At 66.3% G+C, this 43284-nt stretch carries 34 protein-coding genes; 26 read left to right on the top strand and 8 right to left on the bottom strand.

Annotated features, from left to right (window positions below):
• Nucleotides 1-183 precede the first annotated feature (183 nt).
• From KBW98_RS15165 to KBW98_RS15155, 3 genes are read left to right on the top strand one after another with little or no spacing between them, the layout of a single operon-like run.
• Complete coding sequence (locus KBW98_RS15165) at nucleotides 184-675, top strand: type II secretion system protein (RefSeq protein ID WP_211520988.1); 492 nt, start codon at nucleotides 184-186, stop codon at nucleotides 673-675.
• A 2-nt stretch (nucleotides 676-677) separates the two neighbouring features.
• Nucleotides 678-1076: a type II secretion system protein gene (locus KBW98_RS15160; protein WP_211520985.1), complete on the top strand. Its 399-nt coding sequence runs from the start codon at nucleotides 678-680 to the stop codon at nucleotides 1074-1076.
• The gene (locus KBW98_RS15155; protein WP_211520984.1) at nucleotides 1070-1801 is read left to right on the top strand and encodes a type II secretion system protein; all 732 of its coding nucleotides are present in this window, start codon (nucleotides 1070-1072) and stop codon (nucleotides 1799-1801) included. The genes KBW98_RS15160 and KBW98_RS15155 overlap by 7 nt, the downstream gene beginning before the upstream one ends.
• Before the next feature lie 18 nt (nucleotides 1802-1819).
• Here the strand turns inward: KBW98_RS15155 and murJ are convergent, their stop codons facing one another.
• Nucleotides 1820-3370 (bottom strand): murein biosynthesis integral membrane protein MurJ, encoded by a 1551-nt coding sequence (murJ, locus tag KBW98_RS15150; RefSeq protein ID WP_211520983.1) that lies wholly within the window; start codon nucleotides 3368-3370, stop codon nucleotides 1820-1822.
• 209 nt (nucleotides 3371-3579) lie between these two features.
• Between murJ and rpsT the strand changes: the two genes are divergently transcribed.
• Together rpsT and KBW98_RS15140 are read left to right on the top strand one after the other, a co-directional pair.
• Entirely contained in the window at nucleotides 3580-3846 is a 267-nt protein-coding gene (gene rpsT / locus KBW98_RS15145; RefSeq protein ID WP_211520982.1) for a 30S ribosomal protein S20, read from the top strand.
• A gap of 293 nt (nucleotides 3847-4139) precedes the next feature.
• A complete protein-coding gene (locus tag KBW98_RS15140; RefSeq protein ID WP_211520981.1) occupies nucleotides 4140-6368 on the top strand; it encodes an NADP-dependent isocitrate dehydrogenase in 2229 nt (742 codons plus the stop codon).
• Nucleotides 6369-6581: 213 nt separating this feature from the next.
• Here KBW98_RS15140 and KBW98_RS15135 read toward each other — a convergent pair whose 3' ends face one another.
• Complete coding sequence (locus KBW98_RS15135) at nucleotides 6582-7139, bottom strand: pseudouridine synthase (RefSeq protein ID WP_211520980.1); 558 nt, start codon at nucleotides 7137-7139, stop codon at nucleotides 6582-6584.
• Nucleotides 7140-7331: 192 nt separating this feature from the next.
• On the opposite strand from KBW98_RS15135, the gene icd reads away from it, so the two are divergent.
• Nucleotides 7332-8585 carry an NADP-dependent isocitrate dehydrogenase gene (gene icd / locus KBW98_RS15130; protein ID WP_211520979.1) on the top strand — a complete coding sequence of 418 codons (1254 nt, stop codon included), beginning with the start codon at nucleotides 7332-7334 and terminating at the stop codon, nucleotides 8583-8585.
• An 87-nt stretch (nucleotides 8586-8672) separates the two neighbouring features.
• On the top strand, nucleotides 8673-8957 hold the full coding sequence (locus KBW98_RS15125; RefSeq protein WP_211520978.1) for a hypothetical protein: 285 nt from the start codon (nucleotides 8673-8675) through the stop codon (nucleotides 8955-8957).
• 84 nt (nucleotides 8958-9041) lie between these two features.
• Here the strand turns inward: KBW98_RS15125 and KBW98_RS15120 are convergent, their stop codons facing one another.
• Nucleotides 9042-9245 carry a cold-shock protein gene (locus KBW98_RS15120; protein ID WP_060566744.1) on the bottom strand — a complete coding sequence of 68 codons (204 nt, stop codon included), beginning with the start codon at nucleotides 9243-9245 and terminating at the stop codon, nucleotides 9042-9044.
• Nucleotides 9246-9565: 320 nt separating this feature from the next.
• Between KBW98_RS15120 and clpS the strand changes: the two genes are divergently transcribed.
• From clpS to KBW98_RS23955, 5 genes are all read left to right on the top strand, one after another.
• Nucleotides 9566-9868: an ATP-dependent Clp protease adapter ClpS gene (clpS, locus tag KBW98_RS15115; RefSeq protein ID WP_020653505.1), complete on the top strand. Its 303-nt coding sequence runs from the start codon at nucleotides 9566-9568 to the stop codon at nucleotides 9866-9868.
• On the top strand, nucleotides 9865-12165 hold the full coding sequence (clpA, locus tag KBW98_RS15110; protein WP_211520977.1) for an ATP-dependent Clp protease ATP-binding subunit ClpA: 2301 nt from the start codon (nucleotides 9865-9867) through the stop codon (nucleotides 12163-12165). Before clpS ends, clpA begins: the two co-directional genes overlap by 4 nt.
• 299 nt (nucleotides 12166-12464) lie before the next feature.
• Nucleotides 12465-15845 carry a S41 family peptidase gene (locus tag KBW98_RS15105; RefSeq protein ID WP_211520976.1) on the top strand — a complete coding sequence of 1127 codons (3381 nt, stop codon included), beginning with the start codon at nucleotides 12465-12467 and terminating at the stop codon, nucleotides 15843-15845.
• A gap of 295 nt (nucleotides 15846-16140) precedes the next feature.
• On the top strand, nucleotides 16141-16680 hold the full coding sequence (locus KBW98_RS23960) for an MCP four helix bundle domain-containing protein (protein WP_229429218.1): 540 nt from the start codon (nucleotides 16141-16143) through the stop codon (nucleotides 16678-16680).
• Between the two features lie 36 nt (nucleotides 16681-16716).
• Nucleotides 16717-17718 carry a methyl-accepting chemotaxis protein gene (locus KBW98_RS23955; protein ID WP_373888952.1) on the top strand — a complete coding sequence of 334 codons (1002 nt, stop codon included), beginning with the start codon at nucleotides 16717-16719 and terminating at the stop codon, nucleotides 17716-17718.
• A 178-nt stretch (nucleotides 17719-17896) separates the two neighbouring features.
• On the opposite strand, the gene KBW98_RS15095 is transcribed toward KBW98_RS23955, so the two are convergent.
• The 3 genes from KBW98_RS15095 to prpR all read right to left on the bottom strand — a co-directional run bounded on the left by KBW98_RS15095 (nucleotide 17897) and on the right by prpR (nucleotide 22299).
• Entirely contained in the window at nucleotides 17897-19060 is a 1164-nt protein-coding gene (locus tag KBW98_RS15095) for a PLP-dependent aspartate aminotransferase family protein (RefSeq protein ID WP_211520975.1), read from the bottom strand.
• Nucleotides 19057-20436: a pyridoxal-phosphate dependent enzyme gene (locus KBW98_RS15090; protein WP_211520974.1), complete on the bottom strand. Its 1380-nt coding sequence runs from the start codon at nucleotides 20434-20436 to the stop codon at nucleotides 19057-19059. The genes KBW98_RS15095 and KBW98_RS15090 overlap by 4 nt, the downstream gene beginning before the upstream one ends.
• Nucleotides 20437-20685: 249 nt before the next feature.
• A complete protein-coding gene (prpR, locus tag KBW98_RS15085; protein WP_211520987.1) occupies nucleotides 20686-22299 on the bottom strand; it encodes a propionate catabolism operon regulatory protein PrpR in 1614 nt (537 codons plus the stop codon).
• A gap of 181 nt (nucleotides 22300-22480) precedes the next feature.
• Here prpR and KBW98_RS15080 point away from each other — a divergent pair, with 181 nt between their 5' ends.
• The 7 genes from KBW98_RS15080 to KBW98_RS15050 all read left to right on the top strand — a co-directional run bounded on the left by KBW98_RS15080 (nucleotide 22481) and on the right by KBW98_RS15050 (nucleotide 33552).
• Nucleotides 22481-22807, top strand: a complete 327-nt coding sequence (locus KBW98_RS15080) for a DUF485 domain-containing protein (protein WP_211520973.1) — start codon at nucleotides 22481-22483, stop codon at nucleotides 22805-22807.
• A complete protein-coding gene (locus tag KBW98_RS15075; protein WP_211520972.1) occupies nucleotides 22804-24462 on the top strand; it encodes a cation acetate symporter in 1659 nt (552 codons plus the stop codon). Before KBW98_RS15080 ends, KBW98_RS15075 begins: the two co-directional genes overlap by 4 nt.
• 228 nt (nucleotides 24463-24690) lie before the next feature.
• A complete protein-coding gene (gene prpB / locus KBW98_RS15070; RefSeq protein ID WP_211520971.1) occupies nucleotides 24691-25581 on the top strand; it encodes a methylisocitrate lyase in 891 nt (296 codons plus the stop codon).
• 17 nt (nucleotides 25582-25598) lie between these two features.
• Nucleotides 25599-26756: a 2-methylcitrate synthase gene (gene prpC, locus KBW98_RS15065; protein WP_211520970.1), complete on the top strand. Its 1158-nt coding sequence runs from the start codon at nucleotides 25599-25601 to the stop codon at nucleotides 26754-26756.
• Between the two features lie 142 nt (nucleotides 26757-26898).
• Nucleotides 26899-29505 carry a Fe/S-dependent 2-methylisocitrate dehydratase AcnD gene (acnD, locus tag KBW98_RS15060; protein WP_211520969.1) on the top strand — a complete coding sequence of 869 codons (2607 nt, stop codon included), beginning with the start codon at nucleotides 26899-26901 and terminating at the stop codon, nucleotides 29503-29505.
• Nucleotides 29506-29616: 111 nt separating this feature from the next.
• The gene (gene prpF, locus KBW98_RS15055) at nucleotides 29617-30807 is read left to right on the top strand and encodes a 2-methylaconitate cis-trans isomerase PrpF (protein ID WP_211520968.1); all 1191 of its coding nucleotides are present in this window, start codon (nucleotides 29617-29619) and stop codon (nucleotides 30805-30807) included.
• 117 nt (nucleotides 30808-30924) lie between these two features.
• A complete protein-coding gene (locus KBW98_RS15050; protein ID WP_211520967.1) occupies nucleotides 30925-33552 on the top strand; it encodes an EAL domain-containing protein in 2628 nt (875 codons plus the stop codon).
• Between the two features lie 76 nt (nucleotides 33553-33628).
• Here KBW98_RS15050 and xth read toward each other — a convergent pair whose 3' ends face one another.
• Nucleotides 33629-34396 carry an exodeoxyribonuclease III gene (gene xth / locus KBW98_RS15045; protein ID WP_211520966.1) on the bottom strand — a complete coding sequence of 256 codons (768 nt, stop codon included), beginning with the start codon at nucleotides 34394-34396 and terminating at the stop codon, nucleotides 33629-33631.
• 704 nt (nucleotides 34397-35100) lie between these two features.
• On the opposite strand from xth, the gene KBW98_RS15040 reads away from it, so the two are divergent.
• The 3 genes from KBW98_RS15040 to KBW98_RS15030 all read left to right on the top strand — a co-directional run bounded on the left by KBW98_RS15040 (nucleotide 35101) and on the right by KBW98_RS15030 (nucleotide 36167).
• Nucleotides 35101-35451 (top strand): hypothetical protein, encoded by a 351-nt coding sequence (locus tag KBW98_RS15040; RefSeq protein WP_211520965.1) that lies wholly within the window; start codon nucleotides 35101-35103, stop codon nucleotides 35449-35451.
• Complete coding sequence (locus tag KBW98_RS15035) at nucleotides 35451-35639, top strand: DUF1653 domain-containing protein (protein WP_211520964.1); 189 nt, start codon at nucleotides 35451-35453, stop codon at nucleotides 35637-35639. Before KBW98_RS15040 ends, KBW98_RS15035 begins: the two co-directional genes overlap by 1 nt.
• A 78-nt stretch (nucleotides 35640-35717) precedes the next feature.
• Nucleotides 35718-36167 (top strand): hypothetical protein, encoded by a 450-nt coding sequence (locus tag KBW98_RS15030; RefSeq protein WP_229429217.1) that lies wholly within the window; start codon nucleotides 35718-35720, stop codon nucleotides 36165-36167.
• 244 nt (nucleotides 36168-36411) lie between these two features.
• Here the strand turns inward: KBW98_RS15030 and KBW98_RS15025 are convergent, their stop codons facing one another.
• The gene (locus KBW98_RS15025) at nucleotides 36412-37905 is read right to left on the bottom strand and encodes a leucyl aminopeptidase (protein WP_211520963.1); all 1494 of its coding nucleotides are present in this window, start codon (nucleotides 37903-37905) and stop codon (nucleotides 36412-36414) included.
• 119 nt (nucleotides 37906-38024) lie between these two features.
• Here KBW98_RS15025 and lptF point away from each other — a divergent pair, with 119 nt between their 5' ends.
• From lptF to KBW98_RS15005, 4 genes are all read left to right on the top strand, one after another.
• Complete coding sequence (gene lptF / locus KBW98_RS15020) at nucleotides 38025-39149, top strand: LPS export ABC transporter permease LptF (RefSeq protein ID WP_229429216.1); 1125 nt, start codon at nucleotides 38025-38027, stop codon at nucleotides 39147-39149.
• Complete coding sequence (gene lptG / locus KBW98_RS15015; RefSeq protein ID WP_211520961.1) at nucleotides 39146-40330, top strand: LPS export ABC transporter permease LptG; 1185 nt, start codon at nucleotides 39146-39148, stop codon at nucleotides 40328-40330. The genes lptF and lptG overlap by 4 nt, the downstream gene beginning before the upstream one ends.
• A complete protein-coding gene (locus KBW98_RS15010) occupies nucleotides 40330-40719 on the top strand; it encodes a sirohydrochlorin chelatase (protein WP_211520960.1) in 390 nt (129 codons plus the stop codon). The genes lptG and KBW98_RS15010 overlap by 1 nt, the downstream gene beginning before the upstream one ends.
• A 199-nt stretch (nucleotides 40720-40918) precedes the next feature.
• Nucleotides 40919-43270, top strand: coding sequence for a DUF4214 domain-containing protein (locus tag KBW98_RS15005; RefSeq protein WP_211520959.1), 2352 nt, complete (start codon nucleotides 40919-40921; stop codon nucleotides 43268-43270).
• The last annotated feature ends 14 nt before the right edge of the window (nucleotides 43271-43284 follow it).

Genomic DNA, 43284 nt, shown 5'->3' with positions numbered 1-43284 from the left:
CACGCCGCAGCTGGGCTCGCCGCAATCGGGGCCGCCGCCGACGGCCCCCGCTCCAGCCCCCGCGGCCAACGTGCAGGTGACCCCGGTGGCGCCGCCGCCGCCCGCCACCGCGCCCGCAGCGCAGCCGACCACGCAGCCCGCAACGCAGCCCGCAACGCAGCCGACTACGCCGCCCACCCAGCCATGAACGCGTATTGCGGCCCGGCTCCGCGCCGCGGCTTCACCCTGATCGAGCTGCTGGTCACCCTGGCGATCCTGGCGCTGCTGGGCACCCTGGTGCTGCCGGTGGCCCAGGTGACAGCCCAGCGCCGCGACGAGCAGGAACTGCGCCGCGCGCTGCGCGAGATCCGCGCCGGCATAGACGCCTACAAGAAGGCCAGCGACGAAGGCCGGGTGGCCAAGACCGCCGGCACCACCGGCTATCCGCCGCGCCTGGAACTGCTGGTCGAGGGCGTGCGCGACCTGCGCAGCCCGAAGGGGGCGAAGATCTATTTCCTGCGGCGCCTGCCGCGCGACCCCTTCAATCCGGACCCGGAGCTGCCTGACGCCGCCACCTGGGGCAAGCGCAGCTACGCCAGCGAGCCGAACGAACCGCGCGAGGGCGACGACGTCTACGACGTCTATTCGCTGTCGCCAAAAGAAGGCCTGAACGGGGTCCCTTACAATAAATGGTGAGCATGATGACCGGCCTGCGCCGCCGCCTTTCCCGCCCTGGCGGCTTCACCCTGATCGAGCTCCTGATCGTGCTGGGCATCGTGGCCCTGCTGCTGACCCTGGCCGTGCCGCGCTTCTTTCCCAGCGTGGACAAGAGCAAGGAGACCATCCTGGCCGAGAACCTGCGCAACACGCGCATCGTGATCGATCAGTACCGCGCCGACACCGGCCGCTATCCGGATTCGCTGGAACAGCTGGTGGAAAAGAAGTACCTGCGCGAGATCCCCTACGACCCGCTCACGGAAAGCCGCGAGACCTGGGTCGTGCTGCCGCCCGAGGAAGGCGAGCAGGGCGAGGTCTACAACCTGCACAGCGGCGCGCCCGGCAACGACCGCAACGGGCGCCCTTACGCGGAATGGTAGCGGGGCGCAGCCGCCAGGGCGGCTTCACCTACCTCGGGCTGGTGATCTTTGTCGCCATCGTCGGGATGGTGGGCGCGGCCACGCTCAAGATCGGCTCCCTGCTGCAGCGCGCCGCCGCCGAGGAAGAACTGCTGGAGATCGGCGCCGCCTTCGGCGCGGCCCTGCAGAGCTATGCGGCCGCCACGCCGAAGGGCATGCCGACCTACCCGCCGACCCTGCAGGAGCTGCTCAAGGACCCGCGCTTTCCCGAAGTGCGGCGGCACTTGCGCAAGATCTTCGTCGACCCCATGACCGGCAAGGCCGAGTGGGGCATCGTCTATGCGGGCGGGCAGACCGGGGTGCTGGCGATCCACAGCCTGTCGACGGCGAAGCCGCTCAAGATCGGGAATTTCGACAGCCGCTTCCAGGGTCTCGAGAACAAGGAAAAGATCTCGGAGTGGCGCTTCGTGGCCGGCGGCCAGGGATTGCTAACGCCGGGCAAGCCGGCGGCGCCCGGCGCGCCCAAGCCTCCTCCGGCGCCGCCCAACGCGCCGCAACCGGCGCCCGGTACGCCACCGGCCGCGCCGCCGGAAGCGCCGCCTACCGACGAGCCGCCGCCCCAGCAAACACCGCCCCAGGAGCCGCCTCAAGAGACGCCGCAGGAGCCTCCCGACGAGCCGCAGGAGCCGCCCCAGGAAGCCCAGGAACCCCAGGAGCCGCCGCAGCCGCCGCCCGTGCGGCGCTGACGAGACGGCCGCTGACCCTTAGCCCGCGCGGCGCTTGAAGTCGCGCGGACGGAAGCCCAGCGCCACCAGCACGCCGAAGTAGGCCACCACCGCGGCGCCGATGATGGCCACCAGGGCGCCGGCGCGCAGCAGCGGCGTGGCGCGCATGCCGACCCAGTCGAACTGCGCCTGGCCGAACCACGATACCGCGCCCATCACCGTCACGGCCACGACCAGTTTCAGGAAGAACTTGCCCCATCCCGGCTGCGGCACGTAGATGGCGCGCTTGCGCAGGCCGTGGTACAGGAAGGCCGCGTTGAGGCAGGCGCCGGCGCCGATCGACAGCGCCAGGCCGGCCACGCCGAACAGCGGCACGAATACCAGGTTCATCAGCTGGGTCGCCACCAGCACGCCCACGGCGATGTTGACCGGCGTGCGCACTTCCTGGCGCGCGAAGAAGGCCGGGGCCAGGGTCTTGACCAGGATGAAACCGAGCAGGCCGGCGCTGTAGGCCATCAGCGGCATGGACGAGGCGGCAACGTCGGCGTTGTCGAAATTCCCATAATGGAAGAGGGTGGCGATCATCGGCGTCGCCAGGGTCGCCATGCCGACCGCGGCCGGGATCGCCAGCAGGAAGGTCAGGCGCAGGCCCCAGTCCAGCAGGGACGAGTATTCCTGGGTGTTGCCCTCGGTATTCGCCTTCGCCAGCCCCGGCAGCAGGATGGTGCCCAGCGCCACGCCGAGCAGGGCGGTGGGCAGTTCCATCAGGCGGTCCGCATACTGCAGGGCGGTGACGGCGCCCGCCGCCAGGCCGGCGGCGATGGTGGTGTTGATCAGGAGGCTGATCTGGGCCGCGGCGACCGAAAACACGGCGGGGCCCATCTTGCCGAGCATGCGGCGCACGCCCGTGTCGCGCAGGCCGGTCATCGGGTTGAGCGAAATGTGCGGCAGCATGCCCAGCTTCTTCAAGGACGGGATCTGCAGCGCAACCTGGGCCAGGCCGCCGATGCAGACGCCGACCGCCATCGCATAGATCGGCTGTTCGAACCAGTCGGCCATGACCACGGCGGCGAAGATGAAGGACAGGTTCAGCAGCACCGGGGTAAAGGCGGGGATCTTGAACTGGCGCCAGGTATTCAGCACGCCGCTGGACAGGGCGACGAAGGACATGCAGGCGATGTAGGGAAACATCATCTGGGTCATGAGCACCGAGGCCTCGAAGGCGGCCGGTTCGCGCTGCAGGCCGCCGCCGATCAGGAGGATCAGCACAGGCGCGGCGACGATCCCGGCGATGCTGGTCAGCATCGTGGCCCAGATCAGCACGGTGGCCACGTGGTCGACCAGGGTCTTGGTTGCTTGTGCGCCATGTTTCGTCTTGTATTCGGTCAGGATGGGAACGAAGGCCTGGGAGAAGGCTCCTTCCGCGAACAGGCGCCGCAGCAGGTTGGGCAGGCGGAAGGCGATGTTGAAGGCGTCGGTGTAGTTCGAGGCGCCGAAGGCGGCCGCGAACAGGCTTTCGCGCAGCAGGCCGGTGACGCGCGACACCATGGTCATGCTGGAAATGGCAGCGAGGGTTCTGAGCAGGTTCATGGGCCGAGATTATACGGTGGCAACTGTATGCGCACGGGCAAAAATCGGCCGAGAGTGATTTATGAATTGCCCTGGGATGAATCTTTCGCTATAATCGTGGGCTGTACTGAATTCTGTTGGCAGACACTAATCGTTGGGCAGGCACAAGAAGAGCCGGTTTCACTCGCTAATGTTTGCAAACGCAACTTGACCCCGATTTAGGAAATTCCATGGCAAATACCGCACAAGCGCGCAAACGCGCTCGTCAAGCAGTTAAGCAAAACGCACACAACTCGGCACAGCGTTCGACCCTGCGCACCGCAATCAAGGCTGTCCGCAAGGCGATCCAGGCTGGCGACAAGGCCGCTGCGACCACCATCTTCCAGCAATCCGTGTCGACCATCGACAGCATCGCTGACAAGAAGATCATCCACAAGAACAAGGCAGCGCGCCACAAGAGCCGCCTGGCTGCCGCCATCAAGGCACTGTCGGCCTAAACGCCGCGTGCGCGCGGCCACGGCCGCGCTGGCAAGTTCTGTGCAGTAGAAAGACCCGCCCGACCTCCTGGTCCCGGCGGGTTTTTTTGCTTGGCGCGGACGCTGTTTTTCCGCGTTGCGGGTGCGACCCGGGCCGAAGGCATATCGTCTAAAACCATGGCGCACAGTAAAATGTTGGTGCATAATGTGAAACGCCCGTCTTATGTCTTATAGAAGACTTGAGCGTCACAACCGAATTTCACGTAGCGCGAACTTAAATAGCGTTATCCACGCGAGCATCGAGGAAAAAGCGTATGAGCGATCCGACCATCATCTACACCCTGACCGACGAGGCGCCCCTGCTGGCGACCCACGCCTTCCTGCCTGTCGTCAGCACCTTCACCAAGCCGGCCGGCATCAAGGTCGAGCAGAGCGACATCTCGGTCGCCGCCCGAATCCTGGCAGCCTTCCCGGAATACCTGACCGAAGAGCAGCGCGTTCCCGACGCGCTGGCCGAGCTGGGCAAGAAGACCCTGGAGCCGGACGCGAACATCATCAAGCTGCCGAACATCTCCGCTTCGGTCGGCCAGCTGACCGCCGCCATCAAGGAACTGCAGGGCAAGGGCTACAAGCTGCCCGACTACCCGGCCGATCCGAAAACCGACGAAGAGAAGGCCATCAAGGCGCGCTACGGCAAGTGCATCGGCTCCGCCGTGAACCCGGTCCTGCGCGAAGGTAACTCGGACCGCCGCGCGCCGAAGGCCGTCAAGGAATACGCCCGCAAGAACCCGCACTCGATGGCGCCGTGGTCGCAGGCCTCGCGCACCCACGTCTCGCACATGACCCACGGCGACTTCTACCACGGCGAGAAGTCGATGACCGTGAGCGGCGCGCGCGAAGTCAAGATGGAACTGATCACCAAGGGCGGCCAGACCATCGTGCTGAAGCCGAAGGTCGCGCTGCAGGACGGCGAGATCATCGACTCGATGTTCATGAGCCGCAAGGCCCTGCTCGAGTTCTACGAACAGCAGATCGAAGACGCCAAGGAAACCGGCGTGATGTTCTCGCTGCACGTCAAGGCGACCATGATGAAGGTCTCGCACCCGATCGTGTTCGGCCACTGCGTGCGCATGTTCTACAAGGAAGCCTTCGAGAAGCACGGCGCCCTGTTCGACAGCCTGGGCATCAACGTCAACAACGGGATGGCCGACCTGTACAACAAGATCGCCGGCCTGCCGGCCTCGCAGCGCGAGGAAATCGAGCGCGACCTGCACGCCTGCCAGGAACACCGTCCGGCGCTGGCCATGGTCGACTCGGCCAAGGGCATCACCAACTTCCACTCGCCGAACGACGTGATCGTCGACGCGTCGATGCCGGCCATGATCCGCGCCGGCGGCAAGATGTACGGCGCCGACGGCCGCCTGAAGGAAGTCAAGGCGGTCATTCCGGAATCGACCTTTGCCCGTATCTACCAGGAGATCATCAACTTCTGCAAATGGCACGGCGCCTTCGATCCGAAGACCATGGGCACCGTCCCGAACGTGGGCCTGATGGCGCAGCAGGCCGAGGAATACGGCTCGCACGACAAGACCTTCGAAGTGCCGGAAGCCGGCGTGGCCAACATCACCGACATCGCCACCGGCGAAGTCCTGATGAGCCAGAACGTGGAGCAGGGCGACATCTGGCGCATGTGCCAGGTGAAGGACGCCCCGATCCGCGACTGGGTCAAGCTGGCCGTCACCCGCGCGCGCAACTCGGGCATGCCGGCCGTGTTCTGGCTGGACCCGTACCGTCCGCACGAGAATGAACTGATCAAGAAGGTCAAGACCTACCTGAAGGATCACGACACCACCGGCCTGGACATCCAGATCATGTCGCAGGTGCGCGCGATGCGCTACACCCTGGAGCGCGTCAAGCGCGGCCTGGACACCATCTCGGTGACCGGCAACATCCTGCGCGACTACCTGACCGACCTGTTCCCGATCATGGAACTGGGCACCAGCGCCAAGATGCTGTCGATCGTTCCGCTGATGGCGGGCGGCGGCATGTACGAAACCGGCGCGGGCGGCTCGGCGCCGAAGCACGTGCAGCAGCTGGTCGAAGAGAACCACCTGCGCTGGGATTCGCTGGGCGAGTTCCTGGCGCTGGCGGTGTCGCTGGAAGACCTGGGCCTGAAGACCGGCAACGAGAAGGCCAAGATCCTGGCCAAGACCCTGGACGCCGCGACCGGCAAGCTGCTGGACAACCGCAAGTCGCCATCGCCGAAGACCGGCGAGCTCGACAACCGCGGCAGCCAGTTCTACCTGTCGCTGTACTGGGCGCAGGAACTGGCGGCGCAGACCGAAGATGCGCAGCTGGCTGCGACCTTCGCGCCGCTGGCCAAGACCCTGGCCGAGAACGAGGCCAAGATCGTTGCCGAACTGCTCGAAGTGCAGGGCAAGCCGGTCGACATCGGCGGCTACTACAAGGCCGACGAGGCCAAGGTCAAGGCCGTGATGCGTCCGAGCGCGACCTTCAACGCGGCGCTGGAAGCGCTGGCGTAATCCGCTTCAGGCAGTAGCAATGAAAACCGCCGGCTCTTGGGCCGGCGGTTTTTTTATTTGTCGTGGTTGTTCGTAAAACTTAGGTTCCGGCCTTCGCCGGAACGACGTTAATTTAGTGTGCGTGAGCAGTACATAGGTGACGTTGGACACGCACATAAGCACGTCGTCCCGGCGAAGGCCGGGACCCAAGTTTGCAAGCAGGCCATCAGCGCATCACCGCAGCGCAGAAGCCTGCACCTCCACAAACTCCCCCGGCATCAAGGGATGCGTCGCCAGCGAAAACGGCCCGATGCTGCTCCTCACCAGCCGCAGGGTCGGCAGCCCGACCGCCGCCGTCATCCTGCGCACCTGCCGGTTCTTGCCTTCCTCCAGCGTGATCGCGATCCAGCTGGTCGGCTTGTCCGCGCGCGCACGGATCGGCGGGTTGCGCGGCCACAGCCAGGCCGGCTCGGCGATCCGCACCGCGCGGCAAGGCTTGGTGACGAAGTCGCCCAGGTCGAGTGGCGCCTGCAGGCGCGCCAGCGCGGCCGCGTCCGCCACGCCGTCCACCTGGACCAGGTAGGTCTTGGCTTCCTTGTGGTCCGGATGGGCGATCTTGTGCTGCAGCTTGCCGTCGTCGGTCAGCAGCATCAGGCCCTCGCTGTCCGCATCCAGGCGCCCGGCCGGGTAGATGCCGGGGATCTTGAGGTAGTCGGCAAGCGACTCGCGTCCCTCCTGCGGGCTGAACTGGCAAAGTACCTGGAAGGGTTTATTGAAGAGGATCAAGGACATATCGAAGGAGTGGAACTTAGAATCGGGCCGCCGGGGCGGATACGCTTGAGTGCCGGCGTGCGCCTTGCAACAGTCTGGTGCATAATGCAAGACGCGACATCCATGTCTTATACAAGACTACCCACCATTGTAATTCAGATCGCAGACCGCGCAGGACTTCGTCCGCCACATGCGACCACTTGGGAGAACACGATGTACCAACATATCAAGGTCCCGGCCGACGGCCAGAAAATCACCGTCGGCGCCGATTTCTCGCTCAGCGTCCCCGACACCCCGATCATCCCCTACATCGAAGGCGACGGCACCGGTGTCGACATCACCCCGGTCATGATCAAGGTGGTCGACGCGGCCGTGGCCAAGGCCTACGGCGGCAAGCGCAAGATCAGCTGGATGGAAATCTTCGCGGGCGAGAAGTCGACCAGCGTGTACGGCCCGGACGTGTGGCTGCCGGCCGAGACCCTGGACGTGCTGAAGGACTATGTGGTCTCGATCAAGGGCCCGCTGACCACCCCGGTGGGCGGCGGCATCCGTTCGCTCAACGTGGCGCTGCGCCAGGAACTCGACCTGTATGTCTGCCTGCGCCCGGTGCGCTACTTCAAGGGCGTGCCTTCGCCGCTGAAGGAACCGGAAAAGACCGACATGGTCATCTTCCGCGAGAATTCCGAGGACATCTACGCCGGCATCGAATGGGCCGAAGGTTCGGAGGGCGCGAAGAAGGTCATCGAGTTCCTGACCAGGGAAATGGGCGTCAAGAAGATCCGCTTCCCCGAGACCTCGGGCATCGGCGTCAAGCCGGTCTCGCGCGAAGGCACCGAGCGCCTGGTGCGCAAGGCGATCCAGTACGCGATCGACAACGACAAGCCCTCGGTGACCATCGTCCACAAGGGCAACATCATGAAGTACACCGAAGGCGGCTTCCGCGACTGGGGCTATGCCCTGGCGCAGCGCGAGTTCGGCGCCGAGCTGATCGACGGCGGCCCATGGTGCAAGTTCAAGAACCCGCGCACCGGCCGCGACATCACGGTCAAGGATTCGATCGCCGACGCCTTCCTTCAGCAGATCCTGCTGCGCCCGGCGGAATACAGCGTGATCGCCACCCTCAACCTGAACGGCGACTATGTCTCGGACGCGCTGGCGGCCCAGGTCGGCGGCATCGGCATCGCGCCGGGCGCCAACATGTCGGATTCGGTGGCGATGTTCGAAGCCACCCACGGCACCGCGCCCAAGTACGCGGGCAAGGACTACGTGAACCCGGGTTCCCTGATCCTGTCGGCCGAGATGATGCTGCGCCACATGGGCTGGACTGAAGCGGCCGACCTGATCATCAGCGCGATGGAAAAGGCGATCACCTCCAAGAAGGTCACCTACGACTTCGCGCGCCTGATGGAAGGCGCGACCCAGGTCTCGTGCTCTGGCTTCGGCGAAGTGATGATCGAACAGATGTAAGCACGCGCCGGCGGCGCGCCGCTTCGGGTAGCATCGAAGCCCCGGCCTCGCAAGAGGCGGGGCTTTTTCTTCTTGCGGAGGCCGGCGATGCAGGCAGCGGGACGGAACCAGGTGGAGCGGATCGGCAGGCTGGTCTACGCCCAGGTGCGCGGCGAGTGGCTGGTCGGTGAAGCCGCCCGGCTGGCGGCGCGCTCGCCGGCGCCGGCGCTGGATCTGCTGCTGGCGCGGGGCAGGGCGCTCGGCGCCAGGTGCCAATTGCTGTCCGGCTTGTTTCCCGACCCGCCGGCCGACGACACCGACGCGGCCACGGCCGGGATGATCGCGCTGAACGAGGAGATCCACCGGTATCTGGATGGGGCGGGCTGGCCATGATGTTCCGGTTGCTGCCGACCCGACGAATGCGCAGGCGAAAAAAACCCCGCTCGCGCGGGGTCTTTTGCTTCCGGGGGAGAGGTATTACACGCCCTGGATGTTGGAAGCTTGCTTGCCTTTAGGGCCTTGCGTGACTTCGAATTGGACTTTCTGACCTTCTTTGAGGGTCTTAAAACCGGCCATATTGATTGCGGAGAAGTGCGCGAACAGATCTTCGCCGCCGTCATCAGGAGTGATGAAGCCAAAACCTTTGGAATCATTGAACCACTTAACAGTACCAGTTGCCATAAAAGAAACTTTCAATTAAAAACAAATCACACGAGCCATAAAAGCAAGAAGCTTCTTGCCCCCTCCTCAGCCTGCTCACTTCTTATCAACAAGTACATAAGTACAATGTCAATAACTGCATTGTTGGTGGAATAATCACTGAAGTCAAGCGGTTTTGCGCGCCTATTGCCAAATTTGCTACATCGGCCTCAGCAGCGCTCTTGATTTCCCCAATTGGATCGCCATCTGCGCAAAGAACGAAAAACACGTAACATGGAAGCACATGAAAACGAGCTGATGTTTATGCTTGGCACTATTCCTGAAAGCATTAGAATACCCCCATGGCAACGAAGCACGACACTGAACAACTACTGGAGCGGCAGACCGTCAAACCACCACCCTTGTACCAGGTGGCGCTGCTGAACGACGACTACACGCCGATGGAATTCGTGGTCGCGGTGATCCAGGAGTACTTCAACAAGGATCGCGAAACGGCGACGCAGATCATGCTCTCCGTGCACAGGCATGGTAAGGGGGTGTGCGGTGTGTTTTCCAAAGATATAGCGTGTACCAAAGTGGAGTTTGTCTTAACGCATGCGCGTAAGGCAGGGCATCCCCTGCAATGCGTGATGGAGGAAGTATGATTGCGCAGGAACTTGAAGTATCCCTACACATGGCCTTTGTCGAAGCGCGGCAGGCACGGCACGAGTTTATTACCGTGGAGCATCTGCTGCTGGCGCTCCTCGACAATCCATCGGCCGCCGAAGTCCTGCGTGCGTGCGCTGTCAATATCGAAGACTTGCGCAAGACTTTGACTAACTTTATTGGTGACAACACCCCGACCGTGCCGGGCACGGGCGAGGTCGACACCCAGCCGACGCTCGGTTTCCAGCGCGTGATCCAGCGCGCGATCATGCACGTGCAGTCGGCCTCGAACGGCAAGAAGGAAGTCACCGGCGCCAACGTGCTGGTCGCGATCTTCGGCGAGAAGGATTCGCACGCTGTTTACTACCTGCACCAGCAGGGCGTGACCCGCCTCGACGTGGTCAACTTCATCTCGCACGGCGTCCGCAAGGACCAGCAGATGGAGTCCCAGAAGGCGTCCGAGGGCGTGGAAGAAGCGCAGGTCGAGGGCCAGACCAAGGAAAGCCCGCTCGACCAGTTCACCCAGAACCTCAACAAGTCGGCAGCGGACGGCAAGATCGACCCGCTGATCGGCCGCGAGGAAGAAGTGGACCGCGTGATCCAGATCCTGTGCCGCCGCCGCAAGAACAACCCGCTGCTGGTGGGCGAGGCCGGTGTCGGCAAGACCGCCATCGCCGAAGGCCTGGCCTGGCGCATCGTCCAGGAGGACGTGCCCGAGATCCTGCAGAACGCCGTCGTCTACTCGCTCGACATGGGCGCGCTGCTGGCCGGCACCAAGTACCGCGGCGATTTCGAGCAGCGCCTGAAGGCCGTGCTCAAGCAGATCAAGGACACCCCGAACGGCATCCTGTTCATCGACGAAATCCACACCATCATCGGCGCCGGTTCGGCATCGGGCGGCACGCTGGACGCTTCGAACCTGCTCAAGCCGGCCCTGGCCAACGGCCAGCTCAAGTGCATCGGCGCGACCACGTTCACGGAATTCCGCGGCGTGTTCGAGAAGGACCACGCGCTGAGCCGCCGCTTCCAGAAGGTGGACGTGAACGAACCCTCGGTCGAGCAGACTGTGGCGATCCTGCGCGGCCTCAAGTCGCGTTTCGAAGAGCACCATGGCGTCAAGTATTCCGCCTCGGCGCTGTCGACCGCGGCCGAGCTGGCGGCGCGCTTCATCAATGACCGCCACCTGCCGGACAAGGCGATCGACGTGATCGACGAAGCGGGCGCGGCCCAGCGCATCCTGCCGAAGTCGAAGCAGAAGAAGACCATCGGCAAGACCGAGATCGAGGACATCATCGCCAAGATCGCGCGGATTCCCCCGCAGACGGTCAACCAGGACGACCGCAGCAAGCTGCAGACCATCGACCGCGACCTGCGCAACGTGGTGTTCGGCCAGGACCCGGCGATCGAAGCGCTGGCGTCCGCCATCAAGATGGCGCGCGCCGGCCTGGGCAAGACGGACAAGCCGATCGGCTCCTTCCTGTTCTCCGGCCCCACCGGCGTCGGCAAGACGGAAGTCGCCAAGCAGCTGGCCTTCATCCTGGGCATCGAGCTGGTGCGCTTCGACATGTCGGAATACATGGAGCGCCACGCCGTGTCGCGCCTGATCGGCGCGCCGCCGGGCTACGTCGGCTTCGACCAGGGCGGCCTGCTGACCGAGGCCATCACCAAGAAGCCGCACGCGGTGCTGCTGCTGGACGAGATTGAAAAAGCCCACCCGGACATTTTCAACATCCTGCTGCAGGTGATGGACCACGGCACGCTGACCGACAATAACGGCCGCAAGGCGGACTTCCGCAACGTGATCATCATCATGACCACCAATGCGGGCGCCGAGAGCCTGACCAAGCGCACGGTGGGCTTCCTGGATACCAAGGCGCAAGGCGACGAGATGGCCGACATCAAGCGCATGTTCACGCCGGAGTTCCGCAACCGCCTGGACGCGATCATCAGCTTCCGCGCGCTGGACGAGGACATCATCCTGCGCGTCGTGGACAAGTTCCTGATGCAGCTGGAAGAGCAGCTGCACGAGAAGAAGGTGGAAGCCGTGTTCACCGAGAAGCTGCGCAAGTTCCTCGGCAAGAAGGGCTTCGATCCACTGATGGGCGCCCGTCCGATGTCGCGCCTGATCCAGGACATGATCCGCAAGGCCCTGGCCGACGAGCTGCTGTTCGGCCGCCTGGTCAACGGCGGCCGCGTGACCGTGGACCTGAACGAGAAGGACGACGTGACCCTCGAGTTCCCGGAAGGGGACGCGCTGCCGCCGCCGGCGCCGCCGGAGACGGTCGAGATCGAGTGATCGTTTCGTTCTCAGCAAAAACCGCGCTTCGGCGCGGTTTTTTTTCGTCTACTGGGTTGTGGTGCAAGGTGGCAGCGGTGGTGCGCGACGAACTTAGGTTCCCGCCTGCGCGGGAATGACGTGCTTGAGCTTGCCACTCATGTTTGATCCGTCATTCCCGCGAAGGCGGGAACCCAAGTTTGCGTGCAAACCAACAGCGCCCGAACCGAACGCACCACCAGATTTTTTGCACGTATGCACGCCAACTCATCTTTTCACTGTGGCAAACTCATCCTCTTTAGCCACTCACGCCACGGACCATGACCGTCTCCCGCACCATCCTCGCGCTGTCGCTCGCCCTCATCGGCACCCAGGCCGCCGCCGCTGATCCCTATTTCCGCTTCCCGGCCGTCCGCGGCGACACCATCGTCTTCACCGCCGAGGGCGACCTGTGGCGCACCAGCACGGCGGGCGGCAAGGCCACCCGCCTGACCACCCACCCCTCGGCCGAGACCCACGCCGCGATCTCGCACGACGGCAAGCTGGTGGCCTTTGCGGCCTCCTACGAAGGCGCGCAGGAAGCCTATGTGATGCCGCTCGAGGGCGGCCTGCCCAAGCGCATCACCTTCGAGAACGGCGGCGTCACCGTGCTGGGCTGGACCGCCCAGGGCGAAGTCCTGGTCAGCACCGAGAATTCGGTCGGCCCCTCCAAGCACCGCATCGTCGCCGCGCTCGACCCGTCGACGATGAAGCGTCGCGTGTTGCCGCTGGCCGATGCCAACGACGCCGCGCTGGACGAGGCCGGCAAGGTGGTCTATTTCACGCGCATGGGCCTGTCCATGACCAACGATAACGTGCGCGCCTACCGCGGCGGCGCCCATGCCCAGCTGTGGCGCTTCGACCCGGGCGGCCAGGCCGAAGCCACGCCGCTGTTCAAGGGCGACACCGCCAACAACCGCCGCGCCATGTGGCATGCGGGCCGGGTCTATTTCATCAGCGACGCCGGCGGCGCCGACAACATCTGGTCCGCGCTGCCGGACGGCAGCGATCGCCGCGCCCACACCAATCACAAGGAATGGGACGTGCGCACCGCCTCGCTCGGCGACGGCCGCATCGTCTACCAGCTCGGCGCCGACCTGCGCGTGCTGGACATCGCCAGTGGCGCGGACAACTTGCTCAAGGCCAGCCTGGTCTCGGATTTCGACCAGCAGCGCGTGCGCCGCGTGAAGTCTCCACTTGACGCCCTGACCAGCATCGAGCCCGCCAACAAAGCCGAGCGCATCGTGCTGACCGCGCGCGGCAAGGTCACCATCGCCGGCACCGGCAGCTATCGCCGCGTCGAGATCGCGGTGCCGGACGGCGTGCGCGCCCGCAGCGCCGTGTTCAGCCACGACGACAAATGGGTTTACGCCATCACCGACGCCAGCGGAGAAAACGAGATCTGGCGCTATGCGGCCGACGGCTCGGGCCAGGGCGAGCGCCTGACCAGGGACGGCGCGGCCCACCGCTGGAACCTGTATCCGTCGCCGGACGGTAAGTGGCTGGCCCACACCGACAAGAAAGGCCGCACCTGGCTGCTCGACCTGGCCACCAAGGCCAATGTCGTGATCGACGACGCCGGCCAGGCCGGCATCGACCGCCTGGAGCAGGTGGTATGGTCGCCCGACAGCCGCAACCTGGCGTTCGTGCGCATCGGCAGCAGCGAGCAGCGCAACCAGATCGGTCTGTACAACCTGGCCGGCAAGCAGATGAGCTTCGTGACCACCGACCGCTACGAAGCCAACTCGCCGGCCTTCTCGACGGACGGCAAGTGGCTGTACTTCCTGTCGGCGCGCCACTTCAACCTGGGGAACGCCTCGGTCTGGGGCGACCGCAACATGGGACCGGTGTTCGACAGGCGCGTCGGCGTGTATGCGCTGGCGCTCCAGCCGCTGCAGTCAGACAATCGCTTCCCCTTCAAGCCCGAGGACGAGCTGACCAAGCCGGAAGAACCCTCGCCGGAAGCCGCCGCCAAGGCCGCGGTCAAGACACCGGGCACCGAGGATCAGACTGCCGACAAGCAGGCCGCGGCGGCCACGGCGGCCGCGGCGGCGGCCACCGCCAGCGCGGCCAAGGCGGCGGGCGGCGACAAGGCGAAGAAACCCACGCCCGCCATCGTCTACGCCGGCCTGCGCGAGCGGCTGTTCGAAGTGCCTGTCGCGCCGAGTAACTACCGCGCGCTGGCGGTGGACGACAAGCGCCTCTACCTGCTCGAATCCGACGACGGCCAGAAGGGCGTGCTCAAGACCCTGGAGATCGCGCGCAGCGCGCCGCAACTGGAGACCTTCGCGGCCAACGTGCGCGAGTTCGGCCTGAGCACCGACCGCAAGCACGTCTTCTACCGTACGTTCGCCAAGGGCGCGCCGGGCGACATGCTGATCGTGGCGGCCGGCGCCAAGGCGCCGGCCGATCTCACCAAGGCCCGGGTCAAGATCGACGACTGGGCGGTGAGCACGAATCCGCGCATGGAGTGGACCCAGATGTTCAACGACGCCTGGCGCATGCACCGCGACTTCCTGTACGACGCCCGCATGCGCGGGGTCGACTGGAACGCCGTGCGCACCCGCTACGCGCCGCTGGTCGAGCGCGTGACCGACCGCGCGGAATTGGACGACGTGCTGGGCATGATGGTGGGCGAGGTCGGCGCGCTGCACTCGCAGATCCGACCGGGCGACGTGCGCAAGGCCAGCGCCGAAGGCACGCCGTCCAGCCTGGGCGCGGTGTTGACGCGCACGGCGGAGGGCTACCGCGTCGACCGCATCTACCGCGGCGAGCCTGAGCTGCCGTCGGAAGCCGGTCCGCTGTCGGCGCCGGACGTCGGCGTGAAGGAAGGCGACGTGATCACGGCCGTCAACGGCCGCTCGCTGGCGCAAGCGCGCGACATCGCCGACCTGCTGCTCGACCAGGCCGACAAGCAGGTGCTGCTGTCAGTGAAGAGCACCGGCGCCAAGCCGCGCCAGGTGATCGTTACGCCGGTGAGCATGGCGCGCCACGCCAGCCTGCGCTATACGGACTGGGAGCAGGGCAGGGCCAAGCAGGCGGAAGCCAGCTCGAAGGGCAAGATCGGCTACCTGCACCTGCGCGCCATGGTGGCGCGCGACATCAACGCCTTCGCACGCGACTTCTACGCCAACATCAACAAGGAAGGCCTGATCATCGACGTGCGCCGCAATAACGGTGGCAACATCGACAGCTGGATCATCGAGAAGCTGCTGCGTCGCTCCTGGGCCTTCTGGGCCTCGAACGGCAACCAGCCGCAGTCGAACATGCAGAACACCTTCCGCGGCCACCTGGTGGTGCTGGCCGACGAGCTGACCTACTCCGACGGCGAAACCTTCGCCGCCGGCGTCAAGGCGCTCAAGCTCGGGCCGGTGGTGGGCAAGCGCACCGCCGGCGCGGGTGTCTGGCTCAGTGACGGCAACGGCCTGTCCGACAACGGCATGGCGCGCGTGGCGGAGTTCGGCCAGTTCTCGACCGACGGCGAATGGCTGATCGAAGGCGTGGGCGTGCCCCCCGACGTCGAGGTCGACAACCTGCCGCACGAGACTTTCACGGGGCGCGACCGCCAGCTGGAAGTGGCGCTGGAGATGCTGGAGAAGAAGCTGAAGGAGCAGCCGGTGAAGCCGTGGAAGCCGACGGCGATTCCGGCGTTGAAGCGTTAAGGTCAAATTCAACTTAGCTTCCGGCCTTCGCGGGAACGACGAGTCAATGGTGCTGATGTCGTCAGCGGTATTCCGACCACTGCACTAAAAACCGTCGTACGCGCCACTGGCGCCTACGACTTCCGGCGGAGGCCGGAACAATGCCCCCGGCATTGTTCCGCCCAAGTTCGTTATGCAGCCACCCACGTCACCGTGCGCCCCGTGACACAAACATGACACGCTCCTTCAAACAAATTCATAAAGCCGTCACAAACACTTTCTAAACTGCAAGTACTCACAACTCCCCGTACTTGCAATGCGCCTCGCAACGCTCCAGACCGGCACCAAGCTGCTGGCCTCCTTCGGCATCATCTCCCTCCTCATCCTTCTCATCTCGGCCGTGGCCCTGTGGCGCCTGCAGGCCGCCGACGCCTTGACGGCCGACCTGGTCGGGGACAAGCTGGCCAAGCAGCAGCTGGTCTCGGACCTGCTCGGCATCGAGCGCCTGAACGGCTCGCGCACCGTCTCGATCGCGCGCAGCGACAGCCTGGAGCTGGCCGACTACTTCCAGGCCCAGCTGCTCGAGGGCCGCAAGGGCGCGGCAGACATCGAAGCCCGGCTCGGCAAGCTGCACATCCTCGAGCGCGAACGCGCCCTGATCCAGGAAGCCGCGCAGCACAAGGCGCTATTGGCGACCATCCAGGCAGAGCTGTTCCGCGCCAAGGAATCCGGCCAGACCCAGGTCGTCGAGGAGCTGGTCAGCGGCGGGTGGCAGCAGGCCTACCGCGCCCAGGAGGACGCCCTCGAAGCGCTGCTGGCCTTCGAGACGGCCGAAGCCCACCGCCTGGCCGGCTAATCGGCGTCCGCCTCGCGCTTCAGCAAGGCGCTGCTGGTGCTGCTGGGCCTGGGCGCGCTGGCGGTGGGCGCGGCGCTCGCCTGGATCCTGACCCGCAACATCGTCGCGCCGCTGCAGCAGGCGGCGGGCCTGGCGGAACAGGTGTCCAAGGGCGACCTGCGCCCGCTGATCCGGCACGCGCGCGGCGACGAGATCGGGCGCCTGTTCGACGCCCTCAACGGCATGACCCATGGGGTCTCGTCGACCGTGTCGCAGGTGCTGCAGGGCGCCCAGGCGATCGACTCGGCCTCCAGCGAGATCGCCCATGGCAACCGGGACCTGTCGCAGCGCACCGAGCGCCAGGCCGGCGCCCTGCGCGAAACGGTGGGCGCGATGCAAGCCCTGAGCGGCGCCATCGTCCGCAACAACGCCAGCGCGCGCGAAGCCAATGCGCTGGCGCAGGACGCCTCCATGGTGGCCACCGAGGGCGCCCAGGCCGTCGGCCAGCTGGTGGCGCGCATGGCGGCCATCAAGGCCTCGGCGGACCGCATCGCCGACATCACCGGCATGATCGACAGCATCGCCTTCCAGACCAATATCCTGGCGCTGAACGCGGCGGTCGAGGCGGCGCGCGCCGGCGCCGAAGGGCGCGGCTTCGCGGTGGTGGCGGCCGAGGTGCGCAGCCTGGCGCAGCACAGCGCGGGTGCGGCGAAGGAGATCAAGAAGCTGATCGGGGAGTCGAGCGGCGAGATCGAGGCCGGCACCGGCATCGCGAAGACGGCCGGCGCGACGATGCGCGCGGTGCTCGAGCATGTGCGGGAAGTGGCGGGCATCCTGGGTGCGATCCACGAGGCCAGCGCGGGGCAGGCGAGCGGCGTGGAGCAGGTGAGCAGGGCGATCGCGGAGATGGATGCGTCGACCCAGCAGAACGCCGCGATGGTGGAGCAGGCGGCGGCCGCGGCGGCGTCGATGCGGCAGCAGGCGGCGGAGTTGTCGGAGCTGGTGGGGACGTTCAAGGTGCGGGGGACGAGCTCGCGGCGTGAACTTGCGATGGCATAAGGACATCACGGTCCGCCTCTGTCAGCCCGCAGCCTCACTACCGTCGTCCCCGCGAAGGCGGGGATCCAAGTTTGCAAGCTCCTCGATCGAATATGATTTGGATCGATACGCAAACAACACTTGGGTCCCCGCCTTCGCGGGGATGACGGTATTGGGGCTACAGGTGGAAGCTGCGCTATCAGATCGCAGCCAGTGCCCGCCGCAAATCCTCGCGCTGGTCCTCCAGATGCTCGATCCCCACCGACAGCCGGATCAACCCATCCCCGATCCCCAGCTCCGCCCTGCGCTCCGCCGGAATGCTCGCATGCGTCATCAAGGCCGGATGCTCGATCAGGCTCTCCACCCCGCCCAGGCTTTCGGCCAGGGTGAACACCTCGCAGCGCTCCAGGAAGCGCCTCGCGCCCGCCAGGTCGGTATCCAGGTCGATCGACACGATCCCGCCGAAGCCGTTCATCTGGCGCCGCGCCAGCGCGTGCTGGGGGTGCGACTCCAGTCCCGGATAGTGCACCTTGCGCACCTTGGGCTCGCGCTCCAGCCATTCGGCCAGGGCCAGCGCATTGGCGCTTGAGCGCTCGACGCGCAGGGCCAGGGTCTTGATCCCGCGCAGCACCAGGAAGCTGTCGAAGGGCCCCTGGATGGCGCCCACGGCGTTCTGGATGAAGCCCAGGCGTTCCGCCAGCCCGGCGTCGGTGCCGACGATGGCCACGCCGCCGATCACGTCCGAGTGGCCGTTCATGTACTTGGTGGTCGAGTGCACCACGATGTCGATGCCGCACTCCAGCGGGCGCTGGACGATGGGGCTGGCGAAGGTGTTGTCGCACACGCTCAGGATGCCGCGCGCCTTGCACAGGGCGGCGATCGCGCGCAGGTCGGCCAGCTTGAGCATGGGATTGGTCGGGGTTTCGACCCACACCAGTTTTGTCTCGGGACGCAGCGCGGCGGCCAGCGCGTCCGGATCGGCCAGGTCGACGTAGGTAAAGGTATGGCCCGCGCTGTCGCGGCGCACGCGCTCGAACAGGCGGTAGGTGCCGCCGTACATGTCGTCGCCCGCCACGATGTGCGAGCCGGCCGGCAGCAGTTCCAGCACCGCCGCGATCGCGGCCAGGCCCGAAGCGAAGGCGAAGGCCGCGCTGCCGCCTTCGATGTCGGCCACGCAGCGCTCCAGCGCCCAGCGGGTCGGATTGTGCGAGCGGCCGTAGTCCAGGCCCTTGTGCACGCCCGGGCTCTCCTGGCGGAAGGTGGAGGTGGCGAAGATCGGCGGCATCACGGCGCCGGTGCTGGGCTCCGGCGCCTGGCCGCCGTGGATCACGCGGGTAGCGATATGTTTCTTCGATTCGGTCATGAAAGCGTCCTTCGGAGATGATTGAGCAGGTCGAAGCGCGTGATCAGGCCGTAGAAGGTGGGGCCGTCGGTGATCACGGCGGTCAGGCCGCGGTCGAGCACCTCGCGCAGCTGCTGCATGCTAGCGCTCGGGTGCAGGGTCTGGAGCTGGGCCGTCATGGTGCTCGACACCGGCGCGCCGAAGCGTCCCGGTTCGGTGGTCACGTGGTGCAGCAGGTCGGATTCGTCGATCAGGCCCGCCAGCCGGCCTTCGTTGTCGATCACCGGCATCTGCTGCAGGTCGGCGCTGCGCATGCGGTTGAAGGCGGTGAGCAGGGTGTCGCCGGGCGACAGCGAGACCACCTCGCCGGCGTCGTAGCGGCGGCCGATCAGGTCGCGCAGGTCGCCCAGCTTGGGCCGCGTGATCAGGCCCTGGTCGACCATCCAGCCGTCGCTGTAGACCTTGGTCAGGTAGCGGGTGCCGGTGTCGCACACAAACGTCACCACGCGCTTGGGCCGCGTCTGTTCGCGGCAGTAGCGCAGGGCCGCGGCGAGCAGGGTGCCGGTGGACGAGCCGCCCAGGATGCCTTCCTGCTGCAGCAGCAGGCGCGCCGTGTTGAAGCTTTCCTCGTCGGGAATGGTGTAGGCCTTGCTCACGCGCGACAGGTCGGCGATGCCGGGAATGAAGTCCTCGCCGATGCCTTCCACCGCCCACGAGCCGGCGTCCTTCGACAGATGGCCAGTGTTGACGTATTCCGCCAGGATCGAGCCCTTGGGGTCGGCCAGGATGAATTCCAGGTGCGGCTGGGTTTTCTTGAAGTAGTGCGAGAGGCCGGTGAGGGTGCCGGAGGAGCCGACGCCGACCACGATGGCGTCGAGCTTGTGGTTGGTCTGGTCCCAGATCTCGGGGCCGGTGGTGTGCTCGTGGGCCCAGGGATTGGCCGGGTTGTTGAACTGGTCGGCGAACCAGGCGCCCGGAATCTCCTTGGCCAGGCGCGCCGCGTAGTCCTGGTAGTACTCGGGGTGGCCCTTGCCGACGTCGGAGCGGGTCAGGTGGATCTCGGCGCCGAGCGCCTTCAGGTGCAGGATCTTTTCCGCCGCCATCTTGTCGGGGACGACCAGCACCACGCGGTAGCCCTTGATGCGCGCCACCAGCGCCAGGCCCAGGCCGGTATTGCCGGCGGTGGCCTCGACCACCGTGCCGCCCGGCTGGAGGTGGCCGTCATGTTCGGCCTTTTCGATCATGGCCTTGCCGATGCGGTCCTTGATGGAGCCGCCGGGGTTTTGCGATTCGAGTTTCAGGAACAGCTGGCAGGGGCCGGTGTCGATGCGCGTCACTTCCACCAGCGGGGTATCGCCTATCAGTGAAAACAGGGCAGCCTGAGATGCGTGTTGCATATTGCCTCCAATGAGCCGGACCTCGACGGGTCAGGATGCGGCGCCTCGTGGGACGCCTTGACACGACAAGCCAGCGCCGGATGGACGCCAGCCATGGTAAAGAAAATACTATACGGCTTTTAGAATTCGTGGTGTTGAAATAAATTCAACTATGCTTCGTTGGATTGCGCATAAGAAAGATCGTGCGCACAGGGGCTTCCCCGCACGCGTTTTCTTGCGGCTGCAGGCGCCAGGGCGCGCCGCGTAGCCTCAGCCCTGCGATTTCAAGCGCCGCCACAAGGTCGTCCGGCTGATGCCGAGATGGCGGGCCGCCAGGTCGCGCTGGCCGCCGAAGCGGGCCAGCACTTCCTCGATCGACTCGCCGGCCGGCGCCGGCGCATCGAACCGGATCGCCTGCGCCGCGGGCGTGTCGCGCCGCGCCAGCTCCGGCGCCACCGACAGCAGGAAGCTCGGCGTCAGGGCCTGCAAAGGTTCGGCCGCCAGGAACAGGGCCAGGCGCTCGGCCAGGTTGCGCAGCTCGCGCACGTTCCCTGGCCATCCATAGGCCTCCAGCAGCGGCGCGCAGGCGCCGATCTCGGCATGCAGGTTAGGATGCGGCCGCGCGTCCAGCGCCGCCAGCGCGTTCTTGAGCGACCATTCGGCCAGCGGGGCGATATCCTCGACCCGTTCGCGCAGGGGCGGCAGGCTTAGCCTGAGCACGGCGAGGCGGTAGAACAGGTCGGCCCGGAAGCGCCCTTCGCGCACGCGCGCCTCCAGGTCGCAGTGGGTGGCGCTGACCACGCGCACGTCGATCGGCACCGGTCGCGTGCCGCCCACGCGCGTTACCTCGCGCTCTTCCAGCACGCGCAGCAGGCGGGTCTGCAGGGCGAGCGGCATCTCGCCGATCTCGTCGAGGAAGAGGGTGCCGCCGTTGGCCGCCTCGAACAGGCCCGCGTGGCCGCCGCGCCGCGCGCCGGTGAAGGCGCCTTCCTCGTGGCCGAACAGTTCCGACTCCAGCAGCGATTCGGCGATCGCGCCGCAGTTCACGGCCACGAAAGGGCGCCCGGCGCGGCGCGGGCCTTCGCGGTGGATCGCCTGCGCCACCAGTTCCTTGCCGCTGCCGGTCTCGCCCTGGATCAGCACCGTCGCCGGCGAGCGCGCGTACAGCACCACGGTCTGGCGCAGCCTTTCCATGGCGGCGGAATCGCCGCGCAGGTCGTTCAGCCCACGGCGCGCACGGCGCGTGTCGCTGGCCGTTGGGCGGCGCCCGCGGTTCGCCTCGAGCATGGTCAGGCGCGCCAGTTCCAGCGCGTCGTCGAAGGCCTGGCGGATCGACGCGGCCGAGTACAGGAAGACCCCGGTCAGTCCGGCTTCCTCGGCCAGGTCGGTGATCAAGCCGGCGCCGACGATCACCTCGACACCGGCGGCCTTCAGTTCGTTGATGCTGGCGCGCGCATCCTCCTCGGTCACGTAGGTGCGCTGGGCGATGTCGACGCCGAAGGTCGCCGCGAATTCCGCCAGCTCGGGCAGGGGCAGCTGGTAGCTGATCACGCCGATGCGCGGCGAGACGCGGCGCGCCCGCACCAGGGCCTGCATGACGTCGAAGCCGCTCGCCTTGGCCACCACCACCGGTACCGAGACCCGGCCGCGCAGGTAGGCCGCGTTCGAGCCGGCCGCGATGACCACGTCGCAGCGCTCGTTCGCCATGCGTTCGCGGATGTGCTTCGCGGCTTCGTCGAAGCCGAGGTGCAGCGGTTCGATCGACGCCAGGTGGTCGTACTCGAGGGTGATGTCGCGGAACAGGTCGGAGAGGCGCGAGACCGACACCGTCCAGATGACGGGCTTGTCGCCGCCGTCCGCGGGGCTGCGGGTGGAATAGCTCATGTCGGCAGTGTAGAACATTTCGGCGCCGGTGTTTCAGCCGGTGTTTCCTCTTTCAAGGCCGCGGCCCGTGTCAGAAACGTGTAAGGGAGCGTAAGAATGAGGTAAGCGCGCCGCCGTAGGATGCCCTTCAACCTGCAAGGTATGCACCGCACAGGCATCACAAAAACTCAAGGAGACACAGATGGACCAAGACATCGTACGGCGGGTCAAGGGCGACCCCGACTACCGCAAGCTGGTCGCGGCGCGCTCGCGCTTCGGCTGGACACTCACCTGGGCAATGATGATCGTGTACTACGGCTTCACGGTCCTGGTCGCGTTCAACAAGGAATTCATGGGCAGCCGCATCGGCGAAGGCGTGATGAGCTGGGGCATTCCGATCGGCCTGTTCGTCATCCTGTTCACCATCGTCATCACCGGCATCTACGTGCGCCGCGCCAACAGCCAGTACGACGAGCTGACCGACGCCATCAAGGTGCGCGTCGCCAAGAAAGAGAAGGTGGCGGCATGAAGACCCTGAAATCCATCGGCGCACTGGCCCTGCTGGGCGCGGCCGGCGCCGCGGTCGCCGCGCCCGACCTGGGCCAGGCCACCAAGCAGGCCACCAACTGGACCGCGATCAGCATGTTCGCGATCTTCGTGGTCCTGACCCTGTTCATCACCAAGTGGGCCGCGGCCAAGACCCGCTCGGCTTCCGACTTCTACACCGCCGGCGGCGGCATTTCCGGCTTCCAGAACGGCCTGGCGATCGCGGGCGACTTCATGTCGGCCGCGTCCTTCCTCGGCATCTCGGCCGCCGTCTTCCTGGACGGCTTCGACGGCCTGATCTACGCCATCGGCTTCCTGGTCGGCTGGCCCGTGATCACCTTCCTGATGGCCGAGCGCCTGCGCAACCTGGGCCGCTACACCTTCGCCGACGTGGCCGCCTACCGCTTCCACCAAAAACCCATCCGCGTGTTCGCGGCCTCCGGCACCCTGGTCGTGGTGGCCTTCTACCTGATCGCCCAGATGGTCGGCGCCGGCCAGCTGATCAAGCTGCTGTTCGGCCTGGAATACTGGATCGCGGTGGTCCTGGTCGGCATCCTGATGATGGTCTACGTGCTGTTCGGCGGCATGACCGCCACCACCTGGGTGCAGATCATCAAGGCCGTGCTGCTGCTGTCGGGCGCGTCCTTCATGGCCTTCTCGGTGCTGGCGCAGTACAACTTCAGCCCCGAGAAACTGTTCGCCACCGCGACCGAAGTGCACGCCAAGGGCGACTCCATCATGGGTCCGGGCAGCTTCATCAAGGACCCGATCTCGGCCATCTCCTTCGGCATGGCGCTGATGTTCGGCACCGCCGGCCTGCCGCACATCCTGATGCGCTTCTTCACTGTCCCGAGCGCCAAGGAAGCGCGCAAGTCCGTGCTGTGGGCCACCACCTGGATCGGCTACTTCTACATCCTTACCTTCATCATCGGCTTCGGCGCCATCGTCCTGGTCGGCACCAATCCGGAATTCAAGGACGCGGCAGGCAAGCTCCTGGGCGGTAACAACATGGCGGCGGTCCACCTGGCCAAGGCCGTGGGCGGCGACGTCTTCCTGGGCTTCATCTCGGCGGTGGCCTTCGCCACCATCCTCGCGGTGGTGGCCGGCCTGACCCTGTCGGGCGCCTCGGCCGTGTCGCACGACCTGTACGCCACCGTGTTCAAGAAGGGCAAGGCCAACAGCGCCGACGAACTGAAGGTCTCGAAGATCACCACCATCGCGCTGGGCGTCATCGCCGTGCTGCTGGGGATCGCGTTCGAAAAGCAGAACGTCGCCTTCATGGTGTCGCTGGCCTTCGCCATCGCCGCCTCGGCCAACTTCCCGGTGCTGTTCATGTCGGTGCTGTGGAAGGACTGCACCACCCGCGGCGCCACGGTCGGAGGCTTCCTGGGCCTGGCCACCGCGGTCGTGCTGACCATCGTGTCGAAGTCGGTCTGGGTCGACGTGTTCGGCAACGCGGCGCCGATCTTCCCCTACACCTCGCCGGCGATCTTCTCGATGGCCGTGGGCTTCTTCGGCATCTGGTTCTTCTCGGTAACGGACAAGAGCCCGCGCGCCGCGATCGACAAGGCGGGCTTCGAGGCGCAGGAAGTGCGTTCCGAAACCGGCATCGGCGCAGCGGCCGCTTCCGCCCACTGATCCTTCAGGCTACCGTTTGAAACCCCGCCACGGCGGGGTTTTTTTATGGCGTGCGTAGTTTCATTTTTCGGTCGCATGTTTCATAATGAAACGTTAGTGAAACAGGAGTGCCCAGGCTGGCTGCTTGTCAACGCCGCAAGTCCTTGAAAACACAGGGGAGGGCAGGGTGGCACGCCCTTTGCATTAAGGAAGCCCGACACTCTCACCACGCATCAGAAAGGACCAAGAATGAGTCAATACTCCGCAGGCGCCGCCTTCCGCAAGGCCGTCCAGGAAGAATCCCCGCTGCAGGTCATCGGCGCGATCAACGCCAACCATGCGCTGCTGGCCAAACGCGCCGGCTACCGGGCGATCTACCTGTCGGGCGGCGGCGTGGCCGCCGGTTCGCTGGGCCTGCCCGACCTGGGCATCTCCAGCCTGGAGGACGTCCTGATCGACGTGCGCCGCATCACCGACGTGTGCGACGTGCCGCTGCTGGTCGACATCGACACCGGCTTCGGCGCCTCGGCCTTCAACGTCGCGCGCACCGTGCGCAGCCTGATCAAGGCCGGCGCGGCCGCCTGCCATATCGAAGACCAGGTCGGCGCCAAGCGCTGCGGCCACCGTCCGGGCAAGGAAATCGTGAGCCAGGGCGAGATGGTCGACCGCGTGCGCGCCGCCGTCGACGCCCGTACGGACGAGAATTTCGTGATCATGGCCCGCACCGACGCGCTGGCCGTGGAAGGCCTGGACGCCGCCATCGAGCGCGCCGTGGCCTGCGTCGAAGCCGGCGCCGACATGATCTTCCCGGAAGCCATGACCAGCCTGGAGATGTACAAGCAGTTCGCCGACGCCGTGAAGGTGCCGGTGCTGGCCAACATCACCGAATTCGGCTCGACCCCGCTGTTCACCGTCGAGGAACTGGCGAGCGCCAACGTAGGCCTGGTGCTGTACCCGCTGTCGGCCTTCCGCGCCATGAACAAGGCGGCCGAGAACGTGTACCAGGCGATCCGCCGCGACGGCACCCAGAAGAACGTGATCGACACCATGCAGACCCGCGCCGAACTGTACGAGCGCATCGACTACCACAGCTACGAGCAGAAGCTGGACGCGCTGTTCGCCGCCGGCAAAACCAAATAATCGAGGAGACCCCACGCATGAGCACCACCAACGACACCCCGACCTTCAAGCCCAAGAAATCCGTCGCCCTGTCCGGCGTCGCCGCCGGCAACACCGCGCTGTGCTCGGTCGGCAAGTCGGGCAACGACCTGCACTACCGCGGCTACGACATCCTCGACGTGGCCGGCCGCTGCGAATTCGAAGAAATCGCCTACCTGCTGGTGCACGGCAAGCTGCCGACCGTGGCCGAGCTGAAGGGCTACAAGGCCAAGCTGAAATCGCTGCGCGGCCTGCCGCAGGCCGTCAAGAGCGCGCTCGAAGCGCTGCCGGCCGGCGCCCACCCGATGGACGTGATGCGCACGGGCGCCTCGGTCCTGGGCTGCGTGCTGCCCGAGAAGGAAGACCACAACATCGCCGGCGCGCGCGACATCGCCGACCGCTTGATGGCTTCCTTCGGCTCGATCCTGCTGTACTGGTACCACTACAGCCACAACGGCAAGCGCATCGAGGTCGAGACCGACGACGACTCGATCGGCGGCCACTTCCTGCACCTGCTGCACGGCGTCAAGCCGTCGCAGGAATGGGTCAAGGCGATGCACGTGTCGCTGATCCTGTACGCGGAGCACGAGTTCAACGCCTCGACCTTCACCAGCCGCGTCATCGCCGGCACCGGTTCGGACATCTATTCGGCCGTCACCGGCGCCATCGGCGCGCTGCGCGGTCCGAAGCACGGCGGCGCGAACGAAGTGGCGCTGGACATCCAGAAGCGCTACGAGAACGCCGACGAAGCGGAAGCCGACATCCGCAACCGCGTGGCCAACAAGGAAGTCGTGATCGGCTTCGGCCATCCGGTCTACACCATCAGCGACCCGCGCAACGTGGTCATCAAGGAAGTGGCGCGTTCGCTGTCCCAGGAAGCCGGTGCGATGAAGATGTTCGACATCGCCGAGCGCCTGGAATCGGTGATGTGGGAAGTCAAGAAGATGTTCCCCAACCTGGACTGGTTCTCGGCCGTGTCCTATCACATGATGGGCGTGCCGACCGCGATGTTCACGCCGCTGTTCGTGATTTCGCGCACCTCCGGCTGGGCGGCGCACATCATCGAGCAGCGCATCGACAACAAGATCATCCGCCCGAGCGCGAACTATGTGGGTCCGGAGGACCTGAAGTTCGTGCCGATTGAAGAGCGCAAGTAATAGACAGGACCAATAGCCCCAAGACCGTCGTTCCGGCGAAGGCCGGAACCCAAGTTTTGCCAGCGGGCCGCTCACGCAAACTTGGATACCGGCCTCCGCCGGGATGACGGTTTCTAGGCCAACTCAAAGGTTTATAGCCGCCATGAACACCAACCACCGCAAACCCCTCCCCGGCACCTCCCTGGACTACTTCGACACCCGCACCGCGGTCGACACCATCCAGCCCGGCGCCTACGACACCCTGCCGTACACGTCGCGTGTCCTGGCCGAGAACCTGGTCCGCCGCTGCGATCCGGCGACGCTCACCGACTCGCTCAAGCAGATCATCGAGCGCAAGCGCGAGCTCGACTTCCCCTGGTTCCCGGCGCGCGTGGTCTGCCACGACATCCTGGGCCAGACCGCCCTCGTCGACCTGGCCGGCCTGCGCGACGCCATCGCCAGCCAGGGCGGCGACCCGGCCCTGGTCAACCCGGTGGTCCCGACCCAGCTGGTGGTCGACCACTCGCTGGCCGTGGAATGCGGCGGCTTCGATCCGGACGCCTTCGCCAAGAACCGCGCCATCGAGGACCGCCGCAACGAAGACCGCTTCCACTTCATCGAGTGGACCAAGAAGGCCTTCCAGAACGTCGACGTGATCCCGCCGGGTAACGGCATCCTGCACCAGATCAACCTCGAGCGCATGTCGCCGGTGATCCAGGTCCAGGATGGCGTCGCCTATCCGGACACCCTGGTCGGCACCGACTCCCATACCCCGATGGTCGACGCCCTGGGCGTGATCGCCATCGGCGTGGGCGGCCTGGAAGCCGAAAGCGTCATGCTGGGCCGCGCCTCCTGGATGCGCCTGCCGGACATCGTCGGCGTCGAACTGACGGGCAAGCCGCAGCCGGGCATCACCGCCACCGACATCGTGCTGGCCCTGACCGAGTTCCTGCGCAAGTCCAAGGTCGTGTCGACCTACCTCGAGTTCTACGGCGAGGGCGCCTCCGCGCTCACGCTCGGCGACCGCGCCACCATCTCGAACATGGCGCCGGAATTCGGCGCCACCGCCGCGATGTTCTACATCGACGAGCAGACCATCAAGTACCTGCGCCTGACCGGCCGCGAGGAAGAGACTGTGAAGCTGGTCGAAGCCTATGCCAAGGAAACCGGCCTGTGGGCGGACGGCCTGAAGAACGCGCAGTACGAGCGCGTGCTGTCCTTCGACCTGTCGAGCGTGGTGCGCAACATCGCCGGCCCCTCGAACCCGCACAAGCGCGTCCCGACCTCCGAGCTCGCCGAGCGCGGCATCGCCGGCAAGGTGGAGAACGAACCTGGCCTGATGCCGGACGGCGCGGTGATCATCGCCGCCATCACCAGCTGCACCAACACCAACAACCCGCGCAACATGATCGCCGCGGGCCTGCTGGCGCGCAACGCCAACCGCGCGGGCTTGCTGCGCAAGTCCTGGGTGAAGAGCTCGCTGGCGCCGGGATCGAAGGCCGTCGCCCTCTACCTGGAAGAAGCCGGCCTGATGCCGGAACTGGAAAAGCTGGGCTTCGGCGTCGTGGCCTTCGCCTGCACCACCTGCAACGGCATGAGCGGGGCGCTCGACCCGACCATCCAGCAGGAGATCATCGAGCGCGACCTGTACGCCACCGCCGTCCTGTCGGGCAACCGCAACTTCGACGGCCGCATCCACCCCTACGCCAAGCAGGCCTTCCTGGCCTCGCCGGCGCTGGTGGTGGCCTACGCGATCGCCGGCACCATCCGCTTCGATATCGAGAAGGACGTGCTGGGCGTCGATGCCGCCGGCCGCGAATATCGCCTGGCCGACCTGTGGCCCTCGGACGCAGAGATCGACACCGTGGTCGAGGCCAGCGTCAAGCCGGAGCAGTTCCGCAAGGTCTACACACCGATGTTCGCGCGCGTCGCGGACGACGGCAGCAAGGTCAGCCCGCTGTACGACTGGCGCCCCATGAGCACCTACATCCGCCGTCCGCCGTACTGGGAAGGCGCGCTGGCCGGCGAGCGCACCCTGGCGGGCATGCGTCCGCTGGCGGTCCTGGGCGACAACATCACCACCGACCACCTGTCGCCCTCGAACGCGATCCTGCTGGACTCCGCCGCCGGCGAATACCTGGCCAAGATGGGCCTGCCGGAAGAGGACTTCAATTCCTACGCGACCCACCGCGGCGACCACCTGACGGCGCAGCGCGCGACCTTCGCCAACCCGACCCTCAAGAACGAGATGGTGCGCGACGCGATGGGCAACGTGAAGGCAGGTTCCTTGGCGCGCATCGAGCCGGAAGGGCAAGTCACCCGCATGTGGGAAGCCATCGAGACCTACATGGAGCGCAAGCAGCCGCTGATCGTGATCGCCGGCGCCGACTACGGCCAGGGCTCCTCGCGCGACTGGGCGGCCAAGGGCGTGCGCCTGGCGGGCGTGGAAGCGATCGTGGCCGAAGGCTTCGAGCGCATCCACCGCACCAACCTGGTGGGCATGGGCGTGCTGCCGCTGGAGTTCAAGCCAGGCGTGAACCGCCTGACCCTGGGCATCGACGGCACCGAGACCTTCGACGTACTCGGTGCGCGCACCCCGCGCGCCGACCTGACCCTCGTCATCCACCGCAAGAACGGCGAGACGCTGGAAGTGGCGGTGACCTGCCGTCTCGACACGGCCGAGGAAGTGGCGATCTACGAGGCGGGCGGCGTGCTGCAGCGTTTCGCGCAGGATTTCCTCGAGTCGAGCGTGCCGAAGGCCGCGGCGTAATTTAAAACGTGCGTTGAACGCGTCGGCGGCGAAGCCCCCAACCCTACGTAGGGTTGGCGGCTCTGCCGCCGACGCGTCCAACCGGCCCCAATGAACCCTATGGACAACGATATGCCTCACGTCCCCCAAATCAAAATCCCCGCCACCTACATGCGCGGCGGCACCAGCAAAGGCGTGTTCTTCCGCCTCGACGACCTGCCTGAAGCGGCCCGCGTGCCCGGCCCCGCGCGCGACGCGCTCCTGCTGCGCGTGATCGGCAGCCCCGACCCCTACGGCAAGCAGATCGACGGCATGGGCGGCGCCACCTCGAGCACCAGCAAGACCGTGATCGTCTCGAAGTCGACCCGCCCGGACCACGACGTCGACTACCTGTTCGGCCAGGTCTCGATCGACAAGCCCTTCGTCGACTGGAGCGGCAACTGCGGCAACCTGTCGTCGGCGGTCGGCTCCTTCGCCATCAGCAGCGGCCTGGTCGACCCGGAACGCCTGCCGCAAGACGGCGTCGCCGTGGTGCGCATCTGGCAGGCCAACATCGGCAAGACCATCGTCGCCCACGTGCCGGTTGCCAAGGGCCAGGTCCAGGAGACCGGCGACTTCGAACTCGACGGCGTCACCTTCCCGGCGGCCGAAGTCCAGCTCGAATTCATGGACCCGGCGGCGGAAGAAGAGGGCGCCGGCGGCGCCATGTTCCCGACCGGGAACCTGGTCGACGAGCTGGAAGTGCCCGGTGTCGGCACCCTGAAGGCCACCATGATCAACGCCGGCATCCCGACCATCTTCGTGAACGCCGACGCCATCGGCTACACCGGCGCCGAGCTGCAGGAAGCCATCAACGGCGACCCGCGCGCGCTGGCGATGTTCGAGACCATCCGCGCCTACGGCGCCCTGCGCATGGGCCTGATCGAGAGCATCGAGGATGCGGCCAAGCGCCAGCACACGCCCAAGATCGCCTTCGTGGCCAAGTCGGCCGACTACATCGCGTCCAGCGGCAAGCAGGTGGCGGCCGGCGACATCGACCTACTGGTGCGCGCGCTCTCGATGGGCAAGCTGCACCACGCGATGATGGGCACCGCCGCGGTGGCGATCGGCACCGCCGCCGCGATTCCCGGCACCCTGGTCAACCTGGCGGCCGGCGGCGGCAAGCGCACCGCGGTGCGTTTCGGCCATCCCTCGGGCACCCTGCGCGTCGGCGCCGAGGCGGTGGAAGCCAACGGCGAATGGAGCGTCAGCAAGGCCATCATGAGCCGCAGCGCGCGCGTGCTGATGGAAGGCTGGGTGAGGGTTCCAGGCGACAGTTTCTGAACTTGTCGGCCAGCGATGCTTTCCGGTTGTAGAGTTGGCGGCATTTCTAGTTTATGATTGCCGGATTGCAACAGTCCAGAACACCGGACAATCCAAGGGACCGACCCGCAAGCATCGATGGACCGACTACCGACTTTCCCGCCGTTCGCCGGCCCGGCGGACGCGCCCGGCGCAGGCCCCTGCGACCATGAGCAGCCATCCCTGGCGGCGGCCGACCTGTGCCGGATGGTGCTGGAGCAGCGCGCCATCCTCGAGAATGCGCCGGTCGGGATCGTGTTTACGCTCCCCGGCCAGATCAAGTCCTTCAACCCGCGCATCTGCGAGATGTTCGGCTATGGGCAGGAAGAGCTGCTGGGGCTGAAGCCGCTGCAGGTGTTTCCTTCCACAGAGGCCTACCAGGAGCTGACCGCCGAGGCCTACACGCTGCTGGCATCGGGCGGCCTGTACGAGCGCGGCGAGCAGCAGTTCCGGCGCCGCGACGGCAGCCTGTTCTGGGCGCGCCTGCGTGGCCGCGCCGTCGATCCGCGCCAGCGCGAAGCGGGCACGATCTGGATCGTCGAGGATGTCACCGAGACGCGCCAGGCGATGAACGAGGTGCAGGCGATCATGAGCAACGCCTCGGTCGGCATCATGTTCACCCGCGACCGCTTGATCCGCCGCTGCAACCCTGCCTTCAGCGCCATGTTCGGCTATACCGAAGCGCAGGCGGTGGGCCAGCTCACGCGCCTGCTGTACCCGGACGAGGCATCCTTCCTCGCGATGGGCGAGCGCGCCTATCCGCAGCTGGCCGGCGGCAAGTCCTTCCGCGCCGAGACCACCATGGTGCGCCGCGACGGCGCGCCGATCTGGGTGCAGCTGATCGGCTACCAGGTCAATCCGCTCGATCCCGAGCAGGGCACGATCTGGATGCTGGAAGACCGCACCCGCGAAAAGCAGGACGAGCAGTCGCTGCGCGACGCGCTGATGGAAAACCGCGCCATCCTCGACAACGCGGTGCTCGGCATCGCGGTGGTCGAGGGCGGGCGCACCCTGCATTGCAACCGCAAGATGGAAGAGCTGTTCGGCTGCGCCGCGGGCGAAGTGGACGGCGCCACCGTGCGCGCCCTCTATCCCGACGACGCCAGCTGGCAGGCGGCGCGCGCGCTGGCCGCGCCCGATTTCGCGGCCGGCCGCGTGCACATGGCCGAGCACCAGCTGATGCGGCGCGACGGCACCCGCTTCTGGGCGCGCCTGTCTGGCCGGCCTTTCGACGCGGCGCGGCGCGGGCGCAGCGTGTGGCTGGTGGACGACGTCACCGCCCAGCGCGAGGCGGCCGACGCGATCCGCCGCGCGCGCGACGAGCTCGAAGTGCGCGTGGCCGAGCGCACCGCTGAACTGGCGGGCGCCAACGCGCTGCTGCAGGACGAGATCGTGGAGCGGCGCCAGGCCGAGGCGAGGGTGCACCACATGGCCTACCACGACAGCCTGACCGGCCTGCCCAACCGCGCGCTGCTCTCGGACCGGCTGGACTGCGCGATCCGCACGGCCCAGCGCAGCGGACGGAAGCTGGCCCTGATGTTCATCGACCTGGACCGCTTCAAGAACATCAACGACTCGCTCGGCCACCTGACCGGCGACCACCTGCTGCGCGAGGTCGCCAAGCGCCTGGTGGTCGCCGTGCGCGCCAGCGACACCGTGGCGCGGCTGGGCGGCGACGAATTCGTGGTGCTGCTGCCCGAGATCGCATCCGGCGAGGAGTGCCGGCTGGTGGGCGACAAGATCATCGAGGCGCTGGCCTCGCCTTTCCCCTTCGAGGGGCGCAGCCTGCACATCTCGCCCTCGATCGGCATCTGCGTCTATCCGGACGACGGCAGCGACGTCGAGACCCTGATGCGGCACGCGGACGCCGCCATGTACCACGCCAAGGGCGCGGGCCGCAACAACTACCAGTTCTTCACCCAGCGCATGAACCAGGCCGCGTCGCGCCACTTCGAGCTGGAATCGAGCCTGCGCGGCGCCCTGGCGCGCGACGAGTTCGAGCTGCACTACCAGCCGATCATGTGCACCGCCACGCGCCGCCCGCGCGCGCTGGAAGTGCTGCTGCGCTGGCGCCGGAACGGCGACGGCGGGGCGCCGGGTTCCACCCTGATCGGGCCGGACGAGTTCATCCCGATCCTGGAGGACAGCGGCATGATCGTGCCGGTGGGCGAGTGGGTGATCCGCAGCGCCTGCGCCCAGCTGATGCAGTGGGAGCGCGAGGGCCTGGACGTGGTGCCGCTCGCGATCAACCTGTCGGCGCGCCAGTTCATGCACCATGGGCTGGTCGAATCGATCCAGCGCATCGTGCGCGACACCGGCATCGATCCGCGCTTGGTGGAGCTCGAGATCACCGAGACCGCGCTGATGCAGCACGGCGGGCAGACGCTCGAGATCCTGCGCCAGATCAATGCGATGGGCATGTCGCTGTCGATCGACGACTTCGGCACCGGCTATTCGAGCCTGGCCTACCTGAAGCGCTTCCCGGTCAGGAAGATCAAGATCGACCGCGCCTTCGTGCGCGAGCTCGACGCGAGCGCGGAAGACCGCGCCATCGTGGCGGCGGTGATGGCGCTGGCGAACAGCTTGCAGCTGTCGGTCGTGGCCGAGGGCGTGGAGACGGAATCGCAGTACGCGCTGCTGCGTTCCTTCGGCTGCCAGTTCGCGCAGGGCTACCTGTTTGCGCGGCCGCTGCCGGCGGGGCAGGTGGGGGCCTTCCTGGTCGGCTGAACGCGTCGGCGGCAGAGGCGCCGACCCTACCGTAGGGTCGGCAGGTTTCCTGCCGACGCGTCCACGCGGCGCTTGATCAATCCCCGATCGTCGCGATCACCGGCGTGTGGTCCGACGGCTGCTCCCACTTGCGCGGTTCGCGGTCGATGACGCAGGCGGTGCAGCGCCTGGCCAGCTTTTCCGACAGCAGGATGTGGTCGATGCGCAGCCCGCGGTTGCGGCGGAAGGCCAGCTGGCGGTAATCCCACCAGCTGTACTGCTTCTCGGGCTGCTCGAAGAGGCGAAAGGCGTCCGCCAGGCCCAGTCCCATCAGCTCCTGCAGCGCGCCACGCTCCGCCAGCGAGAAGTGGATGCGGCCTTCCCATTCGGCCGGGTCGTGCACGTCGCGCGCATCCGGTGCGATGTTGTAGTCGCCCAGGATCGCGAACTGCTCGTGGGCGCGCATCTCGGCCGCCACCCATTCCTGCAGCGCCTTCAGCCACGCCAGCTTGTAGACGAACTTGTCCGAGCCGACCTCCTGGCCGTTCGGCACATAGGCGCAGATGAAGCGCACGCCGCCGATGGTGGCTGCCAGCAGGCGCTGCTGCTCGTCCTCGAAGCGCGGATTGTTCTTGACCACGTCCTCGATCGGCAGCCTGGACAGGATCGCCACCCCGTTATAGGTCTTCTGGCCCGTGTAGGCCACCTGGTAGCCGGCCTCGTTGATCTCCGCCAGTGGGAACTTGTCGTCGGTGAGCTTGGTCTCCTGGATGCAGAGCACGTCGACCGGGTTGGCGGCGAGCCATTGCAGCAGGAGGGGGAGGCGGACTTTGAGGGAGTTGACGTTCCAGGTGGCGATTTTCATTGATGAGGGTTCGAGGATGAGGTGAACAAGGGACGGCAGGCGGCGGCCGGGTGGCCCGCACGCCTTTGAAGCCGGCAGTATACCTGCCGGCCGCGGTGGGTGGGACCAGGCGGCCGCCCAGGTTGCCGGCGAGGATGTCGAATTCTCTTACAAGCCGCATAGGCCGGCACGAAGGAATGTAGCTAAGCCTTTGTTTTAGCACGCAGGGTGCTCGAAGGCACGCAATATGCTTTATGTGCCTTCACATGTTTTACCGAAAGTCATCTTGCCGATTTGGCAGGAAGGATGCAAACGGAAATCCCGCGCGCTGGATTCTTGCTCGGGCGTTATACTAGAGGGCTGCGTGCAAGAGATATTTATGCAGCGCGTGTAATGTGAGTAGATTTGCAGTAATATTATGCAAAATACAACAGACGAAATCGCAATAACTTAATAGAATAATAAAATTAATTGCTTCTTCTGTCGGATCGCGATATAAAGACGTTCGTCAAACAATAAACGCCGCGATGTAGCATTTAACGATGTTGCATGGCGGGAACAGATAAGTTGCGACAGGGCAACTTAAGTTGTATGATTTGTAGATTGTTGGAAGCGTGTTCGGCTGCCGGCCAACGCAGGCAGCGGCTGTGCTGTGAGTGCAGTGGTGCTATTTGGAAGATATTTCGATAGTGGACAACCCGAACGCAGATTTGAAAAGGACTGAAATGCGCAATGCTTTCGAAGCATGGGCCCAGCGCGAAGGCCATATCGTTCGCCGCCGGGAAGACAAGCCCGAGGAATACCTCGTTTATGAAACCCAACGCCGCTGGGTAATCTGGCAGGCCGCACTGGCGCACGGCGCCAAGGCCGCCGCCGAGGCGCCGGCGAAGTTCGCGAAGGAACCGGAATCGAAGCCGATCGCGATCGCGCCGGACGAAGCATCGGTGCGCAACCGCGTGCTGAACGAGGTGCTGGATGCGTTCAGCGAGCTCGACGAGGCCGCCGGCATGGAAGGCGTGCTGAAGGTCATCCAGGGCCTCAAGAAGAAGCAGAAGGCGCTGGCTGAAAAGGCCTGATGCGCTACCGCCACTACAAGGGCGGCATCTACGAGCTGGTCGCTGAAGCCGTGCTGGAAGCGGACCACACGCCCGTCATGGTCTATCGCGGCCAGGACGGGAAGGTGTGGGTGCGTCCCACGGCGGCCTTCTTCGAGACCGTCGAGGTCGACGGCGCGGCTGTGCCGCGCTTTGCGCCGGTCGCCTGACCGGCCGTCCTTCCGTGCGCCTACAGTTTGGGCTCTGTTCTGCCGTTAAAGGAGAATGAGGCCAACGAGGTGCATTCCATGTTCTACCATTTCCGCCTGACCGCCGTCGCCGCCTTCGCCCTGCTGGGCGGATGCGCGACCCTGTCCGCCTCTCCCTACCAGCAGCTCGAGCTGCACACCATCCTCGACCACCGCGAAGTCGCCGGCGTCGGCTGCCTGCTGAGCAATGACATGGGCCGCTGGTATGTGGTCGCGCCGGGGCGGGTCACCATCACCCGCAGCGCCCAGCCCTTGCACATCACCTGCAAGAAGGAGGGCAAGGGCAGCGCGGCCGAGGTCGTGCAGCCGCGGGCGGATACGGCCAGCCTGATGGGCAATGTCGTGATCAGCGCGGGACTGGGCTATTTCGTCGACCGGCATTCGGGGGCGGGGTATGCGTATCCGCAGGTGCTGACGGTGCTGATGCAGCCGGCGGCGCCGGATGCGGCGGAGGCGGGGGAGCGGGCGGTGGAGGCGCGGATTTTCTGATGAGTGAAGCGTCTCGGCTGCGCTGAGAAACCTGGGTTCCGGCCTTCGCCGGAACGACGTACTGGAGCCGCGGGTCTGAGCCGGCGTCAATATGCACGCTAGCCTCAAGACCGTCATCCCGGCGAAGGCCGGGATCCAAGTTCGCACGCAAACCTCCCGGCCCAAAAAGAAACAGCCCCGCAAGCGGGGCTGTTTTCACAACTGAAATATTATTTCACCCCGATGCCGCAGGTGAAAGAATCTTTCACACGCGATTCATCAGGAACGTGGTCAGCAGCGGCACCGGACGGCCGGTCGCGCCCTTGGCCGCGCCCGACTTCCAGGCGGTGCCGGCGATGTCCAGGTGGGCCCAGGTGTACTTGCGGGTGAAGTTTTCCAGGAAGCAGGCCGCGGTGATCGAGGCCGCACCCGGGGTGCCGATGTTGGCCAGGTCGGCGAAGTTCGACTTCAGCTGCTCGTTGTAGATGTCGCCCAGCGGGAAGCGCCATGCCACGTCGCCCGCCTGCTTGCCGGCGTCCAGCAGTTCCTCGGCCAGCGCGTCGTGCGCGTCGTCGTGGCGGGTGAACAGGCCGCTGGTATGGTGGCCCAGGGCCACGATGCAGGCGCCGGTCAGGGTCGCGATGTCGACCACGGCGGCCGGCTTGAAGCGCTCGGCGTAGGTCAGGGCGTCGCACAGGATCAGGCGGCCTTCGGCGTCGGTGTTCAGGATCTCGATGGTGGTGCCGCTCATCGAGGTCACGATGTCGCCCGGCTTGGTGGCGCGGCCGGACGGCATGTTCTCGCAGGCCGCCACGATGCCGATCACGTTCAGCTTCAGCCCCATCTCGCCGATGGCGCGGAAGGTGCCCAGCACCGAGCCGGCGCCGCACATGTCGTACTTCATCTCGTCCATGTTCGGGCCCGGCTTGAGCGAGATGCCGCCGGTGTCGAAGGTGATGCCCTTGCCGACCAGGACCACCGGCGCATCGTTCTTCTTGCCGCCCATGTGCTTGAGGACGATGAATTTCGGCGCTTCGTCGCTGCCCTTGGCCACCGACAGGAAGCTGCCCATCTTCAGGGCTTCGAGCTGCTTGCGCTCCAGCACTTCGACCTGGAAGCCGAACTCGCCGGCCAGGTCGCGCGCGGTGTCGGCCAGGTAGCTCGGGGTGCAGACGTTCGGCGACAGGTTGCCCAGTACCTTGGTCAGGTTCATGCCGTTGGCGATTGCGGTGGCCTGCGCCAGGGCGCCCTTGAGCTGGCTGGCTTCGCTGGCGGCGATGGTGATCTTGCGCACGCCCGCCGGGACCGGGTCCTTCTTGCTCTTCTGCGCATCGGTGCGGAATTCGGCCTCGTTGGCGCCGATCACGAGTGCGCGCAGCGCCCAATTGATGTCGCGGTCTTTCACATCCGCCATCGGGAATGCGATAATGGCATCCTGGGCGCCCAGGGTGCCGAACACCTTGAGCGCGGCGCTCACGGCGCTGCTGAAGTTTTTCTCGGTGACGGCGTCGTTCGAGCCCATGCCCACCAGCAGCACGCGCGCGGCGCTCACGCCGGCCACGCCGCGCAGCAGCAGGGTGGTGCCGGCCTTGCCGCTGATGTCGCCGGACTTGAGCGCGGCGCTGATCTCACCGTTGACGTCGAGGGCTTGCGCGGCCGCCGACAGCTTCTTGTTCTCGAACACCGCCACTGCCACGCAGCCGGTTTTCGCGGCGGCCAGGGTGTTCTTGGTGTCGAATGCTTTTATGCTAAAGTCCATTTGATTCTCCATGTATTTTCGCGGCGCGCGGCCGGATACCGATTCCGCCAAGCTTATAGCCGTGCTTAACCTGCAATTATAACTATTGAATGATCTTCCGACGCGCTCTGCAACGTGAAATGGCCTCTTCGGCCGGCGCCACCTTCACGGTGCTCTTCACCGTACTCGTCACCTGGACCCTGATCTCCGTGCTCGGCAAGGCCGCCGGAGGCAAGGTCGCGTCGAGCGACGTGCTCGCGCTGATCGGGTTCGCGGTGCTGAATTATCTGCCAACCATCCTGATCCTCACCACCTTTATTTCGGTACTGGCCGCGGTCACGCGCAGCTACCGCGATTCCGAGATGGTGGTGTGGTTCGCCTCCGGCATGTCGCTGGCGCGCTGGATCCGCCCGGTGCTCACCTTCGGCCTGCCGATGGTGCTGCTGGTGGGGACCCTGTCGCTGGTGGTGACCCCGTGGGCCAAGCTGAAAAGCACCGAGTTCGTCGAGCGCTTCCAGAAGCGCGAAGACCTCAAGCGCGTGGCCCCCGGCCAGTTCCGCGAATCGAGCTCCGCCGACCGCGTGTTCTTCGTCGAGCGCAGCACCGAAGGCGCGACCGTGGTGCAGAACGTGTTCGTCAACAGCGTGGACGGCAACGGCCACGCCATCGTGGTGGCCAAGGAAGGCGTGATCGAATCGGACGGCAGGGGCGGCCAGTACCTGGTGCTGAGCAACGGCCGCCGCTACCAGGGCGTGCCGGGCCAGGCCGATTTCCAGTCGATGGAGTTCGAGCGCTACAGCATGCGCGTGGCGACCCAGGTGCCGGTGCTGGGCACCGATGTCCCGACCAGCGCCATGACCACGCCGCAGCTGCTGGCGGCGCCCAACCAGTTCACCCTGTCCGAGCTGCTGGGACGCGTCTCGCAGCCCATCGTCTGCCTGATCCTGATGCTGCTGGCGATCCCGCTCGGCTTCGTCAACCCGCGCGCGGGCAGCTCGGCCAACATGATCCTGGCCCTGCTGATCTTCTTCACCTATAACAACCTGGTCAAGCTGATCGAAGCCTCGGTCAAGAAGGGACGCATGGACTTCGCCATGGCCTGGTGGCCGCTGCACCTGGCGGCCGCGCTGGCGGTGCTGGCGCTGTTCGCCTGGCGCCTGAACGTGAACCACCGCTACCACCCGCTGGTCCTGATCAACGCCTGGAAGCGGCGCCGCCACTTCAAGGGCGCGCTTCCGGCCATCCACAAAGCGGAGGCGGAATGAAGATCCTGCAGCGCTATTTCGCGGTCAACATCGCCCAGGCGGTGGTGTTCGTGCTGGTCGGCCTGCTGGCCCTGATCGCCTTCATGGACCTGACCAGCATCCTGCCCTCGGTCGGCAAGAACGACTACGGCATCCAGCATGCCTTCCTGTACGTGCTGCTGCTGGTGCCGGGCCACGTCTACGAAGCCATGCCGGTGGCCGCGCTGATCGGCACCATCTACACGATGGCGCAATTCGCATCGAGCTCGGAATTCACCATCATGCGCGCCTCGTCGATGTCGACCACCCAGGCCGCCATGATGCTGTTCAAGGTCGGCATCGTGTTCGTGGCGATCACCTTCGTGTTCGGCGAACTGATCACCCCGCGCACCGCGCCGCTGGCCGAGCGCCTGCGCCTGTCGGCCAAGGGCGGCTCGATCTCGGGCGAGTTCCGCTCGGGCGTGTGGACCAAGGACAGCGTGCACGAGGACGGTGTCAAGGGGAAGATCGTCGGCACCCGCTTCTTCAACGTGCGCCAGATCCGCCCCAACGGCCAGCTCGAAGACGTGCGCCTGTATGAATTCGACAGCAACATGCGCATGCGCTCGGTGATCACCGCGCAGCGCGGCGCCTACGGCGGCGACAACACCTGGCGCCTGACCGGCGTGACCCAGACCGACTTCTCCAACAGCCGCGAACTGCCGGCGCCGGACGCCCCGGTGCCCGACGGCCAGACCCTGAACGCCACCTACGGCCAGGAGACGGCCGCCGTCGCCACCCGCAAGCTGGATGCGCTCGACCTGGTATCCGAGATCACGCCCAAGATCCTGTCGGTGTCGAGCGCGGATCCGGAACGCATGTCGGCCAATGAGCTGGCCGTCTACACCCGCCACCTGGCCGAGAACCGCCAGGAGACCGACCGCTTCAAGGTGGCCTTCTGGAAGAAGCTGATCGATCCGCTCTCGATCTTCGTGCTGATGGCGCTGGCCCTGCCGTTCGCCTACCTGCACACGCGCAGCGGCGGCGTCAGCCTGAAGATATTCATCGGCATCATGATCGGCGTGAGCTTCATCCTGATCAACGCGCTGTTCTCGCACCTGGGCGTGCTCACCACCTGGCCCGCCTTCGTCACGGCCGCCGCCCCGAGCCTGCTGTTCCTGTTGCTGGCCCTGGGCGCCCTCTACTGGGTGGAGCGGCACTGATGGGCACCCCGGCAAAACGCGGCCTGGTCTTGTTCGCCCACGGCGCCCGCGCCGCCAGCTGGGCCGTGCCCTTCGAGCGCCTGCGCGGCCAGGCCGAGGCGCGCCTGCCGGACGCCGAGGTGGCGCTGGCCTTCCTCGAACTCATGACGCCCAGCCTGCCGGACGCCGTGGCCGCCATGGCCGCGCGCGGCATCCTCGATGTCACCGTGGTGCCGGTGTTCCTGGGGCAGGGCGGCCACCTGCTGCGCGACCTGCCGGCGCTGGCCGAGGGCCTGCGCACCGCGCATGCCGGCCTGCGCCTGCAGGTTGCCGGCCCGATCGGCGAGGACCCCGGGGTCCAGAAGGCGATGACCGACTACTGCGTGAGCGCCTTCGGAGCCGCGCCCTAGGCTTGCAGGCAAGCTTGGCGGTTCTGCAAGAGCTGCTAACTGGTCGACAACTTCGGTGAAAATATGGCCATCTTCTGTTGGATTAGCGTCATATTGAGCTGGTGAATATCGTTTCTCACTTCCAATAAAAGTTGGCCTGAGGCATCATTGTTCCTGATCTTCCGCGCATTTGCCCGGCATACTCCAGGAACCCATCCCCATGAGCCTCGACACCGATTACGCCCCGGTCGGCATCATCGACGACCGCGATACGCTGTTCACGACCCTGCGCAATGGCGACGTCGCCGCGACCCTGCGCGCCATCGACACCGGTCCCCTGACCGGCGGGCGCTGGATCATCGACGACCAGTCGAGCCCCGGTCTGTTCTCGGTGGCCTACAATCCGGCCACCGACACCTCGGCGCGCCTGATCGTCAACAACGCCGGCGCGCTGCCGGAAGCGGGCCTGTGGGCGACGGTGACGATGCACTACTACGACCGCTACCAGCTCGACGGCAACGGCAATCCGCTGGCGGGCCGCGGCATCCAGGAAACCCTGGTCTACACGGTCGAGCAGGGCGCGACCCGCGACCTGCCGGGCTTCGGCAGCGACCTGGCGCTGGGCGCGGCGACCGCCCTGGCGAACCCGGGCATGGCCGCGCTGGGCGACGGCGGCTTCGTGACCGTCTGGCAGGCGCCGGGGGCATCGAGCCAGGTCCTGATGGCGCAGGTCAGCGATGCGGCAGGCAATGCGCGCGCTCCCGCGTTCGCGCTCACCAGCGGCGCCGACTACGCCGTCGAGGGCGAGCCCGCCGTGGCGGCCCTGGGCGACGGCCGCTTCGTGACCGCCTATACGGTCGTATCCGGCGGCGAGACGCGCGTGGCGTACCGCGTGGTGGACGCCGCCGGCAACGGCGCGCCGCAGGCGTATGTGGACCTGGGTCCGGCCGCCGACACCGCCATGCCGGACGTGACCGCGCTGCCCGGCGGCGGCTTCGCCATCGCCTGGCGCGCAGGCGGCCAGGTGCACGTGCGCCAGGCCGACGCCGCGGGCGTCCTCGGCGCCGAGCAGGTCCACGGCAGCATGGGCACCGCCTTCAGCCCGAGCATCGCGGCGGCCAACGGCAACGCGGGCGCCTACCTGGTGACCTGGGGCGAGATCGGCGACGGCAGCGTGTACGCGGCCATGGAGGGCGGCGCCCTGGTGATCGTCAACGCCGACGGCCTGGCGGCCAGCAGCATGACCGGCGCGCCGCTCCCCAGCGTCGCCGCGCTTGCGGACGGCAGCTTCGTGGTCGCCTGGGACAGCTACGCCAACTCGCCCTTCGGCTTCGGCTCCAGCGACGTGTACTTCCAGCGCATCGACGCCGGCGGGAACCTCGCTGGGAGCATGGTGCAGGCCAACGTCGACGGCGGACTCGGACACGACGATTCCTCGGTCACGGCGCTGAGCGACGGCGGCTTCGTCGTGGCCTGGCAGTCGGCATCGGGCGACTTCGACGGCACCGGCATCTTCGGGCGCCGCTTCAATGCCGACGGCAGCGCTGCCGACATGCGCGAATTCGCGATCAACGAGTTGCGCCAGGGCGACCAGGCCAATGCCTCCCTGACGGCGCTGGCCGGCGGCGGCTTCGCGGCCGCCTGGACCGATATCCAGGCCGGCGGCCAGGCGACGGTCGAAGCGCGCGTACTGGCCGGTACGGCCCCGATCGGCGCAACGCCTGCCGGCGTGGAGCAGGTGTCCACGTCGCCGGTGGTCGTTACGTCGCCGGAGCAGGCGCCTGTGGCGCATGTTCCCGAGCCGAGCATTCCCGTCGTGAGCGCGCCGGCACCGGCACCAGCACCGGTACCGGCACCGGCGCCGGCACCTAAGCCTGCTCCAGCACCCGCGCCGGCGCCGTCCGGTTCGGGCGCACCGGTCTCGAGCGGCAGCGGCGCGGGCAGCGCGGCCTCGGCCTACGGCAGCGACGGCGGCAACGTGTTCAAGGCGGTGGCGGGCAACCAGTCCATCGACGGCCGCGGCGGCATCGACACCATCAGCTACGAAGGCGTCAAGAGCGCGTTCGCGATCACGCGCGGCGCCACCGGGGCGACGGTGGCGGACCGTTCGGGCGGCAGCGGCACCGACACCCTGGTCAATGTCGAACGCATCGCCTTCCGCGACGTGTCGGTGGCGCTCGACATCGAAGGCAACGCGGGCCAGGCCTACCGCCTGTACCAGGCGGCCTTCGACCGCACGCCGGACAAGGTGGGGCTGGGCTTCTGGATCAATGCGCTCGACAGCGGCGTGAGCCTGGCGCAGGTGGCCGGCGGCTTCGCGGCCAGCAAGGAGTTTGCCGACCTGTATGGCAGCGCAAGCAGCGACGATACCTTCATCGACCTGCTGTACAACAATGTGCTGCACCGCGAACCCGAGGCGGGCGGTTACGAATTCTGGATGCAGGCCCTGCAGGTGCACGACGTGCCGCGCGAGGAGGTGCTGGCGCATTTCAGCGAAAGCGCCGAGAACCAGGTGCAGGTGATTGGTGCGATCCAGAACGGGATCGAGTTCATGCCGTGGCTGAATACCTGAGCTACGGTAGGGTG

Source organism: Massilia sp. ST3, assembly GCF_018119405.1.
Lineage (GTDB): Bacteria > Pseudomonadota > Gammaproteobacteria > Burkholderiales > Burkholderiaceae_D > Telluria.
This window is presented reverse-complemented; position numbering and strand designations above follow the sequence as displayed.

Coding starts and splice junctions, on each gene's coding strand:
- xth (WP_211520966.1), bottom strand. CDS start 34,396: ATGAAAATCGCCACCTGGAACGTCAACTCCCTCAAAGTCCGCCTCCCC.
- KBW98_RS15125 (WP_211520978.1), top strand. CDS start 8,673: ATGCAGGCAGCGGGACGGAACCAGGTGGAGCGGATCGGCAGGCTGGTC.
- prpR (WP_211520987.1), bottom strand. CDS start 22,299: ATGAGCTATTCCACCCGCAGCCCCGCGGACGGCGGCGACAAGCCCGTC.
- prpF (WP_211520968.1), top strand. CDS start 29,617: ATGCCTCACGTCCCCCAAATCAAAATCCCCGCCACCTACATGCGCGGC.
- KBW98_RS15050 (WP_211520967.1), top strand. CDS start 30,925: ATGGACCGACTACCGACTTTCCCGCCGTTCGCCGGCCCGGCGGACGCG.
- rpsT (WP_211520982.1), top strand. CDS start 3,580: ATGGCAAATACCGCACAAGCGCGCAAACGCGCTCGTCAAGCAGTTAAG.
- KBW98_RS15135 (WP_211520980.1), bottom strand. CDS start 7,139: ATGTCCTTGATCCTCTTCAATAAACCCTTCCAGGTACTTTGCCAGTTC.
- lptG (WP_211520961.1), top strand. CDS start 39,146: ATGAAGATCCTGCAGCGCTATTTCGCGGTCAACATCGCCCAGGCGGTG.
- KBW98_RS15090 (WP_211520974.1), bottom strand. CDS start 20,436: ATGCAACACGCATCTCAGGCTGCCCTGTTTTCACTGATAGGCGATACC.
- KBW98_RS15155 (WP_211520984.1), top strand. CDS start 1,070: ATGGTAGCGGGGCGCAGCCGCCAGGGCGGCTTCACCTACCTCGGGCTG.
- KBW98_RS15120 (WP_060566744.1), bottom strand. CDS start 9,245: ATGGCAACTGGTACTGTTAAGTGGTTCAATGATTCCAAAGGTTTTGGC.
- murJ (WP_211520983.1), bottom strand. CDS start 3,370: ATGAACCTGCTCAGAACCCTCGCTGCCATTTCCAGCATGACCATGGTG.
- KBW98_RS15105 (WP_211520976.1), top strand. CDS start 12,465: ATGACCGTCTCCCGCACCATCCTCGCGCTGTCGCTCGCCCTCATCGGC.
- acnD (WP_211520969.1), top strand. CDS start 26,899: ATGAACACCAACCACCGCAAACCCCTCCCCGGCACCTCCCTGGACTAC.
- clpS (WP_020653505.1), top strand. CDS start 9,566: ATGGCAACGAAGCACGACACTGAACAACTACTGGAGCGGCAGACCGTC.
- clpA (WP_211520977.1), top strand. CDS start 9,865: ATGATTGCGCAGGAACTTGAAGTATCCCTACACATGGCCTTTGTCGAA.
- KBW98_RS15040 (WP_211520965.1), top strand. CDS start 35,101: ATGCGCAATGCTTTCGAAGCATGGGCCCAGCGCGAAGGCCATATCGTT.
- KBW98_RS15160 (WP_211520985.1), top strand. CDS start 678: ATGATGACCGGCCTGCGCCGCCGCCTTTCCCGCCCTGGCGGCTTCACC.
- KBW98_RS15025 (WP_211520963.1), bottom strand. CDS start 37,905: ATGGACTTTAGCATAAAAGCATTCGACACCAAGAACACCCTGGCCGCC.
- icd (WP_211520979.1), top strand. CDS start 7,332: ATGTACCAACATATCAAGGTCCCGGCCGACGGCCAGAAAATCACCGTC.
- KBW98_RS23960 (WP_229429218.1), top strand. CDS start 16,141: ATGCGCCTCGCAACGCTCCAGACCGGCACCAAGCTGCTGGCCTCCTTC.
- KBW98_RS15030 (WP_229429217.1), top strand. CDS start 35,718: ATGTTCTACCATTTCCGCCTGACCGCCGTCGCCGCCTTCGCCCTGCTG.
- prpB (WP_211520971.1), top strand. CDS start 24,691: ATGAGTCAATACTCCGCAGGCGCCGCCTTCCGCAAGGCCGTCCAGGAA.
- KBW98_RS15165 (WP_211520988.1), top strand. CDS start 184: ATGAACGCGTATTGCGGCCCGGCTCCGCGCCGCGGCTTCACCCTGATC.
- prpC (WP_211520970.1), top strand. CDS start 25,599: ATGAGCACCACCAACGACACCCCGACCTTCAAGCCCAAGAAATCCGTC.
- KBW98_RS15140 (WP_211520981.1), top strand. CDS start 4,140: ATGAGCGATCCGACCATCATCTACACCCTGACCGACGAGGCGCCCCTG.
- lptF (WP_229429216.1), top strand. CDS start 38,025: ATGGCCTCTTCGGCCGGCGCCACCTTCACGGTGCTCTTCACCGTACTC.
- KBW98_RS15035 (WP_211520964.1), top strand. CDS start 35,451: ATGCGCTACCGCCACTACAAGGGCGGCATCTACGAGCTGGTCGCTGAA.
- KBW98_RS15005 (WP_211520959.1), top strand. CDS start 40,919: ATGAGCCTCGACACCGATTACGCCCCGGTCGGCATCATCGACGACCGC.
- KBW98_RS15080 (WP_211520973.1), top strand. CDS start 22,481: ATGGACCAAGACATCGTACGGCGGGTCAAGGGCGACCCCGACTACCGC.
- KBW98_RS15095 (WP_211520975.1), bottom strand. CDS start 19,060: ATGACCGAATCGAAGAAACATATCGCTACCCGCGTGATCCACGGCGGC.
- KBW98_RS15075 (WP_211520972.1), top strand. CDS start 22,804: ATGAAGACCCTGAAATCCATCGGCGCACTGGCCCTGCTGGGCGCGGCC.
- KBW98_RS15010 (WP_211520960.1), top strand. CDS start 40,330: ATGGGCACCCCGGCAAAACGCGGCCTGGTCTTGTTCGCCCACGGCGCC.